Source organism: Streptomyces sp. S186 (assembly GCF_051603415.1).
GTDB lineage: Bacteria > Actinomycetota > Actinomycetes > Streptomycetales > Streptomycetaceae > Streptomyces.
In genome coordinates this window covers 4903306-4960976 of the sequence record NZ_CP193932.1, presented here as the reverse complement: position 1 = coordinate 4960976, position 57671 = coordinate 4903306, and the positions used below count along the sequence as shown (strand labels likewise).

45 protein-coding genes, 1 tRNA gene and 1 riboswitch (2 of these 47 only partly in view) are annotated in these 57671 nt (G+C 72.3%); of the genes, 20 read left to right on the top strand and 26 right to left on the bottom strand.

Going from position 1 to position 57671, the window contains the following annotated elements; all coding sequences use genetic code 11:
- Positions 1 to 1470 carry the 3' portion of an ABC transporter permease gene (locus ACRAS8_RS21470; protein WP_438487617.1) on the top strand. The gene continues 1065 nt to the left of window position 1, outside the view, so 1470 of the gene's 2535 nt are visible here — the last part of the coding sequence; its start codon lies off the left edge, out of view; it ends in the stop codon at positions 1468 to 1470.
- Between the two features lie 114 nt (positions 1471 to 1584).
- Here ACRAS8_RS21470 and ACRAS8_RS21465 read toward each other — a convergent pair whose 3' ends face one another.
- From ACRAS8_RS21465 to ACRAS8_RS21420, 10 genes are all read right to left on the bottom strand, one after another.
- Positions 1585 to 2913, bottom strand: coding sequence for a class I SAM-dependent methyltransferase (locus ACRAS8_RS21465; RefSeq protein ID WP_438487616.1), 1329 nt, complete (start codon positions 2911 to 2913; stop codon positions 1585 to 1587).
- Between the two features lie 202 nt (positions 2914 to 3115).
- Entirely contained in the window at positions 3116 to 4504 is a 1389-nt protein-coding gene (locus ACRAS8_RS21460) for an NAD(P)/FAD-dependent oxidoreductase (protein ID WP_438487615.1), read from the bottom strand.
- 470 nt (positions 4505 to 4974) lie between these two features.
- A complete protein-coding gene (locus ACRAS8_RS21455; RefSeq protein ID WP_438487614.1) occupies positions 4975 to 5916 on the bottom strand; it encodes a Ppx/GppA phosphatase family protein in 942 nt (313 codons plus the stop codon).
- Positions 5913 to 6467 (bottom strand): DUF501 domain-containing protein, encoded by a 555-nt coding sequence (locus tag ACRAS8_RS21450; RefSeq protein WP_438487613.1) that lies wholly within the window; start codon positions 6465 to 6467, stop codon positions 5913 to 5915. The genes ACRAS8_RS21455 and ACRAS8_RS21450 overlap by 4 nt, the downstream gene beginning before the upstream one ends.
- A gap of 124 nt (positions 6468 to 6591) precedes the next feature.
- On the bottom strand, positions 6592 to 7086 hold the full coding sequence (locus tag ACRAS8_RS21445) for an FtsB family cell division protein (RefSeq protein ID WP_438487612.1): 495 nt from the start codon (positions 7084 to 7086) through the stop codon (positions 6592 to 6594).
- A 180-nt stretch (positions 7087 to 7266) separates the two neighbouring features.
- A complete protein-coding gene (gene eno, locus ACRAS8_RS21440) occupies positions 7267 to 8589 on the bottom strand; it encodes a phosphopyruvate hydratase (RefSeq protein ID WP_438487611.1) in 1323 nt (440 codons plus the stop codon).
- 257 nt (positions 8590 to 8846) lie between these two features.
- Positions 8847 to 9542: a transglycosylase family protein gene (locus ACRAS8_RS21435; protein WP_438487610.1), complete on the bottom strand. Its 696-nt coding sequence runs from the start codon at positions 9540 to 9542 to the stop codon at positions 8847 to 8849.
- A 7-nt stretch (positions 9543 to 9549) separates the two neighbouring features.
- A riboswitch (cyclic di-AMP (ydaO/yuaA leader) is annotated at positions 9550 to 9719 on the bottom strand.
- Positions 9720 to 9978: 259 nt separating this feature from the next.
- Positions 9979 to 11088 carry a transglycosylase family protein gene (locus ACRAS8_RS21430; RefSeq protein ID WP_438487609.1) on the bottom strand — a complete coding sequence of 370 codons (1110 nt, stop codon included), beginning with the start codon at positions 11086 to 11088 and terminating at the stop codon, positions 9979 to 9981.
- Positions 11089 to 11322: 234 nt separating this feature from the next.
- Entirely contained in the window at positions 11323 to 12684 is a 1362-nt protein-coding gene (locus ACRAS8_RS21425) for a cytochrome P450 family protein (protein ID WP_438490558.1), read from the bottom strand.
- 116 nt (positions 12685 to 12800) lie between these two features.
- Positions 12801 to 13703: a LysR family transcriptional regulator gene (locus ACRAS8_RS21420; protein ID WP_438487608.1), complete on the bottom strand. Its 903-nt coding sequence runs from the start codon at positions 13701 to 13703 to the stop codon at positions 12801 to 12803.
- Positions 13704 to 13814: 111 nt separating this feature from the next.
- Here ACRAS8_RS21420 and ACRAS8_RS21415 point away from each other — a divergent pair, with 111 nt between their 5' ends.
- On the top strand, positions 13815 to 15059 hold the full coding sequence (locus ACRAS8_RS21415) for an MFS transporter (protein WP_438487607.1): 1245 nt from the start codon (positions 13815 to 13817) through the stop codon (positions 15057 to 15059).
- Here ACRAS8_RS21415 and ACRAS8_RS21410 read toward each other — a convergent pair.
- On the bottom strand, positions 15034 to 15258 hold the full coding sequence (locus tag ACRAS8_RS21410) for a DUF397 domain-containing protein (protein WP_438487606.1): 225 nt from the start codon (positions 15256 to 15258) through the stop codon (positions 15034 to 15036). The genes ACRAS8_RS21415 and ACRAS8_RS21410 overlap by 26 nt on opposite strands.
- Positions 15245 to 16069, bottom strand: coding sequence for a helix-turn-helix domain-containing protein (locus ACRAS8_RS21405; RefSeq protein ID WP_438487605.1), 825 nt, complete (start codon positions 16067 to 16069; stop codon positions 15245 to 15247). Before ACRAS8_RS21405 ends, ACRAS8_RS21410 begins: the two co-directional genes overlap by 14 nt.
- A 175-nt stretch (positions 16070 to 16244) precedes the next feature.
- Here ACRAS8_RS21405 and ACRAS8_RS21400 point away from each other — a divergent pair, with 175 nt between their 5' ends.
- Positions 16245 to 16580: a hypothetical protein gene (locus ACRAS8_RS21400; protein ID WP_438487604.1), complete on the top strand. Its 336-nt coding sequence runs from the start codon at positions 16245 to 16247 to the stop codon at positions 16578 to 16580.
- A 16-nt stretch (positions 16581 to 16596) separates the two neighbouring features.
- Here the strand turns inward: ACRAS8_RS21400 and ACRAS8_RS21395 are convergent, their stop codons facing one another.
- From ACRAS8_RS21395 to ACRAS8_RS21370, 6 genes are all read right to left on the bottom strand, one after another.
- The gene (locus ACRAS8_RS21395) at positions 16597 to 18825 is read right to left on the bottom strand and encodes a tetratricopeptide repeat protein (RefSeq protein WP_438487603.1); all 2229 of its coding nucleotides are present in this window, start codon (positions 18823 to 18825) and stop codon (positions 16597 to 16599) included.
- Positions 18826 to 18864: 39 nt separating this feature from the next.
- Entirely contained in the window at positions 18865 to 19884 is a 1020-nt protein-coding gene (locus ACRAS8_RS21390) for a nucleoside triphosphate pyrophosphohydrolase (protein WP_438487602.1), read from the bottom strand.
- A 112-nt stretch (positions 19885 to 19996) separates the two neighbouring features.
- Positions 19997 to 20638, bottom strand: a complete 642-nt coding sequence (locus tag ACRAS8_RS21385) for a SurA N-terminal domain-containing protein (protein ID WP_438487601.1) — start codon at positions 20636 to 20638, stop codon at positions 19997 to 19999.
- Between the two features lie 234 nt (positions 20639 to 20872).
- Positions 20873 to 22564: a protein kinase domain-containing protein gene (locus ACRAS8_RS21380; protein WP_438487600.1), complete on the bottom strand. Its 1692-nt coding sequence runs from the start codon at positions 22562 to 22564 to the stop codon at positions 20873 to 20875.
- Positions 22561 to 23163: a hypothetical protein gene (locus ACRAS8_RS21375; RefSeq protein WP_438487599.1), complete on the bottom strand. Its 603-nt coding sequence runs from the start codon at positions 23161 to 23163 to the stop codon at positions 22561 to 22563. Before ACRAS8_RS21375 ends, ACRAS8_RS21380 begins: the two co-directional genes overlap by 4 nt.
- A gap of 221 nt (positions 23164 to 23384) precedes the next feature.
- Positions 23385 to 25625 (bottom strand): N-6 DNA methylase, encoded by a 2241-nt coding sequence (locus ACRAS8_RS21370; protein WP_438487598.1) that lies wholly within the window; start codon positions 25623 to 25625, stop codon positions 23385 to 23387.
- Between the two features lie 233 nt (positions 25626 to 25858).
- Here ACRAS8_RS21370 and ACRAS8_RS21365 point away from each other — a divergent pair, with 233 nt between their 5' ends.
- Entirely contained in the window at positions 25859 to 26653 is a 795-nt protein-coding gene (locus ACRAS8_RS21365) for a DUF4190 domain-containing protein (RefSeq protein WP_438487597.1), read from the top strand.
- A 157-nt stretch (positions 26654 to 26810) separates the two neighbouring features.
- Here ACRAS8_RS21365 and ACRAS8_RS21360 read toward each other — a convergent pair whose 3' ends face one another.
- Complete coding sequence (locus tag ACRAS8_RS21360; RefSeq protein WP_438487596.1) at positions 26811 to 27596, bottom strand: HNH endonuclease family protein; 786 nt, start codon at positions 27594 to 27596, stop codon at positions 26811 to 26813.
- Positions 27597 to 27733: 137 nt separating this feature from the next.
- Between ACRAS8_RS21360 and ACRAS8_RS21355 the strand changes: the two genes are divergently transcribed.
- Together ACRAS8_RS21355 and cpt are read left to right on the top strand one after the other, a co-directional pair.
- Positions 27734 to 29218, top strand: coding sequence for a DUF2079 domain-containing protein (locus ACRAS8_RS21355; protein ID WP_438487595.1), 1485 nt, complete (start codon positions 27734 to 27736; stop codon positions 29216 to 29218).
- A 63-nt stretch (positions 29219 to 29281) separates the two neighbouring features.
- A complete protein-coding gene (cpt, locus tag ACRAS8_RS21350; protein WP_438487594.1) occupies positions 29282 to 29818 on the top strand; it encodes a chloramphenicol phosphotransferase CPT in 537 nt (178 codons plus the stop codon).
- Positions 29819 to 30018: 200 nt separating this feature from the next.
- Here the strand turns inward: cpt and mfd are convergent, their stop codons facing one another.
- Positions 30019 to 33561 (bottom strand): transcription-repair coupling factor, encoded by a 3543-nt coding sequence (mfd, locus tag ACRAS8_RS21345; RefSeq protein WP_438487593.1) that lies wholly within the window; start codon positions 33559 to 33561, stop codon positions 30019 to 30021.
- A gap of 277 nt (positions 33562 to 33838) precedes the next feature.
- Between mfd and ACRAS8_RS21340 the strand changes: the two genes are divergently transcribed.
- The gene (locus tag ACRAS8_RS21340; protein ID WP_438487592.1) at positions 33839 to 35497 is read left to right on the top strand and encodes an MFS transporter; all 1659 of its coding nucleotides are present in this window, start codon (positions 33839 to 33841) and stop codon (positions 35495 to 35497) included.
- Between the two features lie 18 nt (positions 35498 to 35515).
- Here ACRAS8_RS21340 and ACRAS8_RS21335 read toward each other — a convergent pair whose 3' ends face one another.
- The 3 genes from ACRAS8_RS21335 to ACRAS8_RS21325 form a co-directional block, all read right to left on the bottom strand.
- The gene (locus ACRAS8_RS21335) at positions 35516 to 36556 is read right to left on the bottom strand and encodes a cellulose-binding protein (protein ID WP_438487591.1); all 1041 of its coding nucleotides are present in this window, start codon (positions 36554 to 36556) and stop codon (positions 35516 to 35518) included.
- Positions 36557 to 37151: 595 nt separating this feature from the next.
- The gene (locus ACRAS8_RS21330; RefSeq protein ID WP_438487590.1) at positions 37152 to 40139 is read right to left on the bottom strand and encodes an SUKH-4 family immunity protein; all 2988 of its coding nucleotides are present in this window, start codon (positions 40137 to 40139) and stop codon (positions 37152 to 37154) included.
- A 5-nt stretch (positions 40140 to 40144) separates the two neighbouring features.
- A complete protein-coding gene (locus tag ACRAS8_RS21325; RefSeq protein ID WP_438487589.1) occupies positions 40145 to 41152 on the bottom strand; it encodes an HNH endonuclease in 1008 nt (335 codons plus the stop codon).
- Positions 41153 to 41503: 351 nt separating this feature from the next.
- Between ACRAS8_RS21325 and ACRAS8_RS21320 the strand changes: the two genes are divergently transcribed.
- Both ACRAS8_RS21320 and ACRAS8_RS21315 read left to right on the top strand, forming a co-directional pair.
- Positions 41504 to 42034 (top strand): YwqJ-related putative deaminase, encoded by a 531-nt coding sequence (locus ACRAS8_RS21320; RefSeq protein ID WP_221905171.1) that lies wholly within the window; start codon positions 41504 to 41506, stop codon positions 42032 to 42034.
- 8 nt (positions 42035 to 42042) lie between these two features.
- A complete protein-coding gene (locus ACRAS8_RS21315) occupies positions 42043 to 42588 on the top strand; it encodes an SUKH-3 domain-containing protein (protein WP_438487588.1) in 546 nt (181 codons plus the stop codon).
- Positions 42589 to 42651: 63 nt separating this feature from the next.
- On the opposite strand, the gene ACRAS8_RS21310 is transcribed toward ACRAS8_RS21315, so the two are convergent.
- Positions 42652 to 44085, bottom strand: a complete 1434-nt coding sequence (locus tag ACRAS8_RS21310; RefSeq protein ID WP_438487587.1) for a sensor histidine kinase — start codon at positions 44083 to 44085, stop codon at positions 42652 to 42654.
- 155 nt (positions 44086 to 44240) lie between these two features.
- On the opposite strand from ACRAS8_RS21310, the gene ACRAS8_RS21305 reads away from it, so the two are divergent.
- From ACRAS8_RS21305 to pth, 6 genes are all read left to right on the top strand, one after another.
- A complete protein-coding gene (locus ACRAS8_RS21305) occupies positions 44241 to 45113 on the top strand; it encodes a hypothetical protein (RefSeq protein ID WP_438487586.1) in 873 nt (290 codons plus the stop codon).
- Positions 45114 to 45142: 29 nt separating this feature from the next.
- A tRNA-Gln gene (locus tag ACRAS8_RS21300) sits at positions 45143 to 45214 on the top strand.
- Positions 45215 to 45333: 119 nt separating this feature from the next.
- Positions 45334 to 46821, top strand: coding sequence for a bifunctional UDP-N-acetylglucosamine diphosphorylase/glucosamine-1-phosphate N-acetyltransferase GlmU (gene glmU / locus ACRAS8_RS21295; RefSeq protein ID WP_438487585.1), 1488 nt, complete (start codon positions 45334 to 45336; stop codon positions 46819 to 46821).
- A 73-nt stretch (positions 46822 to 46894) separates the two neighbouring features.
- The gene (locus ACRAS8_RS21290) at positions 46895 to 47869 is read left to right on the top strand and encodes a ribose-phosphate diphosphokinase (RefSeq protein ID WP_067350598.1); all 975 of its coding nucleotides are present in this window, start codon (positions 46895 to 46897) and stop codon (positions 47867 to 47869) included.
- Between the two features lie 225 nt (positions 47870 to 48094).
- Complete coding sequence (locus ACRAS8_RS21285; protein WP_438487584.1) at positions 48095 to 48676, top strand: 50S ribosomal protein L25/general stress protein Ctc; 582 nt, start codon at positions 48095 to 48097, stop codon at positions 48674 to 48676.
- A 101-nt stretch (positions 48677 to 48777) separates the two neighbouring features.
- Positions 48778 to 49368, top strand: coding sequence for an aminoacyl-tRNA hydrolase (gene pth / locus ACRAS8_RS21280; protein ID WP_438487583.1), 591 nt, complete (start codon positions 48778 to 48780; stop codon positions 49366 to 49368).
- A gap of 77 nt (positions 49369 to 49445) precedes the next feature.
- On the opposite strand, the gene ppc is transcribed toward pth, so the two are convergent.
- Positions 49446 to 52208, bottom strand: a complete 2763-nt coding sequence (gene ppc, locus ACRAS8_RS21275; protein ID WP_438487582.1) for a phosphoenolpyruvate carboxylase — start codon at positions 52206 to 52208, stop codon at positions 49446 to 49448.
- A 271-nt stretch (positions 52209 to 52479) separates the two neighbouring features.
- Between ppc and ACRAS8_RS21270 the strand changes: the two genes are divergently transcribed.
- Both ACRAS8_RS21270 and ACRAS8_RS21265 read left to right on the top strand, forming a co-directional pair.
- The gene (locus tag ACRAS8_RS21270) at positions 52480 to 53499 is read left to right on the top strand and encodes an acyl-CoA desaturase (RefSeq protein ID WP_438487581.1); all 1020 of its coding nucleotides are present in this window, start codon (positions 52480 to 52482) and stop codon (positions 53497 to 53499) included.
- 151 nt (positions 53500 to 53650) lie between these two features.
- Positions 53651 to 54253 (top strand): TetR family transcriptional regulator, encoded by a 603-nt coding sequence (locus ACRAS8_RS21265; RefSeq protein WP_018538551.1) that lies wholly within the window; start codon positions 53651 to 53653, stop codon positions 54251 to 54253.
- Positions 54254 to 54917: 664 nt separating this feature from the next.
- On the opposite strand, the gene ACRAS8_RS21260 is transcribed toward ACRAS8_RS21265, so the two are convergent.
- Positions 54918 to 55751, bottom strand: coding sequence for a trans-aconitate 2-methyltransferase (locus tag ACRAS8_RS21260; protein ID WP_438487580.1), 834 nt, complete (start codon positions 55749 to 55751; stop codon positions 54918 to 54920).
- Positions 55752 to 55952: 201 nt separating this feature from the next.
- Between ACRAS8_RS21260 and ACRAS8_RS21255 the strand changes: the two genes are divergently transcribed.
- The 3 genes from ACRAS8_RS21255 to ACRAS8_RS21245 all read left to right on the top strand — a co-directional run.
- On the top strand, positions 55953 to 56450 hold the full coding sequence (locus ACRAS8_RS21255; RefSeq protein ID WP_438487579.1) for a MarR family winged helix-turn-helix transcriptional regulator: 498 nt from the start codon (positions 55953 to 55955) through the stop codon (positions 56448 to 56450).
- Between the two features lie 66 nt (positions 56451 to 56516).
- Entirely contained in the window at positions 56517 to 57329 is an 813-nt protein-coding gene (locus ACRAS8_RS21250) for an SDR family NAD(P)-dependent oxidoreductase (protein WP_438487578.1), read from the top strand.
- Positions 57330 to 57507: 178 nt separating this feature from the next.
- A protein-coding gene (locus ACRAS8_RS21245) for a beta-galactosidase (RefSeq protein WP_438487577.1) crosses the window boundary here: on the top strand, positions 57508 to 57671 show its 5' portion. The gene runs 1852 nt beyond the window's last position; only the first 164 of its 2016 coding nucleotides appear in the window; it begins with the start codon at positions 57508 to 57510; the stop codon falls past the right edge of the window.

Below are 57671 nucleotides of genomic sequence, written 5' to 3'. Positions count from 1 at the left end.
GACGGCCCGCTGGTGGTCTCACCGGCCACGATCCTGATATCGCTGCTGGTCGGCATCGTCGTCACGGTCCTGGCCGCCTGGCTGCCCGGCCGCCGGGCCGCGAAGATCCCGCCGGTCGCCGCGATGAACAGCGTGCACGCCACCGCCACCACCAAGTCGCTGGTGGTCCGCAACACCATCGGCGCGCTCTTCGCGGGCGCCGGTACGGCCGCGGTGCTGGTCGCGACCGGGATGTCCGACGGCAAGGCGCTCATGTTCACCGGTGGGGCGCTGCTGATGATCGGCGTGTTCGTGCTGGCGCCGCTGCTGTCCCGTCCGCTGATCGCGGCGGCCGCCCCGGTGCTGCGGCTCTTCGGGATCTCGGGCACCCTCGCCCGGCAGAACGCGGTCCGCAATCCGCGCCGTACGGCCGCCACGGCCTCCGCGCTGATGATCGGGCTGACCCTGATCACCGGCATGACGGTGACCGCGGGCAGCGTCCAGAAGGGCATCGACAAGATGGCCACGGACGCGCTGAAGGCCGACTACGTGGTCTCGATGGCGAGCCGGACGCCGCTCTCCCCCGACGTCGCGAAGAAGCTGGCGTCCGTGGGCGAGGTCACCGCCTCCAGCCCGCTGCGCAACTCCCCCTCCCGCGTCGGCACCGGCACCCAGTACCTCACCGGCGTCAACGGCAAGGACTTCGGCAAGCTCACCCAACTCGACTTCACCGAGGGCTCCCTCGGCACCCTCGCCGGCGACCGGGCCGTCGTGGACGACACCCTCGCCAAGGAGCAGGGCTGGCACCCCGGCTCCCGCCTGCCGGTGACCTTCGAGGACGGCAAGAAGGGCACGCTGACCATCGGCGGGATCTATCAGGGCAACCAGGTGATCCGGGGCATCATCCTGGACAACGGCACGCTCGCCCCGCACCAGAAGCACGCCACCGACATGCAGGTGCTGGTCAAGACGGCGCACGGCGCGACCGCCGAGGCCAAGGACTCCCTGGTCAAGGCGCTCGGCAAGAACCCGGCGATCACCATCGCGGACAAGAAGGACGTCTCCGACGGCATCGCCAAGATGTTCACGCTGATGCTGAACATGCTCTACGGCCTGCTGGCCATGGCGGTGATCGTGGCGGTGCTCGGCGTCATCAACACCCTGGCGATGTCGGTCTTCGAACGGTCCCAGGAGATCGGCATGCTGCGCGCCATCGGCCTGGACCGCCGCGGCATCAAGCGCATGGTCCGGCTGGAGTCCCTGGTGATCTCGCTCTTCGGCGGGGTGCTCGGCATCGGCCTGGGCGTGTTCTTCGGCTGGGCGGCCGGTGAAGTGGTCAGCGGCTCGCTGCCCACCTACGAACTGGTGCTGCCGTGGGGCCGGATGGCCGTCTTCCTCGCGGTGTCCGCGCTGGTGGGCGTCCTGGCCGCGCTGTGGCCGGCCCGCCGCGCGGCGAAGCTCAACATGCTCCAGGCCATCAAGGCCGAGTAGTCCGAGCAGCCCGCACCGGGGCCGTCGCCGGACGGCGGCCCCGGACGGCCCGAGGGCCCCGGTCCCGCGCAGCCGCGCGTCGGACCGGGGCCCTCGGTCGTGGGTGCCGGTGGTTCAGCCCCGCCAGTCGCGGGCCCGCAGCGGCAGCCCGGAGGCGCCGGAGTCCGGTGTGCGGACCGCCAGCACCTGGTTGACCCCTATGCGGTTGCGCTCGAACGACAGCGCCGAGGCGGCCATGTAGAGCCGCCAGATCCGGGCCCGGCCCGGGGACGTGAGTCGCACCGCCTCGGCCCAGTGGGCCTCCAGATTGGCCACCCACTGACGCAGCGTCAGCGCGTAGTGCTCCCGGATCGCCTCCACGTCCCGCACCTCGAAGCCGGCCTCCTCCAGCTGGCCGACCGTCCGCCCCACCGGCGCCAGCTCGCCGTCGGGGAAGACATAGCGGTCGATGAACTCGTCGACGCGGTAGGTGTCCTCGTCGGCCAGCGGCCGCCGCGCGATCTGGTGGTTCAGCAGCCGCCCGCCGGGCTTCAGCAGGCCGTACAGCAGGCCCGCGTACTCCGCGTACCGGTCCCGGCCGACGTGCTCGGCCATCCCGATCGAGGAGATCGCGTCGAACGGCCCGTCGGTGATCTCGCGGTAGTCCTGCACCCGGATCTCGATCCGGTCGGCGAGCCCGGCGTCGGCGATCCGCTTGCGGGCGTAGGTGGCCTGCTCCTCGGAGAGGGTGATGCCGACCGCCCGGACGCCGTACTCGCGGGCCGCGTGCAGCACCATCGAACCCCAGCCGCAGCCCACGTCCAGCAGCCGCTGCCCCTCCCCCAGACCGAGCTTGCGGCAGATCAGGTCGAGCTTGGCGCGCTGGGCGTCCTCCAGGGTGGCGGTGCCGCCGGGCGCCTCCTCGTCGGGCCGCCAGTAGGCGCAGGAGTAGACCATGGACGGGCCGAGCACCAGCTCGTAGAAGTCGTTGCCGACGTCGTAGTGATGGCTGATCGCCTGCCGGTCGCGGCGCAGGGAGTGCAGCGCGCCGCGGCGCGGCCGGGCCTCCTCGGCGGGCGGCGCGGGCGGGACGGGAAGGCCGGCCAGGGACAGCAACTCCCTGGCGGCGGCCCGGATCTCGGGCCGGGCCAGGGTGCGTAGCGCGGCGAGGCGCGGCGCCTTCGGGGCGGCGCCGTCGCGCTCCCAGATCAGTCCGGCGAGCAGGTCCAGCGCCGTGTAGAGGTCGCCGTCGACGTCGATGTCGCCGGCCACCCAGGCCCGGGCCAGGCCCAACTCGCCTGGTTTGAAAAGGAGTCGGCGCAGCGCACGGCGGTTGCGGAAGACGAGTACAGGGGCCCCCGGGGGGCCGGACTCGCTGCGGTCCCAGGCGCGGATCCGCACCGGGAGCGGGGCCCCCAGCACCTCCTCGGCGAGCTTGGTGAGCCGTCCAGCGGCACCGGCCATGTCGCACACCTCCGTCGTGACGAGACGGGCAAAGAAGTTTCACCCACCACCTAAACGCCAAGTGGGCACTCAGATAGTCCCGTTCGCCAGCAAGGGAACAACACAACGCCCGGTTTCGGCCACACCCCGGGCACGCCGAAGGGCGCCCGCCCCACGGATGGCGGACGCCCTTCGGGCTGGTCGGAGTACCCGACCGGGGACTTCAGGAAGCCTTGGCCTTCGACTTGCTCCCGTCGGCCGCGGCGGCCGGGGCGGGCGCGGGCTTGGCGGCCTCGTAGAACTCCTCGCGGGGGTTCTCCATGGCGCCGAGCGAGACCACCTCGCGCTTGAGGAAGGTGGCCAGCGTCCAGTCGGCGAAGACCCGGATCTTGCGGTTGAACGTCGGCATCGCCATGCCGTGGTACGCGCGGTGCATGTACCAGGCGAGACGGCCCTTGAGCTTGATCTTCATCTTGCCCATGACGATCATCGCGACGCCCTTGTGCAGGCCGAGACCGGCGACCGCACCCTTGTTGGCGTGGCTGTACTCCTTCTGCGGGAAGCCCCGCATACCGGAGACCACGTTGTCGCCGAGGACCTTGGCCTGCCGCAGCGCGTGCTGTGCGTTCGGCGGGCACCAGGCGTTCTCGTTGCCGTTCTTGCGGCCGACCATGTCGGGGACCTGGGCGTTGTCGCCGGCCGCCCAGATGTAGTCGGTGCCCTGCACCTGGAGGGTGGCGGCGGTGTCGATGTGGCCGCGCGGGCCCAGCGGCAGGCCGAAGCGGGACAGCGCCGGGTTCGGCTTGACGCCGGCGGTCCACACGATGGTGTTGGAGAGCACCTCGAGGCCGTTGTCGAGGACGACGTTGCCGTCCACGCAGGACTTCATGCCGGTCTTGAGGTAGACCTCGACGCCGCGGGACTCCAGGTGCTCCTTGCCGTAGGCGCCGAGCTTGGGACCGACCTCGGGGAGGATCTTGTCCGCGACGTCGACCAGCAGGAAGCGCATGTCCTCGCGCTTGACGTTCTTGTAGTACTTCGCGGCGTCGCGGGCCATGTCCTCGACCTCGCCGACGGTCTCCGCACCGGCGAAGCCGCCGCCGATGAAGACGAAGGTCAGCGCCTTGCGGCGGACCTCCTCGTCAGTCGTGGAGTCGGCCTTGTCCAGCTGCTCCAGGACGTGGTTGCGCAGGCCGATGGCCTCCTCGATGCCCTTCATGCCGATGCCGTTCTCGGCCAGGCCGGGGATCGGGAAGGTGCGGGAGACCGCGCCCATGGCGACGACCAGGTAGTCGAAGGGCAGCTCGTACGCGTCGCCCACCAGCGGGGCGATCGTGGCGACCTTGCGGTCCTGGTCGATGGTGGTCACCCGGCCGGTGAGGACCTCCGCCTTGGGCAGCACGCGCCGCAGCGGGACCACAACGTGACGGGGGGAGATGCTGCCGGCCGCAGCTTCAGGGAGGAAGGGCTGGTACGTCATGTACGAGCGCGGGTCGACGACCGTGACGGTCGCCTCGCCGTACCGCATCTTCTTCAGGATGCGGCGTGCCGCGTACAGGCCTACGTACCCACCGCCTACAACGAGGATCCTGGGACGCTCCGTGGTGCTCATGCAATCGAGTATCCACCCCCACATGGGGGGTCGCTCGTGAGCCCCTTCACAAGAATGACGAAGGCATCTGCTACACTCCGCCGGCTTCGTGACCGACGCCATAGCGCGTTCCGGGAACCACGGTATACCGCGACGCGTTGGAGACCCCTGTTGATCAGGGCTTGTCCGCTCCTGAGCCGCTGTACCACACCCCTCGCGGACACTCCCGTCACACGCTGGAGACCCACCGTAGACCCCGCATTCCCCGGGCAGATGAGTCCTAGGACCTTCGAATGAGGGTCGGATGGCCCCTGAGTTCGCCCGGGAGGCGGGTTTTTCATGTGAAGGATTTCACGAACCTTTTTTCCGGCGGCCCGTCCACAGCCCCTCCGGCACCCCCGAAACCCGCCCGGACGGCGCCGCGCCCGCTCAAAAAGCCCGTGACGAGCGGCGGTTGCGACCCCGTCCCGGGCCACGCACGGACCTCCCCGTCAGGCGAGACTCCAGGCGATTCCGTCCAGAATGTCGTGTTCGCTGACCACGACCTCCTCGGCACCGATCCGTTCCATGATCGCCAGCAGGACGAGGGCGCCGGCGGCGATGACGTCGACCCGGCCGGGGTGGATGACCGGGATCGCGGCCCGCTCGGCGTGGGTGGAGGCCAGCAGGCGCTCGGTGATCCCGCGGACCGCGGCCCGGGAGATCCGCGAGTGGTGGATGGCCGCGGAGTCGTAGTGGTCCAGGCCCTGGGCGATGGCGGCGACGGTGGTGACCGAGCCGGCCAGGCCGACGAGGGTGGCGGCCTCGCTCAGCGGGACGGTCTCCTCGGCGCGGTCCAGGGCCGCGGCGATGTCGGCCTTTATGGCGGCGATCTGGGACTCGGTGGGCGGGTCGGTGATTTCCCCGTCGTGGAGCAGGTGGCGCTCGGTCATCCGGACGCAGCCGACGTCGACCGAGCGGGCCGCCCGGACCGTCTCACCGCCGAGCACGAACTCCGTGGAGCCGCCGCCGATGTCCACGACGAGGTAGGGGAGTTCGATGTGCGGGTGGCCGGTCAGCTCCTTGGTGGCGCCGGTGAAGGAGAACTCCGCCTCCTGGTCGCCGGTGATCACCTCGGGCTCGACGCCCAGGATGTCCACCACGCCGCGGACGAAGTCGGCACGGTTCTCCGCGTCCCGGGAGGCCGAGGTGGCCACGAAGCGGACATGCTCCGCGCCCAGGCCCTTGATCACCGCGGCGTACTCCCGGCAGGCCGCGAAGGTGCGCTCCAGCGCCTCGGGCGCCAGCCGCCCGGTGCGGTCCACGCCCTGGCCCAGCCGGACGATCTGCATCCGGCGGTCGAGCTCCTTCAGCTCGCCGGTCGCGGGGTCGACGTCCGCAACCAGCAGACGGATGGAGTTCGTACCGCAGTCGACGGCGGCGACACGCTTCACTCGGACTCTCCTTCGTCGGTCCGGCCGCCGTCCTCGGCGCACGGGGTCACGCACGGGCCCTTGCGCCACCACTCCGGCAGCATCGCCAGCGCCTCGTCGCCGAGCGGGTTGACGCCCGGGCCGGCGGCCAGCGAATGGCCGACGAGTACGTGCAGGCATTTGACCCGGTCGGGCATGCCGCCGGCGCTCGGGAAGCCCTGCAGCACCTCGATGGCGTCCCGCCGGCGGATGTAGTCCTCGTGGGCCGCGCGGTAGGCGGCGGCCAGCTCCGGGTCGGTCGCCAGTCGCTCGGTCATCTCCTTCATCACGCCGTTGGCCTCCAGCGTGCCGATCGCGGAGGCGGCGCGCGGGCAGGTCAGGTAGTAGAGCGTGGGGAAGGGCGTGCCGTCCTCCAGGCGCGGAGCGGTCTCGACGACGTCCGGCTGTCCGCAGGGGCAGCGGTGCGCGATGGCGCGCAGGCCGCGCGGCGGGCGGCCGAGCTGCTCCTTGAAGGCGGCGATGTCCGCGGCGGTGGGCTCGGTGGGCTCGGTCTGGGGCGGAGGCGTGTCCATGTGCGCTTTCGTGAAGGCCGGTGATGGATGGCGAACGGGGCCGGCGGACGGCGGACCGGTGGCGTCCCGATACCGCCGGGTGCGGCCCCGCCCGTACAGTCTCGCCGGTGCCGGCCGGTGCGGGCTACCGCTTGCCGGCGGCGGCAGTGGTGGTGCGGACGGCGTCGGCCCGGTCCGTGTGGTCGACGTCGTCCCAGAGCTTGTCGTACCAGGGGCGCTGGGTCGTCTCCGCCCCCTTGGGCGCGGCGCGGACGCCGGAGCCGTCCTGGACGATGTAGCCGGTCTCGCCCGGCATGACGTAGTGGAGGTGGCGGCGGGCCTGCTGCCGGACGTAGGCCGGGTCCTGCCAGCGGGCCTTCTCGTCGCGCAGCCGGTCGAGCGCGGCGGCCGCGTCCTGGGCCTTGCGGCGCTGGTCGGCGATGTCCGAGCGCTGGGTGATGTACTGCCTTATGGGGTAGGCCAGCGCGACCACCAGCGAGCACATCACCAGCGCCAGCAGGGCGGCGCGGCCGGTCAGCCGGTTGCGGCGGGGCCGCCGCCGGGCGCGGTGGACGCGGGCGGCGGCCTGTTCGCCGAGCGCCTTGAGCCGGGTCGCGGTGGAGAACCGGTCCGCGGGCACGTCGTCTCGCCTCCCCTTCAGCTTCCGTCCTGACGTCGTCACGGCGGGCGTCATGCGTACGTCCCCGGCAACGGTACGGGACCGGCGCCGGGGACGCGGCAACTTGGGGGCCTGTGGCGTCGGCCCCCGCGGAGCGGCTGTGCTCGTTACTCCGCGGAGCGGCTGTGCTCGTTACTCCGCTTACTCCGCAGAGCGGAAGCGCGGGAAGGCGCTGCGGCCGGCGTACACCGCGGCGTCGTCGAGGATCTCCTCGATGCGCAGCAGCTGGTTGTACTTGGCGACGCGCTCGGAGCGGGCCGGGGCACCGGTCTTGATCTGGCCGCAGTTGGTGGCGACGGCGAGGTCGGCGATGGTGACGTCCTCGGTCTCGCCGGAGCGGTGCGACATCATGCACTTGAAGCCGTTGCGCTGGGCCAGCTCGACGGCGTCCAGGGTCTCGGTCAGCGAACCGATCTGGTTGACCTTCACCAGGAGAGCGTTGGCGGAGCCCTCCTCGATGCCGCGGGCCAGGCGCTCGGGGTTGGTGACGAAGAGGTCGTCGCCGACCAGCTGCACCTTGGCGCCGAGCTTGTCGGTGATGACCTTCCAGCCGGCCCAGTCGTCCTCGAACAGCGGGTCCTCGATGGAGACGAGCGGGTACGCGGAGACCAGCTCCTCGTAGTACTCGGTCATCTCGGCGGCCGAGCGCTCCTTGCCCTCGAACTGGTACTTGCCGTCCTTGTAGAACTCGGAGGCGGCGACGTCCAGGGCGAGCGCGATGTCCTGGCCGGGGACGTAGCCGGCCTGCTTGATGGCCTCCAGGATGAGGTCCAGGGCCTCGCGGTTGGAGCCGAGGTTCGGGGCGAAGCCGCCCTCGTCGCCCAGGCCGGTGGCCAGGCCCTTGGCCTTCAGGACCTTCTTGAGGGTGTGGTAGACCTCGGCGCCCCAGCGCAGTGCCTCGGAGAAGGACTCCGCGCCGATCGGGGCGATCATGAACTCCTGGATGTCCACGTTGGAGTCGGCGTGCGAGCCGCCGTTCAGGATGTTCATCATCGGGACGGGCAGGACGTGCGCGTTCGGGCCGCCGAGGTAGCGGAACAGCGGCAGGTCGCTGGCCTCGGAGGCGGCGTGCGCGACGGCGAGCGAGACGCCGAGGATGGCGTTGGCGCCCAGCGAGCCCTTGTTGTCGGTGGCGTCCAGGTCGAACATCGCCTGGTCGATCAGCCGCTGCTCGGTCGCGTCGTAGCCGACCAGCTCCGGGCCGATCTGCTCGATGACGGCGAGAACGGCCTTCTCCACGCCCTTGCCGAGGTAGCGGTTGGGGTCGCCGTCCCGCAGCTCGATGGCCTCGAAGGCGCCGGTGGAGGCACCGGACGGCACGGCGGCACGGCCGGTGCTGCCGTCGTCGAGGCCGACCTCGACCTCGACCGTGGGATTACCTCGCGAGTCGAGAATTTCGCGGGCTACGACGACGTCGATGGACGGCACGTTGTCTCCTTCATGAGTGTCTGGAGTTCTCGGCATGAGCCTAACGGCCCTGGCGGGATCCGCTCGCCCGTGGCCCGCCCCGTGGGACGGAAAACCCCAACAAGCGAGCCAAAAGCCCAGTTCACGGGAGGTTTCCGCGCAATGTTCGCTATGCGGGGAACGCTGCGCCGGGCCGCCGGCCGGGCCCGGGAACGGAGAAGCCCCGCCGTGGCGCGCTCGGGGGTACGCGCCGCGGCGGGGCAGCTCTCGCGGGTCGCTCAGGCGACCGGTACGGCTCGGATGGCCGGTACGGCTCAGACGCTGAGCTTCTGACCCGGGAAGATCAGGTTGGGGTTGCCGCCGACGACGGACTTGTTGGCGGCGTAGAGCGCCTTCCAGTTGGTGCCGTGCGCCTTGGCGATCTTGGCGAGGGTGTCGCCCGCCTTGACGACGTAGGTGTCGCCGGTGCGGTGCGAGCGCTCCGGGGCCGGCTGGGCCTTCTCGGTCTTCTCGCGGGCCGGGGCGGACTTCTCGGCCGGGGCGGACTTCTTGGTGGTGCCCTGGCTCTTCTTGGTGGTCTCGGTGCCCTGGCTCTTCTTGGCGGTGGAGCCGGAGGGGTTGACGTTCGCGGCGGGACCACCGGAGGTCAGGCCGCCGGCGGCGGCGCAGCCCCAGGCACCCGGGCCCTGCATGGCGAGCAGCTTCTCGGCGACGGCGATCTGCTGCTCCTTGGTGGCCAGGTCGGCGCGGGGCGCGTACTTGGTACCACCGGCGGCGGCCCAGCTGGAGTTCGAGAACTGCAGGCCACCGTAGTAGCCGTTACCGGTGTTGATCGACCAGTTGCCGCTGGACTCGCACTGGGCGACCTTCTCCCAGGTGGCGACCGAGGCGGCGGAAGCAGAGGTGGCGCCCATCAGCGGGACGGCGACGGCGGCGCCGGCGACACCGGCCAGGGTGGCGACGCGGACGGCCTTGGAGCTGCGGCGGTGCTTGCCCTTGTTGATCAGCATCGTGCGTTCGTTTCCTCACCGACGCCTACGAGGTGAGCTGTCGGGTTCGGGCCGTGTGAGCTGCCCGGCCGCGTGTGCTGCACACACGGCTTCACCCCAAGCCGGCTGACCCGTTTTCACGGGCGGGGCCGGCACTTACCTTGGGTCCCCCGCTCCTGCCTTCGGCGCTTGCGCGTCGTCGACTCCGACCGCCGGCAGGATTCGGCGTGCGATCGAAGGGCCCGCTTTGGCGAGCGGTCCTGACCGTAAGCAGTAACCCTGTTGGTGTTCAAACCCCATCTTCTGAACCAAGTTGACCGTTTTTGATCAATGCACGGGCCATTTCCGCAGGTAGACCCCGGTATGGGAACGGGGGACGGGGCGCACCCCGCCCCCCGCAACGAGAGCCATATCTCACTTTTACGGAACGGCATGAAAACCGGCGAACTGCCGGTAACTACCCCTGCTTCCGCCCGAGATCGAGCAGCTGACCAGGCTGGATCAGGTCCGCGTCGGAGCCGATCACGTTCTGGTTGCGGTGGTAGAGCGCGGGCCAGCCGCCCGGCAGGTCATGGCTCTCGGCGATCGCTGACAGGTTGTCACCCGGGTGAACGCGGTAGCCGCCGTCGTCCGCCGGGCGCGTCCGGGGCTCCGTCCCGCCACGCGAGGCGTGTCGGCCGCTGCCGCCGTTCCGGGCGTCCCCGGTGTCCGTACCGTCGCCCGGTGCGCCGCGGTGCTTGCCGGTGGCAGGGGGTGTGGGGTGCGTCGGGTGAGACGGCTGTGTCGGCTGCTGTGTCGGCTGCTGCGTCGGGTCCGTGGCGTCGGACGAGCCCGACGGGTCGGTCGGTGCGGACGGGTCGGGCGAGGCGGGTGAGTCCGACGGGTCGTCGGACGGGGAGGCCGACGGTGTACCGGGCGTACCCGATGCCGGGTCGGACGGGGACGCCGAGTCGGAGGGGGTCCCGGAGTCGGACGGGGACGGCGAGTCGGACGGTGAGTCGGACGGTGAGGGGGTGGCGGAGGGCGAGCCGGACGGGGTGGACGGGTGGGCGGACGGATCGGGTGTGGCCGGCGGGGAGGCCGGGGCCTGGGAGCCGGAGCCACCGTCGGACGGCTCGGGGGTCGGCGTGCCCGGGCCGGCGTCGCCCGCGTCACCCGCGTCATCCGTCCCGCCGGAGGAGCCGCCGGAGTGGCCGCCGTGCGTCGGGCGCGGCGACGGGCGGCTGGTGGCGCCCGGGTCCACGCTGGGCGCGGGGCCGCCCTTGGTCAGTCCGGCGTGCAGCGCGCAGCTGGGGAACGCGTCCGGGCCGCGGTCGTGGAGTATCGCCTCGGCCACGGCTATCTGCTGGGCGCGACTGGCGAGGTCGGGGCGGGAGGCGTAGGCGGAGCCGCCGTAGTCGTCCCACATCTCCTGGGTGAGCTGGAGGCCGCCGTAGAAGCCGTTGCCGGTGGCGGCGCTCCAGACCCCGCCGCTCTCGCACTGTGCGACCCGGTCCCAGGTCGAGGCGTCGGCGGCGTGCGCACCGCCCGCGGTGAACAGCGGCAGGGCCAGGCCCGCGCCGGTCACTCCGGCCGTGACAAAGATGGCCGGTGCCTGTCGGGGGCGACGGTGCCGACCGTTCCCGGAACGCATGCGGTTGCCTTTCGCGCGGCGGTTGAGTTGTCGGATCGGCGGTTGCGAGGGGTGCCGTGCGGCAGCCCGGGGCCGCCCCCGATCGTCGGAGGAAAGGTAGCCGGGGTCACGGGCAGTCACAAGCCGGTGTAGCGGAGATCACGCAATGGTCACGTATGTGACGGAGCGTCAATTCTGCGGCTGTCGCTGGTCAGGCCCCGGTCGGGACGACTCGGGCGTGAACTCGGGCGACTGCTCGGGCGTGAACTCGACCGGCAGGGTGCGCAGTCCACGCATGATGAGCCCGCCGCGCCAGCGCAAATCGTCCGGTTCCGCCGCAAGTCGGAGGTCCGGGAGGCGGGTCAGCAGCGTCGCGAGCGCGGTCTGTCCTTCGAGGCGGGCGAGCGGTGCGCCGAGGCAGTAGTGGATGCCGTGCCCGTATCCCAGATGCGGGTTGTCACGCCGCGTGAGGTCGAGTACGTCCGGCTCGTCGAACCGCGCCGGGTCGCGGTCGGCGGCCGCCAGCACCACCAGGACCGGGTCCCCCTCGGCGATCCGCTGCCCGCCCAGCGTCAGCTCCCGGGTCGCGTACCGCCAGGTGGCCAGTTCCACGGGCCCGTCGTAGCGGAGCAGCTCCTCGACGGCGGTGGCGAGCAGCTCGTCGTCGCCGGCCGCGAGGGACTTCTGGAGCAGTTCGCGCTGGGCGGGATGGCGGAGCAGTGCGTAGGTGCCGTTGCCGATGAGATTGACCGTGGTCTCAAATCCGGCAAACAGCAACACAAAGCACATAGCGGCCGCCTCGTTCTCGGTGAGGTGCTCGCCGTGGTCGGAGGCCCGGATCAGGCCGGAGATCAGGTCGTCGCCCGGGGCACCGTCCTGGAGGGCGGCGCGCTTGCGGTGGATCAGCTCGGCCAGATAGGTCCGCATCTTCTTCACGGAACGAGCGACTCCGCCGCGCGGGCCGCCCCCGTGCCGGATCATCATCCCCGCCCAGTCCCGGAAGTCGTCCTGGTCCTCGGGCGGGACGCCGAGCAGGTCGCAGATCGCGTAGATCGGCAGCGGGAACGCGAACTCGTGGATCAGGTCCGCGCTCCCCCGCTCCGCGAAGCCGTCGATCAGCTGGTCGGTCAGCTCCTGTATGCGCGGGGCGAACGCGGCGACCCGGCGCGGGGTGAACGCCTTGGAGACCAGGCGGCGCAGCCGGGTGTGGTCCGGCGGGTCGATGTTGAGCAGGTGCGTCATGAGGTTGGCGCCGCGTTCGCCCGGAATGCCGGTCTTGCCCTTGCCGTGGGCGCTCTCGGAGTGGTGCACCGGGTTCTTCGACAGCCGCGCGTCCGCGAGCGCCTGCCGGGCGTCGACGTAACGGGTGACCAGCCATGCCTCGACGCCGCTGGGCAGCCGGGTCCGGTGCACCGGCGCGTGCTCGCGCAGCCAGGCGTACGCCGGGTACGGGTCGGCGGCGAACTCCCAGGAGAAGAGGGCGGGGGCGGGGCCGGACACAGGCCCGGCCGGAGCCACGGGGCAGCCGGCGGGGGCTGCGGCGGACGGGATGCCCTCCGGGCGGGCGTCGGACCGGCTCTCCGGGCGGGCGTCGGACTTCTGGTGCACGTATCGACCGTAACCGGTGGCTCAGGCGCCCCACCGGGCCCGCGGCTCTCACCCCGCACTCAGGAGGCCGCCCCACCCCCAGAACGTCCGCCCGTCTCCACGCCCAGTCCCGCCAGGAACGCCACCGCGGCCGGCGACGGCCCCAGCCCGCTCCACACCACCCGCTCGGTCCGCTCCGGCGCCGGCCGCACCCGCACGGTCCGCAGCCCGGTCAGCCTGCCGGCGAACGCCTCCGGCACCATGCCGATCCCGAGCCCGGCCCGGACCAGCTCCGCCATGAACTCCACCGTCGTCACCTCGAAGGGCACCTCGGCCGTCAGCCCCGCCGCCCGGAACGCCTCCTCCCGCTGACGGCGGGCCGCCGACCCCTCCGTCCAGTCCACGAACGTCTCCCGGGCCACCCGCGCCAGCGTCGTCCACCCCCGCCCGGCCAGCGGATGCTCCGGCGGCACCACCGCGACCAGTTCCCCGCGCGCCAGCACCTTCTCCCGGACGCCGACCGGGCGCGCACCCGGCACCAGCCCGACGAACGCCACGTCCAGCACGCCCTCCCGCACCCGTTCCAGCAGCGGATCGCTCATTTCCATCTGGAGGCTGATCCGCACCTTCGGATACGTGGTACGGAACGCGCCCAGCTCACGGGCGAGATCGACCGCCCCCACGGTGGAGATCGCCCCCACCGCCAGCCGCCCGCTCACCTCGCCGGTCACCGCCTCCACCTCCGCGCGGGCCCGCTCGGCGGCCTGGAGCGCCTGCCGGGCGACCGGAACGAAGGCTTCCCCGGCGGCGGTCAGCCGCACGCGCCGGCTCGTCCGGTCGAAGAGCCGCGCCCCCAACTCCTTCTCCAGCCGGGCGATCTGATGACTGAGCGCGGACTGCACCACATGGCAGCGCTCCGCGGCCCGGGTGAACCCACCGGTCTCGGCGACCGCGACGACATACCGCATCTGCTGGAGCTCCATGCGCGCGATGGTAGGCGCGCAACCGCCTTCCCCACCCATCTCACAGCACGATCGATGTAATGAAAACTATGTGTTGGACCGATGGATGGTCCCGGCCGGACCCTTGACCCCATGAGAACCCCCGCACAGGACATGAGAACCGCCGCACCAGCCGCCACGGAGGCGCCGCCGTCGCGTCTGGGCCGCGGCACCCTGCTCCTGATGTCCGTCGCCACCGGCCTCGCGGTCGCCGGCAACTACTTCGCCCAACCCCTCCTGGACGTCATAGGCCACGACCTCCACCTCTCCACCGGCACCGCCGCACTGGTCGTCACCGTCGCCCAGACCGGCTACGGCCTCGGCCTGCTCCTCCTCGTCCCCCTCGGCGACCTGCTCGAACGCCGCCGGTTGGCGGTCACCCTGTGTGCGCTCACCGCCGCCTTCCTCACCGTGACCGCGAGCGCCCCGAACGGCACGCTGCTGCTCGTCGGCACCGCCCTGACCGGCCTCACGTCCGTCGCCGCCCAGGTCGTCATGCCGTTCGCGGCGACGCTGTCCGCACCCGCCGAACGCGGCCGGACCGTCGGCACCGTCATGACCGGCCTGCTGCTGGGCATCCTGCTCGCCCGCACAGCCGCCGGCCTGCTGGCCGAACTCGGCGGCTGGCGCACGGTGTACTGGGTCAACGCCGTCCTGATGCTGGCGATGGCGGTACTCCTGCGACTCCGGCTGCCCGCCCTCCACACCACCGCCGGACTGCGCTACCCGGCCCTGCTCCGCTCGACGCTGGCCCTGTTCGGGCAGGAACCGGTGCTGCGTTGGCGGGCGGCGCTCGGCGCCCTGACGTTCGCCGGCTTCAGCGTCCTGTGGACCGCGGCGGCCTTCCTGCTGTCGGGCCCCGCCTACGGCTGGCAGGAGTCCACGATCGGTCTGCTGGGGCTGGTCGGCGCGGCCGGTTCGCTCGCCGCCTCGACGGCCGGCCGACTGGCTGACCGGGGCTTGGCGCACCGCGTCACCGGTGTCTGCGCGGCCCTGCTGCTGGCGTCCTGGGGCCTGCTCGCGGCCGGCGGCTCCGGCGACGGCTGGTCCCTGGCGGCCCTCCTGGCCGGCGTGATCGTGCTGGACCTCGCCGTCCAGGGCGTGCACGTCAGCAACCAGAACCTGATCTACGGCGTCCGCCCGGAGGCCCGCAACCGCCTCAACTCGGCCTACATGACGAGCTACTTCACCGGCGGCGCGGTGGGCTCCGCCCTGACATCGGCGGTCTGGGGCGCGGGCGGCTGGGAGGGCGTCTGCACGCTGGGGGCGGGCATGGCGGGGGCCGCGGTGGCGGTATGGGCAGCGGATTGGTTCAGGCGGAGAACTCCCCGCGCCTGATGGCCGTTACGAACGCCGACCAGCTTGCGGAAGGGAAGATCAGCGCGGGGCCGGTGGGGCGCTTGCTGTCGCGGACGGGAATGTTGGCGTGGCCGCGGGCGACTTCGAGACATTCGCCCTGATCGCCTCCGCTGTGGCTGGACTTGTACCACCCGGTGACGGTGGACGAGTTGGCGACGATGCCCTTACTGCTGACCATGCGCGTATTCCTCTGCTGCCGCCCTGACGAGGGCCAGTGACTTCTGCTGCGACAACGCGTCGCCCAGAGCCAGAGCGTAGGCCGTCTGGCAGGCACTCACCAGCGCCGGATCATCCATCAAGTTGCCGGTCATGAAGCCCTCGACGTAGGCCACCGGGGCCGAGTCCTCGAAATTCATGAGTGTGAGCAGACTCTGTTGGAGCGCGTGTGCCCCCACGTTGTACGGCAGTACGTGGAGGCACAGCCGCCCGGCCTCGGCCATGTCCGCGATCCTCTGCAACTGCTCGGCCATGACCTGTGGGCCGCCGACGGGGCGCCGGAGAACGGCCTCGTCAAGCAGCGTCCAGGCGACGGGCTGCATCGGCCCGTCGAGGATGCGGCGGCGTTTCGTTCGGATGACGACGAATTCGTCAAGCTCCTCGGCCGTGTAGTTCGGCCAGTAGGCGCGGAACAGGGCGCCTGCGTAGTCGTCGGTCTGGAGCACGCCGGGGACCAGCGTCAGCGCGAAGTTCTGGATCAGTGTGGCGCGTTGCTCCAACTCGGCCACGGCCGCGAAATGGTCGGTGTACTTCGACTCCAGATCCTCCAGCCACCGGACGAAGAACCCGTCCGTCCCCAGCGCCTGGTCGATCCGCTGCGCGTCATCCGGGTTCGGAAGCCGCCTGCCCGCCTCGAAATGGCTGATCAACGTCGGCGAGCACACGACGCGCTCACTCAGCGCCTCCTGCGTCATTTTGGCCGAGAGGCGCCGGATCCTCAGCTCCTCCCCATACTTCTGCCTGGGCGTCCGTGACTTGCGATACCTCTCCATGGCGGAACTCCCCTACTTGACCACGGCATTGTCGGGCTCGACCTACTGGCAGCGTAGCCAGAACAGACCCGACTCTGTGAGGGAACGGCCACACAGCGTAAAGAACCGCAAGACCCTCGCGACCGGCGTGCACCGGCCCGAGGGCGTGGCCACCAACCCCACGGAGGTTGACGACATGACCGAGCCTAATCGACTGCCCATGGACGGCGGGCGGCTTCTGCCATGGACCAGTTCGGAAGGGAAGCCCTGCTACCTCCTCGCGAGCGACGGGACCGGGTACATCTCCCGTATGGCCGACCAGATCGAGGCGGCACAGATCGACTCGGCCGCCGATCTCATCGAGGAAGCCCACCACGTCCTGCGCGAGCGGACCTGGACACCCGGCGAAATCCACCTGCTCGCGGCCGACTTGACCGCCTCTCTCACCGACGTCCGCCGGGTGGCGGTGAGCCGGGGCGCCCGGCTGCCCGCTCCGGCACGCCTTGAGGCCGATGGGACGCATCCCGCCTGAGGGGCGGGGGCTCCGGCTACTGGGCCTCCCCGAGGGCGCGCTTGGCTCCGGGGTGGCCCAGGGCCGCGGCCTTGCGGTACCAGGCGGTGGCCTCGGCCTCGTCGCCGGACTTCTTCGACAGCTCGGCGAGGCGGAACGCGCCGTAGGCGTCGCCCAGTTCGTAGCCCTTGAGGTACCAGGTGCGCGCTGCGACGGGGCGGCCGTGCTGTTCGAGGAGCGTGCCGAGGTTGGCCGCGTCGAGGCCGCCCCGCTCGGCCTCGTCCTGGAAGAAGTTCACGGCGCGTTCCAGTGTGTCGACGCTGAGGGGGTTGAGGAACTCGGCGGCGCACGCATCGCCTGACGCCGACGCTCGGCGCATCCAGGCGTCGGCGACCTTGCCTTCGTGCCACAGCAGGTGGATGACGCCCATGCCCCGCGCCACAGGCTCGTAGCGGGCGGCGGCAGCCTCCAGGTAGCTGTCGAAGGCACCGTGGACGTCACCCCCGCCGAGCCGCAGGTCGCCGAGCAGATGTGCCGCCTCCGGATTCCCGGACTTCGCCCCCGCCGTGAACCAGTGCTCGGCCCGGGCCCGCAGCAGCTTCCCCAGCAACACGGCCGCCTCGGCATCGCCCGCTTCCGCCGCGGTCTCCAGGAACGGCTCGGCGGCCTTCCCCTCGCCTCGCTCGGCGAGTATCCGGCCGAGCCGGCCCGCCGACTGCGGCTCCCCGGCCTCGGCCGCCCGGCGGAACCAGCGCTCGGCTTCGTCACCCTCGCCCAGCGACTCGGCGAGCAGGCCGAGGTTGTGGAGGGCGGAGGTGTCTCCGGCGTCGGCGGCGCGCTGGAAGGCGACCCGCGCCTTCGCCGCGACCTGCGCGTACTCGTACGCCTCGTCCGTGCGGGCCACCTCCAGGGCGCAGCCCCACACCGGGCCGGGGACGTCCGGCAGTTCCTCGTGCCAGGCCGCCGCCTCGACGAGGATCGGTGCGGCCCGCCAGGTGTCCCCCGTCACGCGGTCCAGCAGCCGCAGCAGCCCGTACCGCCGCTGGGTCGCCCAGGCGCGGGCGTCCTCGGCCGACTCCCGCTCCATGTCGGTCACGTCCGCGTATCCCTCGTGGACCTTGAGGAGCAGGTCCATGGGGAGCGGGCCGGTGAGGCCGCAGCGGGCGAGATCCCAGGCGGCGCGGACCAGGGCGTGGCCGCGCGGGTGGCGATCGGTGCGGCGGGCGCGCCGCCACTCGTCCCAGAGGAGGGGGCCCAGGGCGAGGTAGGCGGGGACGCCCTCCGGGCCGCTGGACGCGACGGCACCTATCAGGCGCGGATCTCCGGTGCGTGCGGCCTCCCCCGCCAACCGCTCCCGCTCCGCCGGGCTCCACTCCCGGGCCAGTTCGACGATGTGGGCCAAGTCGAGGACCCGGCCGCCGGGCTGGGCGCGGCAGGCGTCGTAGGCGTCCTCCCGCATGGTGGCGACCACGACGACTTGGAGGGCCGCCAACTGGGCGAGCAGACGCGGCTCCAGTCCGCCCTCGCCAAGGTGTTCGTCGAGGTCGTCGAGCCAGATGAGGTAACGCTCCGGGCGGCCATGCAGCAGGGCGGGCAGGCCGCGCAGATCCGTGCCGCGGGGTGGCGCGAACACCCTGCGGCCGGCCGGGCCTCTGGCCATCGCCTCCAGTGCCGTGCGCGACTTTCCGGTGAACGGCTCGCCGAGGAGCAGCACCAGGCCGCCGCCGGCGCGCGCCTGTCCCAGCGCCGTGTCGAGTTCGTGATCACGGTCGCGGAGGACATAGCGAGGAAGGGGTGCATGCCCATGAACACGGTGGGTGGGCCGTACGCCGAAGGCGATCGGGTCCAGGTCCGCTGCCGTGGGCCAGCTCTCCGGATCGGGGAGGGTGCCGGCGAAGCCGGAATGCGTGATGGTGAGGCCGCTGATGGCGTCCGCCTGGATCACGGGGCCGTGGGTGGTGCCGCCGGAGACGATGTTGCGGACGGTGGCGGGGCGCCCGGCGAGGGCGTGCGGCTCGGCGGATGCGGAAACGGGAGCGGGCGCGGGCGCGAGCAACTCGTCTACAAGGGAGCGGAGTTCAGCGGCGGCCGAAGGTTCGAGCCCCAGCCGGCTGCGTAGGACGGCAAGCCACCAGCCACGGGCCTGCGACGGTTCTTCGGGCGGGCTTCCCACCAGCCCCAGCCGGGCGGCTGCCGTCCGCGCACTCGGCCCGCCGGCGGGGTCCGCGAACAGCGCGGCCGCCCGCTCCACCAACTCCTCGTCCACCCAGGCCCCTCCCCCTCAACTCCCACTCCCCCAACGGTACTAAGTGCCGCTCCCCTCGGCCGCCACCACCGCATCCCGATAGGCGCGGGCCGCGGCGCGCAGGGCCGCCTCCGGGTCGACGCCCTCGGACTCCGCGCGGATGGCCAGGGCCAACAGTTCGTAGCCGATCCCGGCACCCGACGGCAGGGGCACGTCCAGGCCCGCCGTGCGGACACGGGAGGCGAGTTTGGCGGTGAGGGCGAGGGCGGGCTGGGCAAGGGGGATGCCGTCCGTGATCGACTCGCGTTGCTTTTCCTCGGCCTTGGTGCGGAGCCAGTGGGTCTTGACGTCCTCGGGGGTCTCGGCGGGCTCGTCGCCGAAGACGTGGGGGTGGCGGTGGAGCAGCTTCTCGACGAGGGTGCCGGCCACGTCGTCGATCGAGAACGGGGCGTCGGGGTCGTCCTGGGCGATGCGGGAGTGGAAGACGACCTGGAGGAGGACGTCGCCCAGCTCCTCGCGGAGGGCTGCGCGGTCGCCCTCCTCGATGGCCTCGACCAGCTCGTACGCCTCCTCGATGCCGTACTTGGCGAGGTCACGGTGGGTGCGGATGCTGCTCCACGGGCACTCGGCGCGGATCTGGTCCATGACCTGGACGAGGTCGAGCAGCCGGGCGCCGGGGAGGTCGTAGGAGCCGGGCAGCAGTTCCAGGTCGGGCATGGTCTCGCGGCCCGAGCCGGCGAGCCGGGCCAGGCCGTCGGTGAGGGTGCTCTCGCCCTCGGCGGAGGTGAGGACGACGGCGGTGCGGGCATCCGGCACGCAGTAGTCGACGAGTTCGCGGGCGGTGGGGGCGGCGGTCTCGACCGTGATGCCGGCCTCGCGGAGGTAGGGCAGCTGGGGGTGGTCGGCGTCGGCGCACAGGACGCGGTCGGCGGCGCGCAGGGCCTGCCAGGCGGGCCAGGAGAGCAGGCCGGGGGCGACCCGGTGGCTGGTCGTGAGCAGGATCAGGCGGCCGGTGCCCTCGGGGCGGGGGGCGGCGCCCGGACCGGCGGCAGGGGTGGCGTCAGCGGCGTCAGCGTTCACGTAAACGAACGTAACGCACGGCACTGACAGTGACAGTGACGGTGACAGTTGCAGTGCTCCGCGCGGACGTCGCCGGGGCCGGCCCGGCCCGGTCCCGGCGAGGCCCGCGCGGCTACGCCTCCTGCCGCGGCGGCGCCGCCGGCACCAGCCACGGCGTCCTGGTCTCGCCGAGGATCACCTGCTGGTCGTCCCAGGTGCCGTAGCGGGGGTTGACGTCGACGCCCATGGCGCGGGAGGTCCTGGCCAGTGCCTCGACGAGGGCGCGCTGGCCGTCGGGGCGGGCGCGGTCGGCGTGCAGGTGCTTGGCGAGGCCGTCGATGAGGAGCTGGTTGCGGACCACCTGGTCGATCTGGTCGGGGGCGGTGCCCTGCTGGAGCCACATCGCCTTCAGCCGGGCGGCGCCGCCGGCTCGTTCCTCCGCCTCCGCCCGGGCGTTCTGGAGCTCGGCGCGGGTGACCGTGACCCCGGCGTCGCGGGCGGCGCGGGCCAGCACCTCGTCGAAGATCATGCCGTTGAGGGTGGAGGGGCCGAGCCGGCCGGTGTTCGTGATCATCTCCTTGCCCTGTGGGGACGCGGCCTGGGCGGCGCGGATGTCCTTGACCCGGCCCTGGAGCTCGGCGACGGTGATCCGCTTGCCGTCCACGATGGCGGCGGCGCCGGGGTGGGCGTCGGTGCCGCAGGCGGTGAGCAGCGGGGTCGCGGCCAGCAGCGCGGCGGCGGCGGAAACGGAGAGCGCGGTCCTTCGGCGGAACACTTGGCCTCCCGGCGGGATGCAGTTGGATGCAGAGCGTGCGACGGAGTGATGACCAATGACCTAGGTACGACCTTCGGTGATCGATGCTAGGGAGTCGGCGTGGCGCGGGCCACTGCTTCGGGCAACGAGCCGTGCGGGGGTCGGTTCCGGCGGTGGGCGCCCGGCCCGCCCGTGTGGCGCACCACCGCGCTGCGCACCCGCCAACCCTGCGCGCCCGCCAACCCCGCGCCCCCGTCAACCCTGCATCTGCGCCAGCCAGTACAGGGTCCGGCGGATCTCCGTGGGGAAGGCGTGGTGCGGGCCGTGCAGGCGCTCGGCGTCGTGGAGGAGGCGGGCGAGGGTCTCCTTGGCGGCGCCGTGTTCGCCCTGGGCCAGCAGCAGGTGGCCGATGGAGCGGCGGATTTCGAGGGGGCGGACGGGGTCGTCGGCGTAGTGCTCGAAGTACGGGAGGAGGGCGCGGTACTCCTCCAGGGCCTGGGCGACCTCGCCGAGCTGTTCCAGGCACTGGGCGGCGTCGTAGTGGAACTGGAGGGCCTGGCGGGTGGCGCCGGCGCCGGACTCCTTGGCGTACTGCTCGGCCAGGATGCGGAGTTCGGGCAGGGCGCGGCGGTACTGGCCGTCGTCCATGAGGGTCGCCGCGTACTGCTTGCGGAGGGTGCGGACGACCGGGGAGTGGGGGCCGTGGCGTTCGGCGGCGGCCGGGAGGATGCCGCCGAGGATGTCCACGGCGCGGGTGATGCGGCCCTGGTCGAGGAGGAGTTTGACCTCGTCGACGGCGGCGGCGACGTCCGGGCCGGATCCCGATGAGGAGGACGTCCGCGGGGCGGCGGGGGCGGCGCCCGGCTCGGGCGGGGCCGGGGGGCGGGGCGCGGACGGCGCGGAGGCCCAGGAGGCGTTGCCGGCGAGGGAGGCGCGGGGGTCCTGGACGGCCCGGGCGGCCGCCTGCTCGGGGACGCGCGGAGTTGCCAGCACCGTCGGGGTGGGCGCGGGCACCGGGGAGCCGGCGGAACGGGCCGGCCAGGGGGCGTGCGGCCGGCGAAAGGGGCGGGTGGGGTCCATGGGGGCCAGCGGGGGGTGCGGGCCCGCAGAGGAGGTGGGCAGGAGGGGGGCGAGGGCCGCGTAGACCTCCTGGGCGTCGGCGGGGCGGGCCCGCGGGTCCTTGCGGAGCAGGTGCAGGACGAGCGCTTCGAGGGCCTCGGGGACGTCGGGGCGGAGCCGGCGGACCGGGACCGGCTCCTCGTGGAGGTGCCGGTGGAGGACGCCGAGGGCGGTGGAGCCGGCGAACGGGACCTGGCCGCTGAGGAGTTCGTGCAGGAGCACCCCGAGGGCGTAGAGGTCGGTGTACGGGCCGACGGCGCCGCCCATGGCCTGTTCGGGCGCCATGTAGGCGGGGCTGCCGATGGGCGAGCCGGTGTGCGTGAGGCGGGTGGTGTCGGTGTCGAGGGCGGAGGCGATGCCCAGGTCCAGGACGATGAGGGAGCCGTCCGGCCGGATCATGACGTTGCGGGGCTTGAGGTCCCGGTGGACGATCGGCACCGCGTGCACCGCGGCCAGCACGGCGCACAGCTGGGCGGCGACGGAGACCGCCCACGGCCAGGGGTAGGGGTCGTGCTCGGCGAGGTGGTCGGAGAGGTCGGCGCCTTCGACGTACTGCATGACGAGGTAGAGGTCCTCGTCGTCGCTGCCGGCGTCGTGGACGGTGACGAGTCCGGGGTGGTCGACCTGCGCGGTGACGCGGCACTCGCGGACGAAGCGGCGGCGCATCTCCTCGCCGTCGGGGGTGCCGGCGACCCGGTCGGGGCGGAGCAGTTTGACGCCGACCCGGCGGTCCAGCCGGCGGTCGTAGCCGATCCAGACCTGGCCCATGCCGCCCTGGCCGAGCAGCACGGAGAGTTCGTAACGGTCGGCGATGACCCGTCCGTTCAACGTCCCTGCTCCTTGCGGAGGTAGTCGCTGAGTTCGTCGAGTTCGGCGCGCACCTGGTCGATGCGCTGCGGCGGGGGCGGGGGCGGGCGGTGCTCGGGCGCATACGGGGCGGGGGGCGCGGGCTGTGGGGGCTGTGCGGCGCCGGCCGTCGTGGCGTACGGGTTGCCGGGGGCCGCGCCCGGGGGCACCGGGTAGGGCGGCGGGGCATAGAGAGGGGAGAAGGGCGCGGCGGGGTAGTGCGGCGAGGTGGGCGGCGCCGCGTGGGCGGGCGTCCGCTCCGCGCGGAGGTCGACGGCGAGGTAGTACGCCACGACGCCGGCGATCTGGAGGAGCAGGAGACCGACGCCGAGGTTGGTGCGCCAGTCCGTCTCCGGGAAGCTGACGATCAGTACGCAGGTGCCGATGAACAGGGTGACCTGGCCGGCGAAGAGCCACCAGCCCAGCGGCCGGCGCTGCACGAGCGCGGCCCGCAGCATCGCGGCCCAGGCCAGGAAGCCCAGGCTGAGCACGGTGGCGGCCACGAAGAGCACCCGCAGGGCGAGGACCGTCCCGCGCGCCCGGGGGTGGTGCGGCGAAGGGGCCGGGACTGGGCCGTGCATTACTGCTCCTGACGGATCGTTCGTGACGGAGGCCGGGGCCGTTGTCATCACGGCAGCCTGGTGCGCCGGCCCGGGTCCGCCGGTGCGCACACGTGCCTGCGAGCGTATATACGACTCCTGACGCGCGCCGGGGGTTGTGCGGAATGCGGGCAAATGTGAAGGCGCTGGTCCCGCGCCCACACGGCGGGCGAACCCGCGGGCCGCCGGCTGCCGGCCTCCGCTCAGCCCGGATCGACCGATCCGTCCGTCAGGCCGTCGTGGAGTCCTTGGACGAGCTGCTCGCCGAGCCGGGAGGCCAGCCGCAGGGCGCTTTCGAAGGCGGCGAGGTCGGCGAACCGGCGGCCGTAGCGGCGCTGTTCGGCGAGCGGGAGGCGGGGCAGCTGGAGGCGGCGGACGTCGAGCCGGGTGGCGGTGGAGGCGTAGCTGCTGGCCTGGCGGTTGTTGGCGGTGCCGCGCAGGAAGCCGGCCAGGAACCAGGGGTCGAGGGCGGCGGCGTCGGGGCGCAGCAGGGTGAGGTTGCGGCCGAGGGCGGCGCCGGCGGTGGCCTCGTCGACGACCCGGGCGGTGGCGCCGCCGCCGAGGACCGGGACGACCACGTCGCCCTCCTGGACGAGGACGGGCTCCTCGGGGGGCGTGCCGGCGGGCGTTTCGGGGAGCGTGCCGGAGGGGGCGAGGCCGCCGAGGACGTCGTGGTCGGTGAGGACGGCGGGGGCCGGATCGGGACCGGCGGTGCCGGCGCCGCCGGCGCGCAGGACGAGGGCGCCGGAGCGGGCGAGTTCGCCGACGGTGGTCTGCGGCCAGCGGGCGGCGGCCGCTCCGGGGGCGGTGGTGTCGGGGGCGGTGGTGTCGGGGCCGGGGAGCGGGGTGAGTTCGGTGGTGCGGGCGAGGGTCGCGGTGAGGCGGTCGTGGACGCGGGCGAGTTCGGCGGGGCCGCCGGCCGCGGCGAGCGGCGGCAGGTGCCGGGCGGGGGCGAGGTCGACGTCGTCGCCGAGGAGGTCGATGGCGGCCAGCGAGCGGCGGACGCCGGGCACCTCCTCGATCCCGCCGTCGCGGTCGAAGTCCCGCCAGGCGTCCAGGGCGGTGGCCCGTACGGTCTGCCAGTCGAGCTTGTCGCGGCCCGGTCCGGCGGGGGCGGCGGTGTCGACGACGAGGAGCTGGGGGACGAGTGGGGCGGTGCCGCCGCGCAGCGGCGACGGTGAGGGGTGGTGGTCGGGCGACGGGCGGGCCGGGCCGCCGGGCTTGCGCAGCACCCACAGGTGCAGCGGGATGTTGTTGGGCGGGGCGGCGCCGGCGGGGAGCGCGATGACCGCGCGCAGGGCGCCGCGGCGGAGCAGGTCGGCGCGGATCCGGCGGCCGGAGCGGCGGGAGGCGGCGGCGGGCGGCATGAGGAGGACGGCGGTGCCGCCGGGCCGCAGCCGGGCCAGCGCGTGCTGGACCCAGGCCAGTTCGGATTCGGTGCGGGCCGGGAAGCCGTACTCCCAGCGGGGGTCGTAGGCGAGTTCGTCGTGGCCCCAGTTGCGTTCGTTGAACGGCGGGTGGGCGAGGACGGCGTCGGCGGCGAGCTGCGGGAAGGCGTCGGCGCGCAGGGTGTCGGCGGCCCGGACGCGGATGTCGGCACCGGGGGCCTGAAGGGCGAGCCGCAGTGCCGTGAGGGCGGCGAGGTCGGGGTCGAGGTCCTGGCCGTGGAGGGCGGGGGCCGTGGCGGGGGCCTGGCCGGCGGTTTCGTGGGTGGCGGCGAGGAGTGCGCCGGCGCCGCAGGCCGGGTCCAGGACGGTGGTCAACGGGCCCGCCGTGGCGACGAGTTCGGCCATCAGGGCGGCCGGGCCCGGCGGGGTGGGGGTGTACTGGCGGGGGTTGGCGTCCAGGTGGCGGCCGAGCAGGAAGCCGTACGCCTCGGCGGCGCCGTCGGCGGTGGCGAGGTCGCCGGTGGCGCGGACCAGGGCGGCGGAGTGGGCGAGGGCCGCGCGGGTCAGGCCGCGCACCGGGTGCTCGGGGCCGAGCCGGCCGGTGAGGACGGATTCCAGCATGGCGGGGAGCACGCCGGTCAGTTCGGCGTCGTCGGCGGCGGCGCGGAGCCGGCGCCAGGCGGCGGGGCGTTCCTGGACGAGCAGCAGGACGGCGCCGGCCTGGCGGAGCGCGGCGGCGGCGCCGGCGGGGTGGCCGACGAGCTGCTGCCAGACCCGTTCACGGGCCGGGACCTCGGCGAGTTTGCCCTGGTCGCGGAGCCATTGTTCGACGTCGCGGAGGGCGAAGGCGGGGCTGGTCTCGGTGCCGCCGACGGGTTTGGGGAAGTCGGCGTGGCGGCGCCGCCAGTTGCTGACCGCGGCCCGGCCGACGCCGGCGAGCCGGGCGATGCCGGCGGCGGTCACCTCGGTCGGGCGGGCGTCCGCCCGTCGCCCGACGGCCGCGCGCGCCCCCGTAGCGCCGCGGCCCGCGCTGTCGTCCGTCGCCTTCTCCGGCACCTGTGTGGCTCCCGTCCTGATGACCCCGTGACCGTCTGATGACCCCGTGACCGTCATGTGACCTCTGTGTCGACGAGCATACCCATGCACTACGAACGAACCACTTCACGACGTGAACCTAGGTGTTTCGTGAACTCGTGTTGACTCGGTTCACAGCCTCTGCTCTTATTGACCCACCGCTTCACCCACCGATTCAACGGAACGACTCCAGCGCCCGGAAGGGGCCCCTTCGCATGTCCCAGCAGATGCAGTACCAGCCCGTCCCGGAGGGGGCGCCCGGCATGCCGACCCCCGGTCACCACCAGGCGGCCCGCAACGGCCTCGGCATCACCGCCCTGATCCTCGGCATCATCGGCACGCTCAGCGGCATCCCGATGGTCCTGTTCTGGCTGGCCGGCCCGCTCGGTCTGCTGGCGCTGATCTTCGGCTTCGTGGGGCTGAGCCGGGTCAAGAAGGGGCAGGCCACCAATAAGGGCGTGGCGGTGACCGGCACCGTCCTCGGGGGCCTCGCGATGATCCTGGCGATCGTCGGGATCATCGTCACCGTGCTCGCCGTCAACAAGGCCGTCGACGAGATCAACAAGCAGGTCAACGGCTCCCAGGCACAGCCCAAGGACGGCAGCAAGGGCAACAAGAACTACGGTCCGGGCGCCGTGGCGACCTACCCGGACAAGGGCCTGGAGGTGAGCGTCGCCAAGCTCGCCCCGTACGCCGTCGGCGACATCGCCTCCGGCCACACCGCGGGCAACAAGGCATACAAGGTCACCGTCCAGATCAAGAACAAGGGCAAGGCCGCCTTCAACCCGGCCCTGACCCAGATCAAGGCCAAGACCGGCACCGACGGCCGCAAGGCGGAGCAGATCATCGACGGCAAGATCGGCATCGGCTTCGACGGCTCCATCGCCCCGGGCGCCACCGCCACCGTGGACGTCGCCTTCGACGCCCCGTCCAGCGCCAAGGAACTCGACGTCGAGGTCGCCCCGGACATCGACATGCAGGGCGTCTTCTGGAAGCTGCCGACCCGCTGACCCCGCGCGGCGCCCCTGCCGGCCGCCGCCCCGACACCCCTCCGGCACAACGGCCCCGGGCCCGGACCGCGACCACCGCGGCCCGGGCCCGGGGCCGTCCCCACCGGGCGCGCGACCGCTCCTCCTACCCCTACTTCTCCTACTTCGCCGTGAACCGCTACTTGGCCGTGAACCGCGCCGGCGCCTCCGTCGGCGTCCCCCCGCCCGGCAGCGCCTGCCGCGGGCAGGAGTCGAGCACCTTCGCCATCGCCGCCTTCTCGGCCCGGGTCACCCACAGCCCGTACTTCCGCTTCACCGCCACCTGCCGCGCGACATACGTACAGCGGTAACCGGCGTACGAGGGCAGCCAGTCCGCCGCGTCCCCGTCGCTCTTGCTGCGGTTGGCCGACGCCTCCACCGCGATCAGGTTCAGCGGGTCGTTCGCCAGCGCCACCCGCTTGCGGGCCGGCCACTGCCGCGCGCCCGTCTGCCAGGCGTCCGACAGCGCCACCACGTGGTCGATGTCGACGGTGCTGCGGCCCCGCTGATAGCGCAGCGACTGCCCGGTGTACGGGTCCTTCGGCAGGGTCCCGGACACCACCACGCACTTCTTCGCGTCCCGGAACGCGGTCCCGCGCAGATCCCGCTTGAGGATGTCGTCACGGGTGCCGCAGCCGTTGCCGTCGGTGTCCGCCCAGGCCGAGCCGAAGCGGTCCCGGGCGTAACCGTCCTTCGTCCCCGGCCGCTTGACGGCCAGCGAGTCCAGCGCGCTGCGGGCACTGCCCGGCGCCCCCGCCCGCCCGCCGCCGTCCCCGGGAACGGACGCGCCCGGCCCGGCGTCCGAACGACCGCCGCCCCGGTTGCCGGGGCCGGAACAGCCGGCGACGGCCAGCAGCACTGCCAGGGCGGCGGCACCGACGGCAGGCGGGGCCGGGCGGCGGGCGGAGATGGCGATCCTTCTCACGTGGGGCGTCCAATCCGAAAAGCGTGGCAACAGCGTTGCGGGACAGGTGCACAAGGAGACGGGCCCGCCGGCGGAACACCGGACCGACCCGCACCCTCGTTCGGATATCTTTTCGGAAATCGAGAGTGAGGACGCCCATGGACACGGCCGCAGCAACGGCGGCGGACGGCCGCACCGGGCCCCGCCCCGGCACCGCCGCCGGCCCGTCGGCCGCGCCCGGCACCACCGCCCCGGCGCCGTCCCGGCCCGCCGCACTCCGCGCCGCACTGCGCGCCCCGCGCCTCGACCCGTACTGGACCGCCGGGTTCTTCTTCGTCGCGTTCGCCGTGCTCTCGTACTGGCGCTACCGCACGATGTCCACCATCTCCTGGGACCTGGGCATCTTCGAGCAGGCGATCCGCGGCTACGCCCACCTCCGGGCACCGGTCGTCGACCTCAAGGGACCCGGCACCAACATCCTCGGCGACCACTTCAGCCCCATCCTGGTGCTGCTCGCCCCCTTCTACCGGCTGTTCCCCTCCCCGCTGACCCTGCTCACCACGCAGGCCGCGCTGTTCGCGCTGTCCGCGATACCCGTCACCCGCGCCGCCGCCCGCCACCTCGGCCGCCGGCGCGGGCTGGCCCTCGGCCTCGCCTACGGCCTGTCCTGGGGCATACAACGCGCCGTCGACTTCGACTTCCACGAAATAGCCTTCGCGGTCCCGCTGATCGCCTTCGCCCTCGAAGCCGCACTGCGCGGCCGCTGGAACACCGCGGCCTGCTGGGCCGCCCCGCTCCTCCTGGTCAAGGAGGACCTCGGCGTCACCGCCGCCGCCATCGGCGCGCTCTCCCTGCTCCGCACCCGCCGCCCCGGCCCCCTGCCGCTCGCCCTCGTCGCCCTCGGCATCACCACCACCGCCGTCACCCTCAGCCTGGTCATCCCCGCCTTCAACGGCTCCGGCTCCTACGACTACTGGAGCAAACTCGGCGGCCACGGCACCTCCTCCCCCGCCATACCCGTCGACGTCGCCCTGCGCACCCTGCTGTGGACGCTGCTGCCCACCACCGGCCTGCTCGCCCTGCGCTCCCCGCTGCTCCTCGTGGCCGTGCCCACCCTCGGCTGGCGCTTCCTCTCCCACGAACCCCACTACTGGGGCACCGACTGGCACTACAGCGCCGTCCTGATGCCCGTCGTCTTCCTCGCCCTGGTCGACGCGATGCCGCGTGCGCTGGCCTCCACCCGCCCCTGGTTGCGCTCCTACGCCCACCACCTGCCCGCCGCCGTCCTGGCCGCCGCGCTCGCCCTCACCACCACACTGCCGCTGGCACGGCTGACCGAGGCCGACACCTACCGCACGCCCCCCGAAGTCCCCGCCGCCGAACGGCTGCTGGACCGCATACCCGACGGCGCGACCGTCGAGTCCGACATCCGCCCCCTCAGCCGCCTCACCGGCCGCACCCGCGTCTACTGGACCGGCGACACGGGTGGCCTGGCGCCCGCCTATGTCGCGGCGCAACTCCACGACGACCGCACCCCGCAGCAAACCCTGGCCGACGCGGAGGCCCGGCATCCGCGGGCCTCGTACGTCGTGCTCGGCACGGCCGCGGATCTTGTCGTCCTCCAGCGGACCTCGGCCCACTAACCGGGCCGGGACGGCCCGGAAAATTCCCAGGCCCGCGGCCGCCGGCCGCCCTACGGTGGCACGATGACCACCCATGCCCTCGTCCTCAACGGCGGTTCCAGCGCCGGTGTCACCTCCCTCGCCCGCGCCCTCCAGGACGTCCTCCCCCGCCCCTGGCTCACCTTCGGCGTGGACGCCTTCGTCGAGACCCTGCCGCCGGCCCTGACCTCCGCGCCGGACGGCCTGAACGTGGCCCCCGACGGCGCGGTCACCGTCGGCCCCGTCTTCCACCGCCTGGAAGCCGCCTGGCGCCAGGGCGTCGCCGCGATCGCCCGGACCGGCACGGGTGTCATCATCGACGACGTCTTCCTCGGCGGCGCCGCCGGCCAGCAACGGTGGCAGGCCGCCCTCGACGGCCTCAATGTCCTCTGGGTCGGCGTCCACTGTGCCCCGGAGGTCGCCGCCGCCCGCGAACGGGCCCGCGGCGACCGCGTACCCGGCATGGCCGCGGCCCAGGCCGAGCGGGTGCATCGCGGCGTCCGGTACGACCTGACGGTCGATACGGGGCGGCTGGATGCGGGGGCCTGCGCGGCGCGGATTGCCGCCCACGTGGTGGGTTGACGCCGCCGCCTTCGGCGGAAGGGTTGTTGGGGCGGGGCCGCCTCTGTGTGTGGTGGGTGCCGGGTGTGGGGCCTCCGGGGTGGGTGTTCGGACTGCTTCGCTTTACGTCCGAACACCCACCCCTCCGGCCCCACACCCTCCCGCCGGACGGCGACGATCCCCGCCCCTTGTGGGAAAGGGGAGGTCAGGGGTGCTCACGGTCAGGACAGAATCGTCGTGAGGAACTCACCCACCCACGCGAGCAACTCGCGCCCAACCAACGGCTTGCCGCCGATGCGGCCGGTCGTCGGGCGCGGGACCAGGATCTGGCGGGTGGCCGGCTTGAGGACCGTCCGCGGGTGCAGCCGCTTGAGGCGGAGTTCCTGGGACTCCCGCAACTCCACCGGGCCGAAGCGGATGTTGGAGCCCTGGAGGGTGATGTCGGAGACACCGCAGGAGCGGGCGAGCATCCGCAGACCGGCGACCAGGAGGAGGTTCTCCACCGGCTCGGGCAGCTTGCCGTAGCGGTCCGTGAGCTCCTCACGGACGGCGGTGACATCGGCTTCGCTGGCCGCGGAGGCAATGGCCCGATACGCCTGGAGACGCAGCTGCTCGCCCGGCGCGTAGTCGTGCGGAACGTGCGCGTCCACCGGGAGCTCGATCTTGACCTCCAGCGGCGGCTCCTCCTCCACCCCGCCCTCCAAGGAGGCCCGGTAGTCCGCGACCGCCTCGCCGACCATCCGGACGTACAGGTCGAAGCCGACACCCGCGATGTGGCCGGACTGCTCGCCGCCGAGGAGGTTTCCGGCGCCCCGGATCTCCAGGTCCTTCATCGCGACGTACATGCCCGCACCCATCTCGGTGTGCTGGGCGATGGTGGCGAGGCGCTCGTGGGCGGTCTCGGTCAGCGGCTTCTCGGGCGGGTAGAGGAAGTACGCGTAGCCGCGCTCGCGGCCCCGGCCGACCCGGCCGCGCAGCTGGTGCAGCTGCGAGAGGCCGAAGTTGTCGCCGCGCTCGACGATCAGGGTGTTGGCGTTGGAGATGTCGATGCCCGACTCGACGATCGTGGTGGAGACCAGCACGTCGAACTTCTTCTCCCAGAAGTCGACGACGACCTGCTCCAGTTGGGACTCGCCCATCTGGCCGTGGGCGGTCTGGATACGGGCCTCGGGGACGATCTCGCGCAGCCGGGCCGCGGCACGGTCGATGGACTCGACGCGGTTGTGGATGTAGAAGACCTGGCCCTCGCGGAGCAGTTCGCGGCGGATGGCGGCGCCGATCTGCTTCTGCTCGTAGGGGCCGACGAAGGTCAGGACCGGGTGCCGTTCCTCGGGCGGGGTGGTGATCGTCGACATCTCACGGATGCCGGTGACCGCCATTTCGAGGGTGCGGGGGATCGGGGTCGCGGACATCGTCAGCACGTCGACGTTGGCGCGGAGCTTCTTCAGCTGCTCCTTGTGCTCGACGCCGAAGCGCTGCTCCTCGTCGACGATGACCAGGCCGAGGTCCTTGAATTTCGTCTCCGAGGAGAAGAGGCGGTGGGTGCCGATGACGATGTCCACCGAGCCCTCCCGCAGGCCCTCCAGGACCGCCTTCGCCTCGGTGTCCGTCTGGAAGCGGCTCAACGCCCGCACCTTGACCGGGAATTGGGAGTAGCGCTCGCTGAACGTCCCGAAGTGCTGCTGCACGAGCAGGGTCGTCGGCACCAGCACCGCCACCTGCTTGCCGTCCTGGACGGCCTTGAACGCCGCGCGGACCGCGATCTCGGTCTTGCCGTAGCCGACGTCACCGCAGATCAGGCGGTCCATGGGGACGGACTTCTCCATGTCCTCCTTCACCTCGGCGATGGTGGTGAGCTGGTCGGGCGTCTCCGCGTACGGGAAGGCGTCCTCCAGTTCGCGCTGCCAGGGGGTGTCCGGGCCGAAGCAGTGGCCGGGCGCCGCCATCCGGGCGGAGTACAGCTTGATCAGGTCGGCGGCGATCTCCTTGACCGCCTTCTTGGCGCGCGCCTTGGTCTTCGTCCAGTCCGCGCCGCCGAGCCGGTGCAGCGTCGGCGCCTCGCCGCCCACGTACTTGGTGACCTGCTCCAGCTGGTCGGTGGGGATGTAGAGCCGGTCGCCGGGCTGGCCGCGCTTGGCCGGCGCGTACTCCACCAGCAGATACTCGCGGGTGGCGCCCTGGACCGTGCGCTGCACCATCTCGATGTAGCGGCCCACACCGTGCTGTTCGTGAACGATGAAGTCGCCGGCCTGGAGGGTGAGCGGGTCGATCTGCTTGCGGCGGCGGGCCGGCATCCGGGCCGCGTCCTTGCCCGCGGCCTTCTGCCCCGAAAGGTCCGTCTCCGTCAGCACCGCGATCTTCAGGCCCGGGTCGACGAAGCCGTTGTCGATCGAGCCACAGGCCACGTGGACGACGGACGGCTCGATCGCGCCGAGGTCGGCCTCCAGGCGGGCGGCGATGCCCTCGCCGCCCAGCACCTCGACGGTGCGCGCCGCCGGGCCGTGGCCCTCGGTGACGAACACCGTGCGCCAGCCCTCGGCCAGCCACCCCTTGGTGTCGGCCAGCGCCCGCTGGGTGTCCCCGCGGTACGACTCCGGGGCGTGCATCCCCAGCTTGAGGGTGTCCCCGTCGCCCTCGTCCTCCTCGCCCGCGGCGAACGGCGACACCGACCACCACATCATGCCCAGCTCGCGGGCCCGGTCGCGGACGTCCGCGATGCCCCACAGGGACGCCGCGCCCACATCGATCGGCGCCGCGCCGCCACCGGCGCTGGCCGCCCAGGACGCCTGGAGGAACTCCTGGCTCGTCGCCACCAGGTCCGCCGCCCGGGTCCGCACCCGCTCCGGGTCGCACACCACCGCCATGCTGCCCTCGGGCAGCACGTCCAGCAGCAGCTCCATGTCGTCGACCAGCACCGGGGCCAGCGACTCCATGCCCTCGACGGCGATCCCCTCGGCGATCTTCCCCAGCAGCTCGCCCAGCTCCGGGTGCTGCTCGGCCAGCTCCGCGGCCCGCGCCCGCACCTCGTCGGTCAGCAGCAGCTCACGGCAGGGCGGCGCCCACAGCCCGTGCTCGGCCACCTCCAGGGAACGCTGGTCGGCGACCTTGAAGTACCGGATCTCCTCGACGTCGTCGCCCCAGAACTCCACCCGCAGCGGGTGCTCCTCCGTGGGCGGGAAGACGTCCAGGATGCCGCCGCGGACCGCGAACTCGCCGCGTTTCTCGACCAGTTCGACGCGGGCGTAGGCGGCCGCCGAAAGGCCGTCGACGACCTCCTCCAGATCGGCCGACTGGCCCGTCCGCAGACTCACCGGCACCAGCTCGCCCAGCCCCTTGACCTGTGGCTGGAGCACCGAGCGGATCGGTGCGACGACGACCGACACCGGGCCCGCCGCCGGATCGTCCGCGCTCGGGTGGGCCAGCCGGCGCAGCACCGCCAGGCGCCGGCCGACGGTGTCCGACCGCGGCGAGAGGCGCTCGTGCGGCAGCGTCTCCCAGGACGGGAACTCCACGACGGAGTTCTCCTCGCCGGCCGGCATCAGCGAACGCAGCGCGGCGGCCAGATCCTCGGCCTCCCGGCCGGTGGCCGTCACCGCCAGCACCGGGCGGCCGGTCCGCCGCGCCAGCGCCGCCACCGCGAACGGGCGGGCGGCCGGCGGCCCGACCAGATCGACATGCGGCCGGTGTCCGTCGGACGCGGCCTTGACCGCTTCGGCAAGGGCCGGGTCCCGTACGACGGCGTCGAGCAGACCACTCAGGCTCATGAAAAGGTTCCGTCCCAGCGAGGCGAACAACGCGACCGGTCCGACACCCCCTCGGCAGCGCCGACGGCGCACACGGACCAGGGCTGCCCACCTTACGCCGGACCACCGACAACCGACCGCCCGGCGGCCGCGCCACCGCCGTCCCACACCGCGAGAAACCCCATTCCGCCCGGCCACCGCCCGTGCAAGGGTGGGAACGGAACCGTGCCGACTACACGTATACCCGTCAGCAGCGCCCTGGGGTCGGCCGCAGCGCAGCACCGCAGGAGGGGGCCCGGTGAGCCGCACCACGCAGCACAGCCACAGAGCCGACCGGAACGGCACCGCGAACCAGCCGCCCGACGCCACCGCCGCCCGGCGCGGCCCCGTCGTCGCCGCCCTCATGCTCGGCATGGCACTGGCCGCCCTCGACGCGACGATCATCGCCACCGCCGTCCCCCGCATCGTCGGCGACCTCGGCGGCTTCGCCGTCTTCTCCTGGCTCTTCTCCGGCTACCTCCTCGCCGTCACCGTCACCCTCCCCGTCTACGGCAAGCTCTCCGACACCTACGGCCGCAAGCCGATCCTGCTCACCGGCATCGCCCTCTTCCTCCTCGGCTCCCTGGCCTGCGCCGGCGCCTGGAACATGGCCTCCCTGATCGCCTTCCGCGTCCTCCAGGGCCTGGGCGGCGGCGCCCTCCAGGGCACCGTCCAGACCATCGCCGCCGACCTCTACCCGATGAAGGAACGCCCCAGGATCCAGTCCAGGCTCTCCAGCGTCTGGGCCGCCTCCGCGGTCGCCGGCCCCGCACTGGGCGGCCTGCTCACCAGTTACGCCGACTGGCGCTGGATCTTCCTGATCAACCTGCCCATCGGCGCCCTGGCCCTCTGGCTGATCCTCCGTCACTTCCACGAAACCCACCGCGAACGGCCGGCCACCACCGGCCGCCGCGCCCGCGTCGACTGGCCCGGCGCCCTCGCCGTCTTCGCCGCCGGCGGCCTGCTGCTCACCGCCCTCGTCCAGGGCGGCACCGCCTGGCCCTGGCTCTCCGCCCCGTCCCTGCTCCTGCTCGCCGGCAGCGCCCTGGCCACCGCGGCCACCGTCCTGATCGAACGCCGCGCCGCCGAGCCGATCATCCCCGGCTGGGTCTGGCGCCGCCGCACCATCTCCGCCGTCAACCTCGCCCTGGGCGCCCTGGGCCTGCTGATGGTCGCCCCGACCGTCTTCCTGCCCACCTACGCCCAGGCCGTCCTCGGCCTCGGCCCGATCGCCGCCGGCTTCGTCCTCTCCGTCATGACGCTGAGCTGGCCGATATCCGCCGCCCTCAGCAGCCGCGTCTACAACCGCGTCGGCATCCGCAACTGCGCCCTCCTCGGCATCGGCGCCGCCACCCTCGTCCTGCTCGCCTTCCCCCTGCTCCCCTACCCCGGCGCCGCCTGGCAGCCCGCCCTGCTCATGCTCGCCCTCGGCGCCGCACTCGGCCTCTTCCAGCTCCCCCTGATCATCGGCGTCCAGTCCTCCGTCGGCTACGCCGAACGCGGCACCGCCACCGCCTCGATCCTCTTCTGCCGCCAGGTCGGCCAGTCCCTCGGCGCGGCCCTCTTCGGCGCCGTCGCCAACGCCACCCTGGGCGACCGCCTCACCCACGCCCCCGACGCCCTCCGCACCGGCCTGCCGCACGACCTCGACGCCGTCTCCCGCGCCCTCCAGCACGCCGGCGCCCTCACCGCCCGCGCCGCCGACTACCTGCGCCGCGCCGTCGACACCACCGTCGAACACGTCTACCTGGGCGCCGCCACCGCCGCCGCCCTCGCCTTCCTCACCGTCCTCCTCCTCGCCCCCCGCCGCTTCCCCGTCCACACCGACACCCACCCGGCCGCGACCGAGACGGACACCGGCGGAACGACCGGCAGTGCGGACCCCCAGCCGCCGGCCGGCCACCGCCCCACCGGCTGACCAGCCCGCCCCGTCCGCTCACCGCCCGGTCTGACGCCGCCCCCCGGGACCGCTCCCGTCCACCCGCGGCAGCTCCGTCTCCACCGTCTGCTCGTTGTCCGGATCCCCCTGCACCTCCCGCTCCCCACCGCCATCGGAACCGGAATCCGTACCGGAAGCGGAACCGGAGCCGGCGAACTCCGCCGGGTCCTTCCCCGTCAGCGCCGCCAGACTGTTGCGCACATGCGTCATATGGATCCGGACCTCCTCCCGCGCCTCGTCGTGCTCCCGCACCACCCGCTCGGTGGTCCGCTCGATCCGCTCCGCCTCGACCCGGGCCTGCGCCAGCAGCTCCGCCGCCTGCGCCTCGGCGTCCTCCAGCCGGTGCCGCGCCGACTCCTCGACCTCTGCCGTCAGCCGCCGCCGCTCCGCCATCACCGCCTCCCCATGGGCGTCCAGCTGGGCGACCCGCTGGTCCATCTCCGCCCCCAGACGCGCCAGTTCCCGCTTCAGGGAGTCCCACTCCTCGGCGTGCCGGGTCTCCTGGTCCTTCAGCAGCTTCTCGGCCCGGCGCCGGGTCTCCGCCAGCTCCTCCGCCGCCTCCGCCCGGACCTCCTCGGCCTCCTGGACGGCCGCCGCCACCAGCCCCGCCGCCTCCTCGGCCGCCGCCTTCCCCGTACGCCGCGCGTCCTCCGCCGCCTCCGCCCGCAGCCGCTGCGCCGCCTTGTCCGCCGCGCCCTGGACCTTCTGCGCGTACGCGACCGCATCGTCGTGCGCCTGCTCCGCGTACCCCTCGGCCCCGGACCGCAGCCGCACCGCCTCCGACTCCGCCGTCGTCAGGATCAGCCGGGCCTGCTCGCCGAGGGACTCGTACGTCTGCTCCGGCAACTGCGCCACATAGGCGCGCAGTTCCGCGAGTTCGTCCTCCATCTCGTTGCACAGGACGGTCAGCCGGGCGGCCCGCTCCCAACAGGAGTCACGGTCGATCGAGAGCCCCTCGACGCGCCGGTCCACGTCCTCCGGGCGATAGCCGCGCCCCCGTACGGTCTCGAAACCGTGAGGCGAAACCGAAGTACTCATCCCTCAAGCCCCTCTCCCTGCGCACAGCAGTCGCGCGGACCCGTAAACCTCCGCACAGTCCCGCGCACATCTTTCTGGATCGGCCCGAAGCGGCTCCATCACGACACTCCGCCCATTCCTTCCCCCAAGGATGCGTCATTTGCCACCAGAAGCCGGAATTGGATCTTCGCCCGCGCGAGGGTTTTACCCACACCCACGTTGCCGACCCCGGCAGCCAACGGGCTCACCGCCCCGTACACCGAGCCGGGCAGCCGCCGGGAACGGCCCGTCACAAAAGCCACACGAACGGCACGCTGACGAGGACGTCACAAATCCCACGAGGACGACGCCCCACGCAGCCGCCCGCTACCGAGACGGCGGGAAAGCCGCGAACCGGCCGGGTCGGAGGGGATGTCCCGGAGCCCGCCCGCAGGATCTGGAGCGAACGCCGGGGCATTCCTCATCTACGGACCAGATGCGCCCGCACCGAGGACGGGTTCCGGGGCAGCCCCTCCGACCCCACCCACAGGCCGCAGGCGAGGCCACCCCAGCCGGCACGGCGCGAAAGCCGACAACGTGGGACGGCCACAAACAAACGTGGGGCGGCCACGAACAACTACAAAAGCCCGTCCCACATCTGTTCCAGCAGCACCGCCCACCACGTCTCCGGCGACCCCAACGCCGCCGGATCCAACGCCACCAGCTGCGCCTGGAAGTCCACCGTCCAGCGACCGGCCTGCTCGGGCGTCAGCCCGTACCGCAGGCGCCACATCCGCCCCAGCATCGCCAGGCACCGCACGAACTCCGGCAGCCCGGTGTTCACGAACTGCGGCGCGACGGACTGCCCGCCCGGCCCCGCCTCCAACGGGACCGCCACGATGTTCGCGGTCCCGTACTGAACACACAGCTGACGGCCGAAGTCGTTGCCCATCACCAGATACGAACCCGCATCCGGCGCCGGCTGAACCATCCGTTCCGCCGCCAGCTCCGCCAGCGTCGGCACCGGACGCCCCGGCTGCGCCTGCGCCCAGAAGAACGGCCCGAAGTCGACCGGCAGCCCGGCCCACACCAGCGTCTGCGCGACGACCTCCGGCACGCCCTGCCGGGAGACCGCCCGCTGGTCGAAACGGAAGATCCCCTGCGGCCCGAACGCCTGCTCCAGCTCGTGCCCGATCGCCTGCGGCGGCACCGGAGGCACCGGCTGCACCTGCGACGGATGCGGCAGTGGCGCCCGCACCGGCGCGGGCCGCGCCGGCCCGTCGGCGACCTGGTGCAGCTCGCCCTGATGCTCGATCAGATGCCGTACGCCCTGCTGCCGCGAGGCGTGGTCCCGGCCGTACGCGGCGGTGTGGCTGATCCGCACCTGCGGCCAGTTCTCCCGGACCATCCGGGCGCAGTAGCCACCGGGCAGCTCGCAGCACTCCAGCTCGGTGTGCAGCTCCACCACCTGCTGCGGCGGCACGTTCATCGCCCGCAGCTCGTGCAGCAGTTGCCACTCCGGATGCGGCGTGCCCGGCGCCGACCGGCGCACGATCTTCTGCTCACTGCCGTCCGGCGCGCGGTAGCTCAGGACGGCCATGTAGCCGGGACCGACGGTCGGCTGGCCACCGGGCGCCGGCGGATAGCCGTACGCACCGGGGGCACCCGGACCGCCACCAGGCCCAGGCCCCGGTACGCCGGGAGCCGGTACGCCGTGCGGAGCCGGCACACCGTGCGGAGCCGGACCAGGCCCCGGGGCCTGAGCAGGGCCCGCGACCGGTCCCGGAGCCGGCGGCGGGCCGGCCTGCGCCGGCGGAGCCATCGGCGGGGCGGGCGGCATCCCCGGACCGGCAGCCGGCGGCATGCCTGGACCACCGGGCCCACCCGGGCCACCGGGCCCGCCCGGCCCACCGGACATCGCGGCACCTCCCGCGAGCATCGTCGCCGCAGCATGCACCCCGGCACCGGCACCCGTACCGGCGCCGGTGCCCGCAGGACCCGGCGGCGCGGGCGGCGGAGGCGGCCCGTCCTGCCCGCCGGGACCATGACCGCCCGCGGCCGCACCGGGCTTGCCGGACGCCCCCAGCGGCTTGGGCGCACCGAGCGGCCCAGGAGGCGGCGGCGGAGGCATACCGGGACCGGCACCACCGGGGCCGCCAGGACCACCGGGACCACCGGAGGCGCCGGGGCCACCGGAAGCGCCCGGGCCACCCGTCGCTCCGCCCGGCCCGGGCGCGGCCGACTGCAGCGCCGCACCGTCCGCGAGCATCGTCGCGGCGGCGTGCACCCCACCACGGGCACCACCCGCGCCACCACCGGCCCCGGCCGCACCGGCCCCCTCAGCACCACCGGCGCCGGAACCGGAAGCGGAATCAGAACCGGAAGTCGAACCGGAACCTGAACCGGCATCACCGGAGCCGCCGGCCGCCCCCGCACCGGTTCCGTCCACCGCGCTCAAGTCCAGCCCGGAAGCGTCCAGTTGGGACACCAGCTGCGTCGGTACGTAACCGCCGGCCGGCGTACCGGCCGCACCCGGCCCCGACGACGCCGGACCAGCCGCCGGCCCCGAAGCCGCGGGGCCGTCGCCGGGACGCGCGTCCGCCGGCGGCGGCACATCGGCGATCGGCGCCCCGGTCGGCGGCGGCAGGTCCCGCAGCGCACCCGGCATCGCATCCGGCGCCCCGGAAGACGCGGACGGCACGGACGGCGCAGGCGGAGCCGGCGGCACAACGGGCGGCGCGGCCGGCATCGGCGGCGGCGCGGCCGGCATCGGGGGCAGCCCCCCGGGAACGCCCGCACCCGGCTGCCCGGCCCCGTCGCCGGCCGGCGGCGGCACCTCGGGCGAGACCCGGGTACGCGGCAACTGGCTGCCGCCCCGCAGCAGTTCGGTCTTGGCATCGGGCCGCACCCGCGGCGCCGACGGGGCGTCCTCGTCGTCGGAACCGGCGAGCGGCGGCGCGAACACCGTCTGCGGCGGCGCCACCGAACGGTCCTCGTCGCCCCCGCCCGCGGTGGTGTCCGCGGCCGCCCACGACGTGTCGTCCACCGCACCGCCCCCGGAAGCGGCACCGGCCGGAACGGCGGACGGAGCACCCCCGGACTCCTCAGCGGACCCGTCAGCGGCCCCGTCAGAAGCCGCCCCACCAGCGGCCCCGGACGCCACAACGGACGCGCCCCCACCGGACGAAGTCGAACCCCCGCCGGAGGACCCGGCACCAGCCCCGGCCCCGGCACCCCCCTTCCCCGCACCGAGCCCCATCGCGTCCGCCGCCTCCTGCAACCACTCCGGCGGCGTCAGCAGGAACGACGTGGCCTCCAGATCGATCCGCTGCGGCGGCTCCGCCGCCCCGCAGCCGCCGTCCGCCGGCGCGCCGTACTCCTCCTCGTAGCGGCGGATCACCTCGCCCACCGGCAGCCCCGGCCACAGCGTCGTCTCGCCGCTGTCCCGGGCGATCACCAGCCGGCTGCGGCCGCCCTCGCCGACCGGACCGCCCTCGCGGCCCTCCGCCCAGGCCACGAAGCCCAGCGCGAACTCCCGTACCCGCACCTCGCGCTGGAGCTCCGGCGGCACCTCGCCGTTCACCCACCGCTCCGCGCGCTCCTGCGCCTGCGCGAACGTCACCACCGCGATCAGCCCCCCACCGACACGGCGTACGCGAAACCGCCGTCCACCATCAGGTTCGCCACCGTCTCCAGCTCCGGCGGATTGCCCGCCAGCCGCTGGAGGAAGTCATCGAAATCCGCACCACACGGCAACATCAGCCGCTCCACCCGCTCCTGCACCGACCATCCGTCCCGGTCCCGGGCATCGTCGTACGGACAGAACCACACCGAGCCCAGCGCCTCACCGCGCACCTTCACCGCGACCACGCCGCCCTGCACGAACGCCACCCCCAGGTAGTCCTTGGTGAAATGGTCGCGCAGGCACTTGTTCACATACACGAGATCGTTGACCTCGGCGTCGTCGCGCACCGCGAAGAACGGCTGGTCCACCAGCAGACCCAGCTCCGCGTCGAGCGCCGCCCCCACCGGCGCACACCCGCCCGCTGCCTTCAAAAACGACCGGTACGCCCCCGGCAGCCGGTACCCCAGCGCCTCCTCCGCCTGCGCCACCTGCTCCTCGCCCACCGCCAGCTCCCGCCGTGGCAGCCCGAAGTGCACCGGACGCGTCTCCTGCAACGGCCGCGTGCCCCGCTTGTCGTGCGCCACCGCCGCCGTCGCCAGCCCCGCGTGATGCCGCAGCAGCGCCTTCACCTCGACCGGGACCAGCTCCATCCGCCGCGTCCCCGCCACGTGGTGCCACGTCCAGCCGTGCGGCGTCGCCACCGCCGGTACGTCTATCCACAGCTCGTGCCCCTGCGCGTGCAGCGCCGCGTTCGCCGACACGAAGTCCGTCAGCCGCAACTCGTCGACGCCGAAACCCTCCGGCGGCTCGGCGATCTCCGCCGCCGCCCGGGCATACGGCGAGAAATCCGGGAAGCCGTTCCCGTCCATCCGCACCCCGGCCGGATACCGCGCGGCACGCACCGGATCCGGGAAATGCACGACCTGCCCGGCATAGGCCGAGTTCGGTGGCACGGGACGTCCTCCGGCCTGGAGGCCGGGGTGCGTTCCCAGCCCTTGCCGACCTGTCGTCATCGCGGTTGCCCCCTGGCTGAAGCTGGCTTTGGGGCACAGCCTATGCGCTGGCGCAACAGCCGCCCGCCCGTCGCCCGACCACCACCCCTCACCGCCACCGCTTCGCGGTGACACCTCTCGTTCTGTGCCCGCACCGCACCGTCAGCCCCACGCCACCCCCGTGTCACCCCCCGTCCGGCACCCTCCGGCATCCCCCGGCCACACCCCGCCCACCAGCCCCGTTACCGGACAACCGACGAACCGTCACACCCCAGTGACATCCCCGACAGCGCGCCCGACTACCGCAACACCCAGCACATTTGGCAATCTGACCTCCGCAAACCGGGGGATTGCAGGGAGGGAAGCACCACCATGAGCACCACCGCACACCACACGACCACCGCCGACCCCCGAGCCGGCGGCGATCCCCGCATCGGCTGGAGCGGCACCGCGGACACCGACCGCGCCCCCGCCCTCCGCCACCGCCGCGACGGCATCCTCCCCACCATCGGCGCCGCGTTGTCCGTACGCGGACAAACCCTCACCTGCACCGCCAGCAAAGCCGAACAACCCCCCACCCACCACCCCCTCGTCCAGGACTTCCTCGACACCCTCACCACCGCACAACGCGACCGCTTCACCGGCCGATGTCCCGAAGCCGTCCTGCTCTCCCGCCACCTCACCGCCGTCGAGACCAACCGCGGCAAACGCGCCTCCCGCAAACCCCTCACCAAAGGCGAAGCCCGCCGCTCCCTGAAACACTCCAAGATCACCGCACGTCACATCCGCGAGGACGGCGACCCCCAGCACGGCAGCTACGCACCCCCCTGCCGCTCCTGCGACGCCCTCCTCGCCCACTTCGGCGTCATGCCCATCGGGGCCACGACGCCCCAAGGGAGCTGACCGCCACCATGCCCACCACCCCCGCCGCCGACGGCCCCGCACCCACCCGCTTCCCCGCCGCCGTCGACACCGCCCTCCAGCAAGCCGGCTGGCAACCCGGCCGCTGGGACATACAGCAGGCCGAACACTGGGCCGACACCCTCCGCAACCACACCTCCCCCGCCGGCCACCGCCACGCCGTCTTCCCTGCCGCCGTCGAAGCCTGGGCCGAATTCGGCGGCCTGCGCATCACCGGCCCCGGACCCGGCCGCCACATCGCCCCCACCCCCTTCGTCATCGACCCCCTCCTCGGTCTCCACCTCGCCCGCACCCTCGGCGACCTCGGCCGCGCCCTGGACACCGACGTCGCCCCCCTCGGCCAGGAACAACTCCCCGACACCAAGGCCACCCGCGGCACCACCCACCCCCAGGCCACCCTCGCCATCGACACCCAGGGCCGCGTCTACAGCCTCGACCACACCGGCGACTGGTACCTCGGCCCCGACCTCGACCAGGCCCTCGGCACCCTCGTCCTCGGCACCCGCCCCAGCCGCCTCACCCTCTCCGGCGACTGACCCCGCACACCACGGAGCGAACGGGCCCAACCACAGCCCGCCACCACGAACGCGCCACCGGCCTCAGCCCGCCGCCCCCACCGGCACCACCGCCGACACCCGGAAACCCCCTGCCTCCGTCGGACCGGACACGAACACCCCACCCAGCGCCGCCACCCGCTCCCGCATCCCCACCAGACCGTTCCCCCCACTCGGCAGCCCGGCACCCGCCGCCCCCCGCTCCGACGGACCGTTCTCCACCTGCACCGCCACCTCACCGGCCCGATGCGCCAACCGCACCCGCGCCCGCGCCCCCGGCGCATGCTTGTGCACGTTCGTCAGCGCCTCCTGCACCACCCGGTACACCGTCTGCTCCACCCGCGCCCCATACCGCGGCCCACCCCCGTCCACCGACGCCGGCTCCCCCGCACCGTCCAGCACCGAGAACTCCACCACCATCCCGGCCACCCGGGACTGCTCCACCAACTCCCCCAACTCCGCCAGCCACGGCCCGTCCCCCTCCGGCTCCACACCGCCCACCGGACCACCGGCCACCCCCACGACCACACCCGCCGGCGCCTCCACCTCAGACCCGGCACCCTCGTCCCCCTCCGCGGCCTTCCGCGACACCCGCGACGCCACCGCCGCCAACCGCTCCGGCTCGTCCGAACCCCCCGCCCCCTCGGCCGTCCGCAGCACCCCCAACATCTCCCGCAACTCCGTCAGCGCCTGCCGCCCCATATCCCCCACCAGAGCCGCATTCCGCGACGCCTTCTCCGGATCCTTCAACGCCACCGCCTGCAACGCCGCCGCATGCACCACCATCAGACTCACCCGATGCGCCACCACGTCGTGCATCTCCCGCGCGATCCGCGTCCGCTCCTCGTTACGCGCCCACTCCGCACGCTCCTCGGCCCGGTCCGCCAACAGCGACAACTCCCGCTCCAGACCGTCCGCCCGCTCCCGCAGACTCTCCACCAGCCGCCGCCGCGCACCGACATACAAACCCCACAACACCGGCGGAGCCGTCAGCACCACCCCCACCGCCAACGCCATCAGCACCACGAACCACACCGGCGGATTGAAGTCCGGCTGCCCCGCCACGTCCTGCCGCATGCTGAAGAACGTCGACACCACCGTGCCGACCGCCGTCATCCCCGCCAGCAGCCCGATGACCCGCCGCGGCACCTGCGACGCCGCCAGCGTGTACAGCCCCACCACACTCAGCAGCCCGCCCATCTCCGCCGGAATCACCGCGATCGACGTCAGCACCACCGCGACCGGCCACCGCCGACGCACCAACAGCACCGGCCCGACCACCAGCCCCAGCACCACCCCCAACGCCACCGGCGCCCCCGACGAGTGCGCGAACGGAACCCCCTCCGCCACACACTCCACCGTCGACACCACCGCCAACAGCACATCCAGCACGACACTGCGCCGCCGCGCCCACCACCAGGGACCGCCCCCCGGCCTCCCTCGCGCAGCCACGTTCTCACTTGCCCCCGTTGCGGTCATACCGACCAGCGTACGGGCGCCACCCCGCCTCCCCCGGGCCCACTCCCAGCACGCTTCCGGCCCATTACCAACCGTTACGACCAGATATCCCTCGAACTACTGAATCGCTCGCACTTTCGCCCCACGGCGCACCCGGCCCGAGCCAGCCTGCTCCCATGACGCACACCCATCGGCACCACGCCGACCACCCCCACCCCGACTACGAAGCCTTACGCCCCCACGCCGTCGCCCTCCGCCGCGCCGGCCTCAGCCGCCGCCAGATCCGCGACCGCCTCCACATCCACAACAACGACCTCCTCAACCGCCTCCTGGAGGGCGTGCCGGTCCCGGAGTGGACCAAGCGCCCCAACGCCAAGGACGACCTCCGAGCGAAGGCCCGCGAGCTGCGCACGCAGGGCATGACCTACGACCAGATCCAGGTCGAACTCGGCTGCTCGAAGGGCTCGATCTCGCTCTGGGTACGGGATCTGCCGAAGCCGGAACGGCGGCCGCCGTCGGAGCAGGCCCGGATCGCGGGCCGCAAACGCTGGGACCACGAGCTGGCCGTGCGAGACGAGGAGCGCCGGCGCACCAAGGACACAGCGGCCCGCAATGTCGGTGCCATGTCGGATCGGGAACTGCTCTTCGTCGGGGCAGCGCTGTACTGGGCCGAGGGCACCAAGGACAAGCCGTACGCCCGGCGGGAGAACGTCGTCTTCGTCAACAGCGACCCCGGCGTGATCCAGGTCTTCCTGTCCTGGCTGCGACTACTCGACGTCGAGCCGGAGCGCCTGCACTACCGCGTGATGATTCATGTCACTGCGGATGTGGCCGCCGCCGAGCGCTACTGGGCCGATCTCGTGGGTATCGACGTGTCCGCGCTCCAGAAGACCACGATCAAGAAGCACAACCCGAAGACCGTCCGCAAGAACACCGGCGAGGACTACCACGGCTGCCTGGTGGTCCGCGTCCTGCAAAGTGCCGACCTATACCGTCGCATCGAAGGCTGGTGGTACGGCATAGTGTTGGGTGCCAAGCGGCCAGCCTGACCGAATGTCCGGATTGGACCGCTTTACACTCCCCTATGGTGTAATTGGCAACACGGGTCACTTTGGATGATTTGTTCCAGGTTCGAGTCCTGGTAGGGGAGCAAGCAATGTTCGGGTCCTGATCTACCGGTCAGGACCCGCACTCGTTTCCTCCACCAAACGCCCCGGTATCCTTCGGATGACCACCACCCGAAGTAGCCAAGAAGCCGAAGGGCATCCCGTGAGCGCCAACCGCCCGGCCGCCGTCGTCGTTCTCGCAGCGGGTGAGGGAACCCGCATGAAGTCGACGACCCCCAAGGTCCTGCACGCGATCTGCGGCCGATCCCTCGTCGGCCACGTCGTCGCCGCATCCCGTGAGCTGGACCCCGAACACCTCGTCGTGGTCGTCGGCCACGCCCGCGAGCAGGTGCGGGAGCACCTCGCCGCGATCGATCCCGCCGTGCGCACCGCCGTGCAGTACGAGCAGAACGGCACCGGCCACGCCGTCCGCACCGCCCTGGAGGAGCTGAGCGGCGACGGCGTGACGCTGGACGGCACGGTCGTCGTGGTGTGCGGTGACACCCCGCTGCTGACGGGCGAGACGCTGCGGAAGCTGAGCGAGACGCATTCCGTGGACAAGAACGCCGTGACCGTGCTGTCGGCCGAGGTGCCGGACGCGACGGGTTACGGGCGGATCGTGCGGGACAGTGCGACCGGTGCGGTGACCGAGATCGTCGAGCACAAGGACGCGAGCGAGGCGCAGCGGGCGATCCGGGAGATCAACTCCGGGGTGTTCGCGTTCGATGCGCGGCTGCTGGTGGACGCGCTGGGCAAGGTGCGTACGGACAACAGTCAGGGCGAGGAGTACCTGACGGATGTGCTGGGCATCGTGCGGGAGGCCGGGCACCGGGTGGGGGCCGCGGTGGCGGACGATCACCGGGAGATCCTGGGGATCAACAACCGGGTGCAGCTGGCGGAGGCGCGTCGGCTGCTGAACGGGCGGCTGCTGGAGCGGGCGATGCTGGCCGGCGTGACGGTGGTCGATCCGGCGTCGACGTGGGTGGATGTGTCGGTGACGTTCGAGCAGGACGCGACGGTGCACCCGGGGACGCAGTTGCTGGGAGCCACGCATGTGGCGTCCGGGGCCGAGGTGGGGCCGCAGTCGCGGCTGAAGGACACGGCCGTGGGTGCCGGGGCGTCGGTGTCGTTCACGGTGGCGGACGGTGCGGAGATCGGGCCGGAGGCTTCGGTGGGTCCGTACGCGTATCTGCGTCCGGGGGCGGTGCTGGGGCTGAAGTCGAAGGCCGGGACGTTCGTCGAGATGAAGAACTCGCGGATCGGTGAGGGCACGAAGGTGCCGCATCTGTCGTATGTGGGGGATGCGACGATCGGTGAGTACACCAACATCGGTGCGGCGAGTGTGTTCGTGAACTACGACGGTGAGGCGAAGCACCACACGACGGTCGGGTCGCACTGCAAGACGGGCTCGGACAACATGTTCGTGGCGCCGGTCACGATCGGGGATGGCGCGTACACCGCGGCCGGTTCGGTCATTACCAAGGATGTGCCCCCGGGTTCGCTGGCGGTCGCGCGTGGCCAGCAGCGGAACATCGAGGGGTGGGTCGCGCGCAAGCGGCCCGGGAGCGCCGCCGCGCAGGCCGCTTCGTCCGCTCGTGAGTCGGAGTCGTCGGGTCAGGGTTCTGACCTGGCGTCCGAGGGTGAGCGGTGACTGTGCCGAGGGGTATGCCGTGCGGGGCGTACCGTGATGAGCGCACGCAAACTGTGATGCAAGGAGATTTGCTGTGACCGGGATCAAGACGACCGGCGAGAAGAAGCTGATGCTCTTCTCCGGCCGCGCCCACCCCGAGCTTGCTGAGGAGGTCGCGCACCAGCTGGGTGTGGGCCTGGTCCCGACGAAGGCTTTTGACTTCGCCAACGGCGAGATCTATGTCCGCTATCAGGAGTCGGCGCGTGGCGCGGACTGCTTTTTGATCCAGAGCCACACGGCTCCGATCAATAAGTGGATCATGGAGCAGTTGATCATGATCGATGCGCTGAAGCGGGCTTCGGCCCGGAGCATCACCGTGGTCGTGCCGTTCTACGGGTATGCGCGTCAGGACAAGAAGCACCGTGGGCGGGAGCCGATCTCGGCGCGGCTGATCGCGGATCTGATGAAGACGGCGGGTGCGGACCGTATCGTCACGGTGGATCTGCACACGGACCAGATCATGGGCTTCTTCGACGGTCCGGTGGATCATCTCTTCGCGCTGCCGGTGCTGGCGGACTACGTGGGTGCCAAGGTGGACCGCGACAAGCTGACGGTGGTCTCGCCGGACGCGGGTCGGGTGCGGGTGGCGGACCGGTGGTGCGACCGGCTGGGTGCGCCGCTGGCGATCGTGCACAAGCGGCGCGACAAGGACGTGGCAAACCAGGTCACGGTCCATGAGGTCGTGGGTGACGTCAAGGGCCGGGTGTGTGTCCTGGTGGACGACATGATCGACACCGGTGGCACGATCTGTGCGGCGGCCGAGGCGCTGTACGCCAACGGCGCGGCGGATGTGATCGTGACGGCGACGCACGGTGTGCTGTCGGGTCCGGCGGCGGACCGGCTGAAGAACTCGAAGGTGAGTGAGTTCGTGTTCACGAACACGCTGCCGACGCCTTCGGAGCTGGAGCTGGACAAGATCACGGTGCTGTCGATGGCGCCGACGATCGCGCGGGCGATCCGTGAGGTGTTCGAGGACGGTTCGGTGACGAGCCTGTTCGACGAGCAGTGAGCTTTCGACGAGCGGTGAGCTTCGGCGTTCGCTAGTTTTCGGCGTTCGCTAGATCGATTTTCGGGGCGGCCTCTCCGCCGGGTAGACTCTGCGAGTTGCTCGGCGAGGGAGGCCGCACTCATGTGGTGCGGCGGTCCGTTATCGACGCGCTCTTCGTAGCAGGTCTGTCGTGGGCCGGGTGACGCCCGCAGAGTTTTCTGAGATCTGAGATACGAGGAGTGCGACATGGCCGAGATCAAGCTCGCCGTTGAGGCCCGGAACGACTTCGGTAAGGGTGCCGCGCGCCGTCTGCGCCGCGAGGCGAAGGTTCCGGCGGTCGTCTACGGTCACGGTGCGGAGCCGAAGCACGTGGCGGTCGACAGCCACGCGCTGATGATGGCCCTGAAGACGCCGAACGCGCTGATCCGCCTGGAGGGCGAGGGCACCGACGAGCTGGTGATCCCGAAGGCCGTGCAGCGCGAGGCGATCCGCCGCTTCCTGGTGCACGTGGACTTCCTGGCCGTGAAGAAGGGCGAGAAGGTCTCCGTCGAGCTGCCGATCCAGACCGAGGGTGACCTGGCGCCGGGCGGCAACCTGCTGGAGCACCTGCTGAACACGCTGCCGGTCGAGGCCGAGGCGACCCACATCCCGGAGTCGGTCACCGTGTCGATCGCGGGCCTGGACGCCGGTCACACCGTGCTGGCCAAGGACATCGCGCTGCCGGCCGGTACGACGCTGGCCGTCGAGGAGGACACCCCGGTGCTGCAGGTCGTCGCCGCGCAGGCCGAGGCTCCGGCCGAGGCTGAGGGCGAGGGCGAGGAGGCCTGAGCCTTCTCGCGGTAGTTCCGCGGTAGTTTTCTTCCCAACCGCTGTCGCGGCGCCGGGCGGCGCCGGGGCGGCGGTTGGGTCGTTTTCGAGGAGACGTGGTCATGACGGATGCGGCGAGCCCCTGGCTCATCGTGGGGCTGGGCAATCCGGGCCCGGAGTATGCGGGCAACCGCCACAACGTGGGGTTCATGGTGGCGGACCTGCTGGCGGAGCGGATGGGGGGCCGCTTCAAGGCGCACAAGGCGCGGGCGCAGGTGGTGGAGGGGCGGATCGGTCCGCCGGGTCCGTCGAGCCGCCGGGTGGTGGTGGCGAAGCCGTCGTCGTTCATGAATCTGTCGGGTGGGCCGACGACGGCGTTGCGGGATTTCTTCAAGGTTCCGGTGGCCAACATCGTTGCGGTGCATGACGAGTTGGACATCGATTTCGGCGCGTTGCGGTTGAAGCTGGGGGGCGGTGACAACGGGCACAACGGGCTGAAGTCGATCACGAAGTCGCTGGGTGCGGAGTATCACCGGGTGCGGTTCGGGATCGGGCGGCCGCCGGGGCGGATGCCGGTGGCGGATTTTGTGTTGCGGGATTTCTCGTCGGCGGAGCGCAAGGAGCTGGACTACTTCGTGGACCGGGCGGCGGATGCGGTGGAGACGCTGGTCATCGAGGGTCTGGAGCGGGCGCAGTCGACGTACAACTCGTGAGGTTGGCGTGCGCGCAGACGGCGGGCCCGTCCGGAGGTTGTTCCGGGCGGGCCCGCCGTTTCTGTACCGGTGGCCGGTCAGCCGGTGTTGCGGAGGCCGGCGGCGACGCCGTTGACGGTGAGGAGGAGGGCTCGGGAGAGCAGCGGGTCGGGTTCCGCTCCGGCCGCGGCGGCGTCGCGTTGGCGCTTGAGGAGGGAGACCTGGAGGTAGGAGATGGGGTCGAGGTAGGCGTCGCGGACGTGGAAGGTCTGCTGGAGGACGGGGCTTGCGTCGAGGAGTTCGGTTTCGCCGGTGACGCGGAGGACTTCCTCGACGGTGAGGGCGTGTTCGGCCTTGATGGTGTCGAAGACGTGCTGGAGGTCGTCGGGGACGAGGGTGTCGACGTAGTGCTGGGCGATCCGCAGGTCGGTCTTGGCCAGCGTCATTTCGACGTTGGAGAGGAAGTTGCGGAAGAAGTGCCAGTGTTCGTGCATCTCGTCGAGGACGGTGTCGAGTCCGGCTTCGCGGGCGGCCTTGAGGCCGGTGCCGACGCCGTACCAGCCGGGGACGATCTGGCGGGACTGGGTCCAGCCGAAGACCCAGGGGATGGCGCGGAGGCCGTCGAGGCCGGCGCCGCTGTCGGGGCGGCGGGAGGGCCGCGAGCCCAGGTGCAGCTCGGCGAGCTGGTCCACCGGCGTGGAGGCGAAGAAGTACGCGGGCAGGTCCGGGTCCTCGACGAGGCGGCGGTAGGCGCCGTGGGCGGCTTCGGAGACGGTCTCCATGGCGGCGTCCCAGCGGGCGAGGGCCTCGTCGGACTGGCGGGGGGCGGTGTGCAGGGCGGATGCCTGGAGGGTGGCGGCGACCGTCAGTTCCAGGTTCTCCCGGGCGAGTGACGGTACGAGGTACTTGTCGGAGATGACCTCGCCCTGTTCGGTGACCTTGATCTCGCCTTCGAGGGTGCCGTAGGGCTGGGCGAGGATGGCGTCGTGGGAGGGGCCGCCGCCGCGGCCGACGGTGCCGCCGCGGCCGTGGAAGAGGCGGAGGCGGACGCCGTGGCGGTGGGCCACGTCGCGCAGCAGGCGCTGGGCGCGGTGGATTTCCCACTGGCTGGTGGTGATGCCGCCGAACTTGGAGGAGTCGGAGTAGCCGAGCATGACCTCCTGGACGTCGCCGCGGAGGGCGACGAGGCGGCGGTAGGAGGGGTCGGAGAGCATGTCGTCGAGGAGCTGGTCGGCGATCTTCAGCTCGTCGGTGGTCTCCAGGAGGGGGACGATGCCGATCTTGGCCCAGCCGGCGTGGAGGTCGATGAGGCCGGCTTCGCGGGCGAGGACGGCGGCGGCGAAGACGTCGTCGGAGCCCTGGCACATGGAGATGATGTAGGACTCGATGACTTCGGGGCCGAAGGTCTGCTTGGCCTTGCGGATGGTGCGGAAGACGCCGAGGGTCTTGGCGCCGGCCTCGTCGAGGGGTGCGGGGCTGGGGGCGAGGGGGCGGCGGGAGCGGAGTTCCTTGGCGAGGAGCTTGCGGCGGTAGTCGCGCGGCATGTCGACGTAGCGCCAGGATTCCTCGCCGAGGCGGTCGAAGAGCTGGCCGAGGGCGTGGTGGTGGGCGTCGGCGTGTTCGCGGACGTCCATGGTGGCGAGCTGGAGGCCGAAGGCGCCGATGGTGCGGAGGGTGCGTTCGAGGCGGCCGTCGGCGACGAGGCCGCCGCGGTGGGCGCGCAGTGAGGTCTGGATGAGGGTGAGGTCGTCGAGGAGTTCGCTGGTGCCGAGGTAGTCGCGGCCGGGGACGTGGGGGGTGTCGTTGGCGAGGCGGTCGCGGGTGTTGAGGAGCTTCTGGCGGATGCAGGTGGCCTTGAGGCGGTAGGGCTCTTCGCTGTTGAGGCGCTTGTAGCGGGGGCTGATCTCGGGGAGGAGGTCGAGGTCCCGCTGGAGGGATTCCAGTAGCTCGTCGGTGGCGCCGCTGTTGCGGATGGAGTTGGAGAGGGCGCCGCGGAGTTCGTCGACGTGTTCGAGGGCGTCGGTGATGCCGTGTTCGTGCTGGAGGATCAGGACGTCCCAGGTGACCTGGGGGGTGACGTTGGGGTTGCCGTCGCGGTCGCCGCCGATCCAGGTGCCGAAGGTGAGGGGGCGGGTGCCGGCGGGGAGCTTGGTGCCGGCGCGTTCGAGTTCGGCGGCAAGGTCTTCGAGGACGTCGCCGACGGCGCCGCGGCCGAGTTCGTCGAGGTAGTAGATGGCGTTGCGGGCCTCGTCGGTGGGCTCGGGGCGGGCCACGCGGAGTTCGTCGGTCTGCCAGATGAGGTCGATGTTCTCGGCGAGGCGGAGGTCGACGCGGCGGCGGTCGGCGGGGTCGCGGCGGTCCAGCAGCTCGGCGATCTTGCGGAGCTTGGTGAGGACGGAGCGGCGGGCGGCCTCGGTGGGGTGGGCGGTGAAGACGGGGCGGACGCCGAGGTTGCGGGCGGTTTCCCGCAGGTGCTCGGGGTCGGCGTCCTTGAGCATGTCGGCGGTGCGGGCGAGGATGCCGCCTTCGGCGGCGCGGCGGGTGCGCAGCTCGCGGCCGCGGTGGACCTGCTCGGTGACGTTGGCGAGGTGGAAGTAGGTGGAGAAGGCGCGGACCAGCTTGGCGGCGGTGGCCAGGTCGGTCTCGCCGAGGAGCCGGGCGGCGGCCTCGCCGTCGGTGCGGGTCAGGGCGCGGACCTGTTCGACGAGGTCGAGGAGGTCCTGGCCTTCCTGCCGGACGAGGGTCTCGCCGAGGAGGTCGCCGAGGCGGCGGATGTCGGCGCGCAGGGCGCCGTTGTCTCCGGTGCTGCCCTGGGTTGCGGTGGTGGCGGGCTCGGCGGGGGTGTTGTCGGCACTGCTCACAGGTGCGGCTCCTTGCAGGGATGGTGCAGTCATCGAGCACGTCTGGGCGGGGTGCGGACCGCGCTGTCCGACGTCCCCAGGATAGGTGTCCCGGTCAGCGGGGGGTCACACCGTCCACAGGGTGGGCGGCGGGGGCGGGGGCCCTGGTGGGGTGGGCGGGGGCCTGTCACGGCCTTGCTCGGAGCGGCGTCGCTGCCATACTTACGAGACCGTAGGTTACGGTCTCGTAAGTCCGTAGCCGTGCCCCCGAGCCCCCGACGAGGGACACCACATGACCCCTGGCCCCAAGGCAGTGGAAGAGTCGACGCCGCTCGATGCGTCCGCGGGTTCTTCTGCCGGTTCCGCTCTGCCGTCCGCGACGCTGGGCGGCGAGCAGCGCAGATCCCTGGAACAGATCAGCCTGCTGTTGTTCATCACCGTGCCGTTCCTGGCTTTGGTCGCGGCGGTGCCGCTGGCCTGGGGCTGGGGGGTGAGCTGGCTGGATCTGGGGCTGATGACGGCGATGTACTTCATCGGTTGTCACGGCATCACGATCGGTTTCCACCGTTACTTCACGCATGGTGCGTTCAAGGCGAAGCGGCCTTTGCGGATCGCGCTGGCGATCATGGGTTCGCTGGCCGTCGAAGGGCCGCTGGTGCGGTGGGTGGCCGATCACCGCAAGCATCACAAGTTCTCCGACGCGGAGGGTGATCCGCATTCGCCGTGGCGGTACGGCGAGACGGTTCCGGCGCTGATGAAGGGCCTGTGGTGGGCACACATCGGCTGGATGTTCGACGAGGAGCAGACGCCGCAGCACAAGTACGCGCCCGATCTGATCAAGGACCCGGCGATCCGGCGGATCTCGCGCCAGTTCGTGCTGTGGACGGTCGTCTCGCTGCTGTTTCCGCCGCTGGTCGGCGGGCTGGTGACGTGGTCCTGGCAGGGTGCGCTGACGGCGTTCTTCTGGGGTTCTCTGGTGCGGGTGGCGCTGCTGCATCACGTGACGTGGTCGATCAACTCCATCTGCCACGCGGTGGGCAACCGCCCGTTCAGGTCCCGGGACCGCTCCGGGAACGTCTGGTGGCTGGCGGTCCTCTCCTGTGGCGAGTCGTGGCACAACCTGCACCATGCCGATCCGACGAGCGCCCGGCACGGGGTGTTGAAGGGGCAGCTGGATTCCAGTGCCCGGCTGATCCGCTGGTTCGAGCTGGCCGGCTGGGCGCACGACGTGCGCTGGCCGAACGCCTCGCGGCTGGACGCCCGGCGCAGCGGCGGTGCTCGTGGGGAGGAGAGGTCCCCGCTGGGGGCATGATTGACGGGTGGCGATCGACAGCAGTGCGAACAACGGCAGCAAGGGAAAGTCCTCCGCGTCTTCAAGGAACGCGGCCTCCAGGGCCGCGGCCTCGAGGACCGCTGCCGCGGGGTCCGCTTCCTCGGGGGGCCGGCGGGCCCGCCGGGTGCGGATGACCGGCGCGGAGCGCCGTGAGCAGTTGCTGGACATCGGCCGCACGCTCTTCGCCGAGCGGGGGTACGAGGGCACGTCGGTGGAGGAGATCGCGGCGAAGGCCGGGGTCTCCAAGCCGGTGGTCTACGAGCACTTCGGCGGCAAGGAGGGGCTGTACGCGGTGGTCGTGGACCGCGAGATGCGGCAGCTGCTGGACATGGTGACCGGCGCGCTGACCGCCGGGCATCCGCGGGAGCTCCTGGAGCAGGCGGCGTTCGCGTTGCTGGACTACATCGAGACGTTCACGGACGGTTTCCGGATTCTGGTCCGGGACTCCCCCGTCGCCCAGTCGACGGGCACCTTCGCCTCGCTGATCAGCGATATCGCCACGCAGGTCGAGGACATCCTCGGGCTGGAGTTCAAGGCGCGCGGCTTCGACCCGAAGCTGGCACCGCTGTACGCCCAGGCGCTGGTCGGCATGGTGGCGCTGACGGGCCAGTGGTGGGTCGACACCCGTAAGCCGAAGAAGGCGGAGGTGGCGGCGCATCTGGTGAATCTCGCGTGGCATGGCCTGGGCAACCTGGAGCCGAAGCCGAGGCTGATAGGGCACCGCAAGAGCTGAGGCTGTTTTTGTGGGGCGCCCCACGGTGTTTTGCGGGCGTCCCACGTTTGTTTGTGGTCGTCCCACGTTGTCGGCTTTCGCGCCGTGCTGGCTGAGGTGGCCTCGCCTACGGCCTGTGGGTGGGGGTCGGAGGGGATGTCCCGGAACCCGTCCTCGGTGCGGGCGCATCTGGTCCGTAGATGACGAATACCCCGGCGTTCGCTCCAGATCCTGCGGGCGGGCTCCGGGACATCCCCTCCGACCCGGCCGGTGCGCGGCTTTCCCGCCGTCTCGGTGACGGTCGGGCGGCGGACGTAGGGCGTCCCCCCGAGCGGGGCGAACAGTGGGGCGAGCGGGGTGAACGGTGGGGCGAGCGGGGTGAACGGTGGGGCGAGCGGGGTGAACGGTGGGGCGCCCCGTGTGATGTGAGCTTGGGGCGTGAGGGTGACCGATCGCAGCAGCGATGCCCGCCCGCGCATCCAGTCGACTACAATAAGTAACGGAGTGGGGAACTCCTCACGTACGGTGATTCGTTGCCGGATCAAGGAGGAGGAGGCGGCGCACCCGGTCGCGAGGCGGCGGCGCACCGGCCGCGCCGGCCTCGAACCAGCAGCCTTCTCCTGCCTCCCCAGGCCGGCGGCGAGCTGGATGTGGTCGAGGCCGGTGCTCTTCGCAGAGCGCCCGGTCAGGCGGCGGGGCCGCCGGTGGGTTTCCGGGCTACGGCGAAGATGCGGCGGAACGGGAAGACCGTGCCGTGGCGGCCGGCCGGGTAGGCGCGGCGGAGGGCGTCGCGGTATTCGGCGAGGAAGGCGTCGCGGGCCTCAGGGTCGTCTTCGAGGGCGGTGAGGACGGGGCGCAGGGCCGTGCCCTTGACCCAGTCGAGGACGGGGTCGTCGCCCTGGAGCAGTTGCACGTAGGTGGTCTCCCATGCGTCGGTGGTGCAGCCGAGGTCGGTGAGGCGGGTCAGGTAGTCGGCGGGTTCGAGGATGTGGACGAAGCGGCGGCCGCGGTCGTCGAGGCGGGCGCGCCAGTGGGGGGAGTCGCACAGTTCGCCGAGGAGGGCGTGGCTGGGCGAGGTGAAGTTGCCGGGGACCTGGAAGGCGAGGACGCCGCCGGGGGTGAGGGCGTCGATCCAGCGGGCGAAGGAGTCGGGGTGGTTGGGGACCCATTGCAGGGCCGCGTTGGAGACGATCAGGTCGAAGGGCTCTTCGGGGGTCCAGGTGGCGGCGTCGGCGGGGGCGAAGTCGAGGTGGCCGCCGCCGGGGGTGGGGCCGGCGTAGGACTCGGCCTCCTTGAGCATCTCGGGGGAGTTGTCGAAGCCGGTGATGTGGGCGTCCGGCCAGCGGTCGGTGAGCTGGACGGTGACGTTGCCGGGTCCGCAGCCGAGGTCGGCGATGCGGGCGGGGCGGCCCGGGCGGGGGAGTTGCGGTATCCGGGCGAGGAGGTCGTGGAAGGGGCGGGTGCGGTGGGCCGAGTGGTGGAGGTACTGCTGCGGGTCCCAGGTCGGTGCGTCGTGCATGTTCGATAACCCCTTTGCTGGTGCAGGGTCGACACGTTCAGTAGAGGGTCGCGCCGGACTCCGCTCGGTCGAGTTCTGGCCAACTCGGACGGATTCCGGGCTCGCGGCCACGATGCCCAGTAGTCCAGGGAAATATATCTCGACGTCGAGATGCTTGTCATCAAGAGACTTTATGTCGACAGACCCTTTACACTGATCGCCATGGAGGACGAGGTCGATCGACTGGTCGCAGCATGGCGCCGCGAGCGCCCGGACCTCGACGTGGAGCCGCTTGAGGTCCTCAGCCGCGTCTCCCGGCTGGCCAGGCACCTCGACCGGGCCCGCCGTCTCGCGTTCGCCGAGGTGGGCCTGGAGCCCTGGGAATTCGACGTACTGACCGCGCTGCGGCGCGCCGGCGCGCCCTACCAGCTCTCCCCCGGCGCACTGCTCACCCAGACCCTGGTCACCTCCGGCACGATGACCAACCGCATCGACCGGCTCGCCAAGAAGGAGTTGGTGGAGCGGCTGCCGGACCCCAGCGACCGGCGCGGGGTGCTGGTCCGGCTGACCACCAAGGGCCGTGACAAGGCCGACGAGTCGCTGGCCGGGCTACTGGCGCAGGAACGGGCCATCCTGGCGGAGCTGTCGCGGCAGCAGCGCCACGAATTGGCCGGTCTGCTCCGTCGATTGACCGGACCGTTTGACAACGTGCCGGGTTAGGGCCACAGTTCAGCGCCGTTTTGGGTGCTCTTGCCGGAGTGCCCCGCAGTGGGCTTGGATCACTGCATGAGCCAGGAGGGGACGGACTCGGCGCCCGGAGGTCCGTACTACGGCGGCGGCCGGCGACGGCGGCGGTTCGCGGGGCGGACGGTGCTGGTGACCGGCGCGGCCGGGGGCATCGGCGCGGCCACCGCGGACCGGCTGGCGGCCGAGGGGGCCGCGGTGCTGCTGCTGGACGTCGACGACGACCGCGGGGAGCGCACCGCGCGGCGCATCCGGGCGGCCGGCGGGCGGGCCTCGTACGAGCACTGCGACGTGGCCGGTGAGGACGACTGGCGGCGGGCCGTGGCGGCCGCGCACGGCCGGTACGGGCCGGTGGACGGGCTGGTCAGCAACGCCTATCTGCCGCATGTGGCACCGGCCGACCAGACGTCGCCGGCGGAGTGGGACCGGCAGCTGGCGGTGAATCTGACCGGCGCGTTCCTGGGCGTGAAGGCGGCCCTGCCGGATCTGCGGACGCGCGGGGGCGCGGTGGTGCTGACGTCGTCGGTGCACGCGCTGGTGGGGCTGCCGGGACGGCCGGCGTATGCCGCGTCGAAGGCCGGACTGACCGGGCTGGGGCGGCAGTTGGCGGTGGAGTACGGGCCGCAGGTGCGGGTGAACTGCGTACTGCCGGGGCCGGTGCTGACCGCCGCGTGGGACGGCGTCGACGAGGAGCGGCGGCGGGCCAGCGCGGCCGAGACCGCGGCGCGGCGGCTGGGGCGGCCCGAGGAGGTGGCGGCCGCCATCGCGTTCCTGCTGTCGGGCGAGGCGTCGTATGTGACGGGGGCGAGCCTGGTGGTGGACGGCGGGTGGAGTGTGTACAAGAACTCCTCGTGAGTGTGTACAAGAACTCCTTGTGAGCGTGTACTAGAACTCCTCGTGAGGCAGACGTGTGGGGGGCGGCGCTCCGGGAGCGGTAGCAGGCGGGGGCGGTGCCCGTGAGGTGGCGCCGCGGTGTGCCCCGGGGGCGCGCGGTGCCGGAATCCGGTGTGCGAGCCAGGAGCCAGGGGGTCCGATGGGCATCCGATTCGGCGGCGACTACAACCCCGAGCAGTGGCCGGAGGAGGTGTGGGCCGAGGATCTGGAGCTGATGCGGGCGGCCCGCGTCACCATGGTCACGGCGGGGATCTTCTCCTGGGCGAAGGTCGAACCCCGGCCGGGGGAATGGGACTTCGGGTG

Coding starts and splice junctions, on each gene's coding strand:
- ACRAS8_RS21465 (WP_438487616.1), bottom strand. CDS start 2,913: ATGGCCGGTGCCGCTGGACGGCTCACCAAGCTCGCCGAGGAGGTGCTG.
- ACRAS8_RS21460 (WP_438487615.1), bottom strand. CDS start 4,504: ATGAGCACCACGGAGCGTCCCAGGATCCTCGTTGTAGGCGGTGGGTAC.
- ACRAS8_RS21450 (WP_438487613.1), bottom strand. CDS start 6,467: ATGGACACGCCTCCGCCCCAGACCGAGCCCACCGAGCCCACCGCCGCG.
- eno (WP_438487611.1), bottom strand. CDS start 8,589: ATGCCGAGAACTCCAGACACTCATGAAGGAGACAACGTGCCGTCCATC.
- ACRAS8_RS21435 (WP_438487610.1), bottom strand. CDS start 9,542: ATGCTGATCAACAAGGGCAAGCACCGCCGCAGCTCCAAGGCCGTCCGC.
- ACRAS8_RS21420 (WP_438487608.1), bottom strand. CDS start 13,703: ATGGAGCTCCAGCAGATGCGGTATGTCGTCGCGGTCGCCGAGACCGGT.
- ACRAS8_RS21415 (WP_438487607.1), top strand. CDS start 13,815: ATGAGAACCCCCGCACAGGACATGAGAACCGCCGCACCAGCCGCCACG.
- ACRAS8_RS21410 (WP_438487606.1), bottom strand. CDS start 15,258: ATGGTCAGCAGTAAGGGCATCGTCGCCAACTCGTCCACCGTCACCGGG.
- ACRAS8_RS21405 (WP_438487605.1), bottom strand. CDS start 16,069: ATGGAGAGGTATCGCAAGTCACGGACGCCCAGGCAGAAGTATGGGGAG.
- ACRAS8_RS21400 (WP_438487604.1), top strand. CDS start 16,245: ATGACCGAGCCTAATCGACTGCCCATGGACGGCGGGCGGCTTCTGCCA.
- ACRAS8_RS21375 (WP_438487599.1), bottom strand. CDS start 23,163: ATGCACGGCCCAGTCCCGGCCCCTTCGCCGCACCACCCCCGGGCGCGC.
- ACRAS8_RS21365 (WP_438487597.1), top strand. CDS start 25,859: ATGTCCCAGCAGATGCAGTACCAGCCCGTCCCGGAGGGGGCGCCCGGC.
- ACRAS8_RS21355 (WP_438487595.1), top strand. CDS start 27,734: ATGGACACGGCCGCAGCAACGGCGGCGGACGGCCGCACCGGGCCCCGC.
- cpt (WP_438487594.1), top strand. CDS start 29,282: ATGACCACCCATGCCCTCGTCCTCAACGGCGGTTCCAGCGCCGGTGTC.
- mfd (WP_438487593.1), bottom strand. CDS start 33,561: ATGAGCCTGAGTGGTCTGCTCGACGCCGTCGTACGGGACCCGGCCCTT.
- ACRAS8_RS21335 (WP_438487591.1), bottom strand. CDS start 36,556: ATGAGTACTTCGGTTTCGCCTCACGGTTTCGAGACCGTACGGGGGCGC.
- ACRAS8_RS21325 (WP_438487589.1), bottom strand. CDS start 41,152: ATGACGACAGGTCGGCAAGGGCTGGGAACGCACCCCGGCCTCCAGGCC.
- ACRAS8_RS21320 (WP_221905171.1), top strand. CDS start 41,504: ATGAGCACCACCGCACACCACACGACCACCGCCGACCCCCGAGCCGGC.
- ACRAS8_RS21315 (WP_438487588.1), top strand. CDS start 42,043: ATGCCCACCACCCCCGCCGCCGACGGCCCCGCACCCACCCGCTTCCCC.
- ACRAS8_RS21310 (WP_438487587.1), bottom strand. CDS start 44,085: ATGACCGCAACGGGGGCAAGTGAGAACGTGGCTGCGCGAGGGAGGCCG.
- ACRAS8_RS21305 (WP_438487586.1), top strand. CDS start 44,241: ATGACGCACACCCATCGGCACCACGCCGACCACCCCCACCCCGACTAC.
- ACRAS8_RS21285 (WP_438487584.1), top strand. CDS start 48,095: ATGGCCGAGATCAAGCTCGCCGTTGAGGCCCGGAACGACTTCGGTAAG.
- pth (WP_438487583.1), top strand. CDS start 48,778: ATGACGGATGCGGCGAGCCCCTGGCTCATCGTGGGGCTGGGCAATCCG.
- ACRAS8_RS21270 (WP_438487581.1), top strand. CDS start 52,480: ATGACCCCTGGCCCCAAGGCAGTGGAAGAGTCGACGCCGCTCGATGCG.
- ACRAS8_RS21265 (WP_018538551.1), top strand. CDS start 53,651: ATGACCGGCGCGGAGCGCCGTGAGCAGTTGCTGGACATCGGCCGCACG.
- ACRAS8_RS21260 (WP_438487580.1), bottom strand. CDS start 55,751: ATGCACGACGCACCGACCTGGGACCCGCAGCAGTACCTCCACCACTCG.
- ACRAS8_RS21255 (WP_438487579.1), top strand. CDS start 55,953: ATGGAGGACGAGGTCGATCGACTGGTCGCAGCATGGCGCCGCGAGCGC.
- ACRAS8_RS21250 (WP_438487578.1), top strand. CDS start 56,517: ATGAGCCAGGAGGGGACGGACTCGGCGCCCGGAGGTCCGTACTACGGC.